Below are 55967 nucleotides of genomic sequence, written 5' to 3' on the forward strand. Positions count from 1 at the left end.
TCGTCCGGTTGCGCGACCATCCGCATGCGGTGCGCGACTTCGAAGCCGCTCAGGTCCGGCAACTCGAGATCGAGCACGACGAGGTCGTAATGCGTGTCGCCGAAACGGGCGACGCCTTCCTGGCCGGTGCCGCACAGATCGGCGTCGAGGCCGAGCGCCGACAGCATCGCGCCGAGCGTTTCGCGCGCGTTGTCGTTGTCGTCGACCACGAGCGCGCGGCGGTTGCGGTGCGTGGCGGCGGCCGGCCACGCCGGCGCGTCGCCGGCCGTTTCGCCGGCATCCGGCACCTCGGCAGGCAGCGTCACGACGAACTCGCTGCCCTCGCCGACGACGCTGCGCACGTCCACGTGGCCGCGCAGCGTCGTCACGATCTCGCGCACGACGGCGAGCCCCATCCCGATGCCGTCCACATGCAGGCCGACCGCGTCATTCGCGCGGTAGAACGGCTCGAAGATCTTCGACAGGTGCTGCTTCGCGATGCCGGCGCCCGTGTCCCGCACGACGAGTTTCAACTGCCGGCCGGCCGGTGCGTCGACGAGCATGACCGATACGTCGATCGATCCGTCGACGGTGTATTTCACCGAATTCTCGATCAGGTTCGACAACACCTGACGCAACAGCTTGCGATCGGAGCGGATCGCGAGGTCGCGAGGCTCGACGCGCTGTGCGACGGCGATCCGCTTGGTCGCGATCTTCTCGCGCAGCGGATCGAGCACCTCGGCGAGCAGCGACGCCATGTCGACCGTTTCGGTTTCCGCGAGGCGCTTGGTCGAGCGCAGCTTGATGTAGTCGGTCAGGTCCTTGACCAGCGCTTCGAGCGACGACGCGGAATTCTGCAGCCGCCGGATCGTCTTCAGGTTCGCGTCGGATTGCGGCCGCGCGAGCAGGATCTCGATCGATCCGCAGATCGCCTGCAGCGGGGTGCGCAGTTCATGGCTGACCATCCCGAGGAACGCGTTCTTCGCCTCGATCATCTCGAACGCGCGATCGGATGCCTTGCGCTCCGCATCGAGCGCCGCGTCCTGTCGTTCGAGCAGGTCTTCGCGCGTGCGCATCGTATAGAACAGCAGCAGGAACAGCGCGCACAGGATCACGCCGAGGATGATGCCGAGCGACAGGATCGCCCGCTGCTTTTCCTTCAGCTGATGGAACGTGAAGTCGCGCTGCGCCATCTCGATCGCGCGGAAGTAGTTCGCGAGGCCGTTGACCTTCGGCCAGTACGCGTTGACGTCGTCGATCACGTGTGGCGCATCGTTCCGCGCATCGCGCAGCAGCGGCACGTCGTGCTTCAGGCGCGCCATGAATGCGCCGAGCACCGCGATTTCGGCACGCGCGCGCGGGATGCGCAGCCAGTATTCGGACACTTCGGACGGCCGCTGCAGGAACCCGAACGACACCGACAGGCTGTCGAGCTGCATTTGAACGTGGTCGAAGTCGTCGTCCACGTGCGTCGAGTAGAGGATCAGTTGCCGGTCGAAGCGCGCATACGCGTTCCGGTATTGCGCGGCGGTCCAGAACACGCCTTCGCGCGGCCCCTCGAGCACACCCTCGTTGACCGACGTCGCGAGCAGGTCCCACAGCAGGAATGCCCACGCGGCGAATCCCAGGATCCACAGCGATCCCAGGACCAGGATGATTTTTCTGTTCTTCCACCGCCCGCGCATCATGCCGCGCGCTTACTTCACGGTCAGGCCGATGATCTGCCACGCGAACTTGGCTTCGCCGAGCGGCGTCTTCAGCTCGTCGGGGTACTGGTCGCGCGGATACATGATCCACAGCGGGCCGTAGTTGTCGTTGCCGAGCACCTTGCCGTTCATCGTGCGCGCGAGGATCACGCCGTACTTGTCGGCATCGGACACGGGGATCGTGAACGTGTATTCGTCGATGCAGCGGAACTCGATCTGCGTGCCGTGCGCGTCGACGGTCTTCAGCACGTCGGACAGGCGCGGGCCGGTGAAGGTCGCCTTCGGCGTCCAGCTCGTCGACGTGACGATCGTGTGCTGCGGCAGCGCCATCAGCGCCTGCTCGGTAAAGACGAACACCGTCTTGCCGGGCTGGTTGCTGCGGCCGATCTTGCCGTCGACGGTGAACGTGAACGACGCGGCCCAGCTCGCGGCGGCGATGCCGAGCAGGCCGGCGGTGAGCAGGCTCTTGATCCAGATGGTCGAAATTCGCATGTCGGTCCCTTCGTTCGTGTGCGCGTGGTGATGGGTTTTCGGGGGGCTCTCAATTCGCGGCGGCGACCGCGGCCGGCGCCGGCTGCGTGAGCTTCAGTTCGCGGGCGACTTCGGCGAACAGGATCGGCAGGCGCACCGGCTTCTCCTCGCAGCGCGCGTTGTAGTGCGACACGATGTGCGCGATTTCGTCCTCGCTCGCCTCGCCGGTGGAGATCTTGCCGGTCAGCAGGAAGATCGGCGCGCCGCCGTTTTCGCTCGACCGGATGCCGCGCACGAGCTCGGCCGCGGTCTCGTCGCCGAGCATCCAGTCGAGGATGTAGGCGTCGAAATCCTCGAGCTCCAGCGCCTTGCGGAACGACGCGCCGTCGTAGTACGGAATCGCGTTCACGCCTTTTTCGAGGAAGTATTCGCATACGGTTTCGGCGACGTCCTGCGAATCGTCGACCACCGCGATCCGCGCCGCGTAGACGGTCGGCTGGCTCGAGCGCAGTTCGATCACGTCGACCGGATAGAGGCGGCCTTCGCGCGCGTGCTGGCGTTCGGTGACGATCCATTCTCCCTGCCACTGCAGCGCGACGAAATCCGTGTCGATCTGGCTGCTGGCCTTCGCCGAGATCGCCGCACGGCAGCGAAAGCGGCGCGACTCGATCACGAGCGTCGCATCGATCATCTCGGCGGCGGCCGGTTGCGTGCCCTTGTCGTCGAGCAGGATCGCGGGCGGCACGCCGAAGTGCGTCGCGATGTCCTGCAACTGCGACAGGTTCCACGGGATCAGGCCTTTCATCTTGCGCGTGACGACCGAGAAACTGAGGCCGAGCACGTTCGCGATCGTGGTGTTGTGACTGCGCGGCGGAATGCCGTTGCGCGTCAACAGATCGTGCACCTTGGTGGCGGTGATGAGATCGACGTTGGCCTGCTCGCTATTGGGCATCTCGATGGGGTCTCCTGGGTTTGAGCGACGAAGAGCATATTCAAAAGTGACGCAATACGCAAACTTTGAAAATGCGAATCACCTTGACATGCCATTTTTCTCCATTATTATTGCTCACCGCGTCACTATTGTTTGCCGCGTCAGGTTTGGGGGCCGGTGTCGACACATTCGGCCCGGCGAAACGCGGCAGCCAGCGCGTGACTGAACTATTCGAAGAGAGCCACAGAGAGCCTGAGAGAGCCTTGGACTGCGCGTCGGCGTGGGTGAATTGTATTCGCCTCGCCGCGCGCAAGCCGGGTACGCGCCCGCGCGGGCGGGATAGCGCGAAGCAGTGCGGCGCAAATAAAACATGAGGAAAGTGGAAACGGTTCGCCGTTTGCCGGCGCCGCGGCTGCTGCTGTCGGCCGCGTGCGCGCAGGGGCCGTCCGTCATTGGCAGCACGATGTCGTGGATCCACGTGAAGGACCAGACGCAGTCGTCGACCTTCACGTACCGGTCGGTCGCGATTCAGCTCGGATCGAGGCGGCTTTCCAGTGGGAATCGACAGGAGGCGGCCCACCCGCGAGGCAGTGCCGACCTCACGCAAGCCTCGCCGGTCTGCTGCGTCGCCAGATCAGCCTTCCCGAAAAATCCCGCTATACGCGCTCAACGCCGGTACCCCGCCAAGGTGCGCATACAGCACCTTCGACCCTGGCTCGAATTCCCCGCGCCGCACCTTGTCGATCATTCCGTGCATCGATTTCCCTTCATAGACGGGATCGGTCAGCACGCCTTCCAGTCGCGCACACAGACGAATCGCGTCCAGCGTGCCATCGTTCGGCAGTCCGTATTCCGGCCCGGCATAGCGCGTGTCTAGCACGACGTCCTTCTCTTCGATATCGCGCCCCAGGCCGACCAGTTCGGCCGTATGCCGCGCGATGCGCGTGATCTGTTCGCGCGTCTGCTCCGGCTTCGCCGACGCGTCGATGCCGATCACGCGATCCGCGCGCCCGTCGGCCGCGAAGCCGACGACCATCCCCGCCTGCGTGCTGCCCGTGACCGAGCAGACCACGATGTAATCGAACTTGAAGCCAAGCTGTGCTTCCTGCTCGCGCACTTCTTCCGCGAAGCCGACGAACCCGAGTCCGCCGAGCGGATGCTCGGAACACCCGGCCGGAATCGGATACGGCTTGCCGCCCGCCTGCCGCACGCTCTCCATCGCTTCTTCCCAGCTGCGGCGAATGCCGATGTCGAAACCGTCGGCGACGAGCCGCACATCGGCGCCCATCATTCGCGACAGCTGGATGTTTCCGACGCGGTCGTACACCGGATCCTCGTAGTTGACCCAGTGCTCCTGCACGAGCACGCACTTCATCCCGAGATGCGCGGCGACGGCCGCGACCTGGCGTGTCTGGTTCGACTGCACACCGCCGATCGACACGAGCGTGTCGGCGCCTTGCGCAAGCGCGTCGGGGATCAGGTATTCGAGCTTGCGCGTCTTGTTGCCGCCGAACGCGAGGCCGCTGTTGCAGTCCTCGCGCTTCGCGTACAGCTCGACCTTGCCGCCGAGATGCGCGCTCAGGCGCTTGAGCGGCTGGATCGGCGTCGGGCCGAACGTGAGCGGATAACGGGGGAAACGTTGCAGGTTCATCGACAGTCTCCGAAAGACGGTGGGCAGGAAATCGGATCGGTCGCGTGCGGCCGGTGCGCCGTGTCCCGATGCAAAGATGATAGGCAGGACGCCGGGAAATGAGCTTGCGAAATAAATGATGAACGCCTACGTTATCGATGTAGAAAAGCAGAGGCAGATAATTTTGGTTCGCAGAATCAATCGGAGACGCAATGAAATTAGATCGCAGCAGCGCCGCCCCCGCCGATGCCGCGCCGGCGCTCGATCGCATCGACCGCGCGATCCTGCGGCAGCTGCAGCAGGACGCGTCGATCTCGAACGTGAGCCTCGCCGCGAAGGTGAAGCTGAGCGCGCCGGCATGCCTGCGGCGCGTCGAGCGGCTGAAGGAGATGGGGTTGATCCGCGGCATCGTCGCGTTGCTCGATCCGAAGCCGCTCGGTGCCGGGATGCTGGTCGTGATCGGCTTCGTGCTCGATCGTTCGACGCCGGAGGCGTTCGCCGAATTCGAGAAGGCTGCCCAGAAGGTGTCAGGGTGCGTCGAGTGCCACGTGGTGACCGGCGAATTCGACTACTTCATGCTGGTCCGCACGCGCGACAACGAGAGCTTCAATCGCTTGCACGCCGAACAGCTGCTGTACCTGCCCGGCGTGCGGCAGGTGCGCTCGTTCATGGTGCTCAAGGAGATTTTGTCGACGCATGCGCTGCCGGTTTAGTGCAGCGGGATGTGGATGGCCGCGCATGCTGCGTTAGCGGCAAGCGGGAGAAGCGAAGTGAGTACGACCGGCACGCGGACCTCGCCGGTGACGCCGCATAACCAAGGGCCAATCTTCACGTGATCAAACAGAGGGGCAGGCATAGCTTTCCTTGCCGGCGTAACGAATCGACTCCTATCGCTTGCGCTGTCTGGGGTCGATGCCGTTTTGCTCGAGTAGCTTTCGCAGTCGTGCGTTATCGCCCCACAACGTTGCGAACGCGATCACTATCATCAGGGTGGGAAACCATTCGCCGGTCGCGGCGATGATGGTCCATCCTACGGCGGTGCAAATCAGCGCCGTGACGATGAGGAGCAAATGATCCACAATCCACTTCATCGTGTACTCCGGATTGCAGTGTTTGCCTTCAACCCGAGATAACTATGCGGGCCGGGCGCGAGAACTTCAGGATGCCGCAGGATTTGCGCCATGATCAATGGATGAACCGCAAGGCGATGGCGCGCGCCCCATTGCGCAACCGCCAAGGACAGGTCGGTTCCCCGTTTGCCGATGCCGCATGCCGACGCAGCATCTGTCGCGACCATCAGGCTACCAATGACCGCGCCCAGATAGACGCTGCCGAGGATCACCCCAACGACGGTTGCTACTTCGAGTTTCGTGGTCGCGCCAAACAATTCCGCGACCGTCGCATCCGGACCTAGTGTCTTGAGCGCGCCCATCATCGTGCTGACACTCGCCACCGCGGTTTGCAGGGTCGCAAACAGCGTTGTGGGAACGGGCATATGCAGCGCGGTCATGTTTGCTTGAAACGCTTCGGAAAAGCTCGAACATCTCGGTGTTGGCACGGGCAATTCTCCTGACGAATGGACTTATTCTACCTATTCGTCTTCGCCCGCCATCTCGAAAATGGGCGCTACATGGCGCGCTCAGCGTTGCCACGGCGCCGCGCCCGGCTGCTGCCGCACCGTCTTGCCGAGCCGTTCGCGCGCAGTATCCAGCGCCGCCGCATCGAGTTCCCCGTCATTAGCCAGCGCCTTCAGCGCGGCGAGCACGATGCTCGCGCGATCGACTTCGAAGAACGCGCGCAGCGCGTCGCGCGTGTCGCTGCGGCCGAACCCGTCGGTGCCGAGCGTCACGTAGCGGCGCTGCACGTACGCGCGGATCAGCTCGGGCACCGCACGCACGTAATCGGTCGCGGCGATTACCGGGCCCTGCGTTCCATCAAGCATCCGCGTGACATACGACGATGCCGATCCGTCGCCGAGCCGAGACAGCCGTTCGGCTTCCATCCCGTCGCGCTGCAACTCGCTGAAACTCGTGACGCTCCACACGGCTGCATCGATATTCCAGTCGTCCTTCAGCATCCGCTGCGCGGTGAGCACTTCGCCGAGAATCGCGCCCGCGCCGAACAACTGCACGCGCGCGGTCGCGTTCACTGCGGACGGCAGCCGATGCATGCCCTTCAGGATGCCTTCGCGTCGTGCGGCCGGATCGTCGTCGGGCATCGACGGCTGCGCATAGTTCTCGTTCATGACGGTCACGTAATAGAACACGTCACGCTGCTGTTCGACCATCTCGCGCATGCCGGCATCGATGATCGTTGCGACTTCGTACGCGAACGCCGGGTCGTAAGCGCGGCAGTTCGGAATCGTCGACGCCGTGAGATGGCTGCTGCCGTCCTGGTGCTGCAGGCCCTCGCCGCCGAGCGTCGTACGGCCCGACGTCGCGCCGACGAGGAAGCCGCGCGAGCGCTGGTCGGCAGCGGCCCAGATCAGGTCGCCGATGCGCTGGAAACCGAACATCGAGTAGTAGATGTAGAACGGCAGCATTGGCAGGTCGTGCACGCTGTACGCGGTCGCGGCGGCGATCCACGACGACACCGCGCCGGCTTCCGAAATCCCTTCCTCGAGAATCTGGCCGCGCGTGTCCTCGCGGTAATAGAGCATCGAGCCGAGATCCTCCGGTTCGTAGCGCTGTCCGAGCGGCGAGTAGATGCCGACCTGCCGGAACAGGCTCGCCATGCCGAACGTGCGCGCCTCGTCGGCCACGATCGGCACCACGCGCGGACCGATGTCGCGATCCTTGATCAACGCGGCGAGCATGCGCACGAGCGCCATCGTCGTCGACATCTCGCGGCCGGCCGCCTCCAGCGCGAACGCACCCCAGGCCGGCATCGAAGGGACGGTCAGCCCCTTCGATGCCGCCATCCGCCTTCTGGGCAGATAGCCTCCCAGGGCAGCCCGGCGTGCATGCAGGTAACGCATTTCCGGGCTGTCTTCCGCTGGTTTGTAAAACTTCAACTGCTCGACGTCGCCGTCCGACAGCGGCAACCGGAAACGGTCGCGGAACGCCTTCAGGTCGTCGACGTCGAGCTTCTTCTGCTGGTGAGTGGTCATCCGCCCCTGGCCGGCCGTGCCCATTCCATAACCCTTCATCGTCTTCGCGAGGATCACGGTCGGCTGGCCGCGATGGGCGAGCGCGCGCGCATACGCGGCGTGCAGCTTGCGCGCATCGTGGCCGCCGCGGCGCAGGCGGTCGATTTCCGCATCGGTGAGCTGGGCGGCCAGCGCTTCGAGCGCCGGGTCGCCGCTGAAGAAGCGCGCGCGGTTGTACGCGCCGTCGTTCGCGGAGAAGGTCTGGAACTGGCCGTCGACGGTGTCGGCGAACGCGCGCGCGAGGGCGCCCGCGTGATCGCGCGCGAACAGCGGATCCCAGTCGGAGCCCCACAGCACCTTGATCGTGTTCCAGCCGGCGCCGGCGAACAGCGCTTCGAGCTCGTCGATCACGCGGCCGTTGCCGCGCACCGGGCCGTCGAGCCGCTGCAGGTTGCAGTTGATCACGAACACGAGGTTGTCGAGCCCTTCGCGCGCGGCGAGCGACAGCGCGCCGAGCGATTCGGGCTCGTCCATCTCGCCGTCGCCGAAGAAGCCCCACACGGTGCGGCCGGCGGTGTTCGCGAGCCCGCGATGCTGCAGGTAGCGCATGAAGCGCGCCTGGTAGATCGCGTTGATCGGACCGATGCCCATCGAGCCGGTCGGGAACTGCCAGAAATCCGGCATCAGCCACGGGTGCGGATACGAACACAGCCCGGGCCCGGCGATTTCACGACGGTAGTGCTTCAGGTGATCTTCAGTGAGGAAGCCTTCGAGATACGCGCGCGCATACACGCCCGGCGACGAATGCGGCTGGAAGTACACGAGGTCGCCGCCCGGGCCGCTTTCATGGCCTGCGTCGACCGGCGCCGCACGGAAGAAATGGTTGAAGCCGACTTCGAACAGGTCCGACGCCGACGCGTAGCTCGCGATGTGGCCGCCGAGTTCGCCGTATGCGCGGTTCGCGCGCACGACCATCGCGAGCGCGTTCCAGCGCAGCGCGGCGGACAGCCGTTCCTCGAGCTCGGCGTCGCCCGGATACGGCGGCTGTTCGTGCGCGGCGATCGTGTTCAGGTACGGCGTGACGGGGCCGCGCGGCGCCGCGAGCCCGCGGGTGTGCGCATGCGCGGCGAGCCGGCCGAGCAGGTACTGCGCGCGTTCCTTGCCGACGTGCGCGACGACGGCGTCGAGCGCTTCCAGCCATTCGGCGGTTTCTTCCGGGTCGGCGTCGGCGTGAGCCGCGCCCGCGCGCCGTGTGGCGTCGATTCCGTTCGACAGGTCCGTCATCGCAGGTCTCCCCGCGCGCCGGTTCGGAGCGGCGCGCAATCAGTGGCAATCGGTCGGATCATGCTACCCGCCGATCCGCAAAATATGCGTCTGATTTCATTGGGATTTCGCTCACGGATAGTGTAAATATTCCGGTTGTGGCCACTCTTCCGGAATATTTCGACCATGAGCGCAAACCCGCGTCGGCTCGACCGCATCGACATCGGCATCCTGAACCAGCTGCAGCAGAACGCGCGCATCACGAACGCGGAGCTCGCGCGCGCGGTGAACCTGTCCGCCACGCCGTGCTTCAATCGCGTGCGCGCGCTGGAGAAGCTCGGGTTGTTCCGCCAGCAGGTCACGCTGCTCGATCCCGAGCCGCTCGGGCTGCGGATCAACGTGTTCATCCAGGTCAGCCTCGAGAAGCAGGTCGAGGATGCGCTGCAGCGTTTCGAGGAGGCGATCTCGCAGCGGCCCGAGGTGATGGAGTGTTACCTGATGTCGGGCGACGCCGACTATCTGCTGCGCGTCGTGATGCCCGACATGCGCACGCTGGAGCGCTTCATCATCGAGCGGCTGACAACGATTCCCGGCGTGTCGAACATCCGGTCGAGCTTCGCGCTGAAGCAGGTGCGCTACAAGACCGCGCTGCCGCTGCCGGCGGCCGGGCTGACGCTCGTCGATCCCGACGAGTCGGCGTCCGACTGGGGCTGAGCGCGGGGCGCCGGCGCCCCGTCCGGTTTCAGGTTTCAGACGAAACGGCGACAACGCGCCGACGATTGCCCGACGCCGTCGAAAGGGGCGGACTGCCGCAGATCCGGTCGCTGCGCGTCGCTGCGCCTTGCCGCGCGGGGCGCCCGCGTCTTCACGACGCCGCGCGGCACGATCGCGTATGCTCGTTCGGTCAGCGGCGAAGGCGGCTGCCGGAGCCGATTCAATCGTGTGACGACCGATCAACGAGCGAGGGCATGATGGCTAGACAGACGATGGCGGAATACCTGGCGAAGACGCTGGCGGCAGCGGGCGTCGAGCGCATCTGGGGCGTGACGGGAGACAGCCTGAACGGCCTGTCGTTCAGCCTGGGCCAGATCGGCTCGATCCGCTGGATGCATACGCGGCACGAGGAAAGCGCGGCGTTCGCCGCGGGCGCGGATGCAGCGTCGACCGGACGGCTCGCGGTGTGCGCGGGCAGCTGCGGCCCCGGCAACCTGCACCTGATCAACGGGCTGTACGACTGCCACCGCAATCACCAGCCGGTGCTCGCGATCGCCGCGCACATTCCGTCGACCGAGATCGGCCTCGGCTACTTCCAGGAAACCCATCCGCAGGACCTGTTCCGCGAATGCAGCCATTTCGCGGAACTCGTGACGAACGCGTCGCAGTTCCCGCGCGTGCTCGCGCGCGCGATGCGCACCGCGATCGAGGAACGCGGCGTCGCGGTGATCGTGCTGCCGGGCGACATCGCGCTCGGCGACGGCCCGGAGGAAGCGCCCGCGTGGAGCGACTCGGCGCCACCGTCGATCCTGCCGGCGGACGCCGATCTCGATCGGCTCGCGGCGCTGCTCAATGGATCGGACGCGGTCACGCTGCTGTGCGGCAGCGGCACGCAGGGCGCGCACGACGAAGTGGTCGCGCTGGCCGACACGCTCGGCGCGCCGGTCGTGCATGCGCTGCGCGGCAAGCCGTTCGTCGAATGGGACAACCCGTTCGACGTCGGGATGACGGGGCTGATCGGCTTCAGCTCCGGCTATCACGCGATGGAATCGTGCGACACGCTGCTGATGCTCGGCACGGACTTCCCGTACCGGCCGTTCTATCCGACGAATGCGAAGGTCGCGCAGATCGACTGGAAGGGCTCGCAGCTCGGCCATCGCGCGCCGCTCGCGCTCGGCCTCGTCGGCACCGTGAAGGAAACGGTCGCCGCGCTGCTGCCGCGCCTCACGCGCAAGACGCAGCGGCACTTCCTCGAGAACGCGCTGAAGCACTACGCGGCCGCGCGCAAGGGCCTCGACGATCTCGCGGTGGCCGAGCCGCCGGGCCGCGCGATCCATCCGCAATACCTGACGAAGATCGTCGACGAAGTCGCGGCCGACGACGCGATCTTCACGGCCGACGTCGGCACGCCGACGCTGTGGGCCGCGCGCTACCTGACGATGAACGGCAAGCGCCAGCTGCACGGTTCGTTCAATCACGGCTCGATGGCGAACGCGATGCCGCAGGCGCTCGGCGCGCAGGGCGCGCACCCTGGGCGGCAGGTCGTGTCGCTGTCGGGCGACGGCGGACTGTCGATGCTGCTCGGCGATCTTCTGACCGCGCGCCAGCTCGACCTGCCGATCAAGATCGTCGTCTACAACAACAGCTTGCTCGGCTTCGTGTCGATGGAGCTGAAGGCGGCCGGCTATCTCGACACGAACGTCGACCTGAGCCCGACCGACTTCGCGGCGATCGCGAAGGGCGCGGGGATCTTCAGCGTGCGCGTCGAGCATTCGGAGAACGTCGAGCACGCGCTGCGCACCGCATTCGCGCACGACGGGCCGGCGGTCGTCGACGTCGTGACGTCGAAGTACGAACTGGCGATGCCGCCGAAGATGGAGTTCGCGCATGCGAAGGGCTTCAGCCTGTTCATGCTGCGCGCGATCCTCAGCGGGCGCGGCGACGAGATCGTCGAGCTGGCGCGGACCAATCTGCGGTGAGGCGGCGGGGCGGCGCGAACCGTCGAGCGGCGAACCGTCGGCGATCGAGACGGCCCTGCGGCAGGTCACGATCGTCGGCGCGCGGTATCCCGCGCAGCTTCGGCGGCGCGTCGACCGCCGAGCGGGAAGCCGTCGATTGCACGGCCGGCAGTGGCGGCGCAATCAGGGACAATCTTCACGTCGCCTTAAGTTTGCATTTCCTAGAATCGATGGAGCGCCGCGCGTGCGTGGCGGACGGATTTGTTCAGGAGGATGCACGTGAAAGAGCCCCGTGGCGTCGTAGCCCTGTTACAGGCAGTCATTGGCACGCCGAAGCTGATGGCGCAACCGCGCAAGGTTGGCCGATGATCTGGCCGAACGCGTTGCGTGTCTCGGCACTGTTCGTGCGAGAGTGGGTCGGCCGCCCGGCCGCGGTGGGCGCGTTGTGCCCGAGTTCGCGGCATCTGGCGCGCGAGATGGCCGATGCGGTGCCGGACGGCGACGGGCTCGTCGTCGAGCTCGGCGGCGGCACCGGTGCGATCACCGCCGCGTTGCTCGAACGCGGCGTCGCGCCGGGGCGCCTCGTCGTGGTCGAGCGGGCGCCGGCGTTCGTGCAGCACCTGCGGCGGCGCTTTCCCGGGATTTCGATCGTATCGGGCGACGCGCGGCAGCTCGAGCGGCTGCTGCCGCCCGATGCGCGTGTCGACGCGATCGTGTCCTGCCTGCCGCTGCGCACGTTGCCGCGCGAGGACGTGACGGCGATCGTCGGGCAGTGCGAGCGTGTGCTGTCGGTCGACGGCGTGATGATCCAGTTCACCTACGACCTGCGCGTGCCCGAGCGTCACCCGCTGCGCGATCCGGCATTCGTTGCCGATGCCAGCCGGATCGTGTGGGCAAATATTCCGCCCGCGCGCATCGTCACGATGCGCAGGGCCGCCATCGGACAGGTGGCGTGATGCCCGCATCCTGACACGCTACCTTTCATCGACCCTGCGGAGGCCGTCGGTCGCGGCTCATGTTGCGGCGTCCGGCACGCGCGCCGCAGGCCGCGATGCGACCCGCCTGATGAAGCGGTCGAGCGGCGTCGCGTAGCCGCTTCATCACGCACGATCTCGACGACGCATCGCGGATCGGCGACCGGATCGCGATCCTGCGCGACGGCACGCCGGACGACATCCTGTCGCGTCCGGCGGACGATGATGTGCGGCGGTTCGTCGAGAAGCAGAGGAATGCGAACCGATCTGCCGGGAGCGGGCCAGCGAAGCACGGGGGCGTTTCTCCTGCGTTTTGAGCGGCAGCCTGCCGGTACCCGCACGCGGTTGCACCGCAGGCAGCCCGTGGGTCACGTGCGGCGCATCTCGGGGGGATGTGCGTCGCCATTCCACGGCGCTTGCCGTCAGGAATCCTCGTTCCGGCCGATAACCGGACTCGCGCGCGCCCGTGCTCGTCGCGGACAGGATCCGAGGAAAAAGCGCCGAATCATAGTCGAAACATTTCTAAATGGCACTCCATGCGGGATTTTGATGCCTCATCGGAATGAATTCGGCGGGCGTCCTTGCCGGGCCTGCGTTTGCGATTGGGATTGAATATCCGGTGCTACGGGCATACCCATATGGGCCGGCCGCGGCCGTTCAAAAGTGAAACATTCCGCGCTTGCAGGGACCTTCTTCGGAAGATCGGACAAGCGTTTGAATACAGAGAGAAATCCATCCGCGGGTCGAGGGTGTCCCGGCCCCGTGCCGATCGACACGTTTCAGACCTGAAACATAAATCGCATGCCGGAATCGGGCGAGGCGGGTTATGTCGCGCAAAGCATCCAACCGGCTCCCTGTCGTCAGGCAGCTGGCTGGGATTGGCATCGCCGATGCGTGTTGTCCTCCGGATTGGTGCAGTTGGCCAAGCCGTTCCTCGTTACTTCAGGAGGATTTCATGCGCAAAACTCTATTGGCGTCTGCTGCGCTTCTCGCCTTGGGATGCAGCGGCTACGCAATGGCGAATCCATGCAGCAGCGATACCAGTTCGACATGCAGTCAGAAAGCCGATGACGGATCGAACACTCTCAGCAACGCAGTCAGCTCAACCCAGACCAGCTCCACCGGGTCCAATGCGAATGAAGTTTCGCCTGGCGCGAGTGTCTACCAGGATTCGTACAACAGCACCAAGATCGTCGCGATCAGCAAACTCGACGGGTACGTGAGCAATGTCCAGGTCTGGGGCATCGGCAACAACGCGACCAACTCGGGCAGCGCGGCCGGCGGAAGCGGCGGCAAGGGCGGCAACGGGTATGGCTACGGCGGCATCGGCGGTAATGGCGGAAGCGGCGGTGCAGGCGGCGCCGGCGGCAAAGGCGGCAGCGCGCATAACGGCAGCGCCACGGCGGGTAACGCCAGCAATGGCAGCGCGACGGCCGGCACCGGCAACGGCGGCGGCGGCGGAGCCGGCGGCTCACCTGACGCCAGCGGCGGGGGCGGCGGCAATGCCACTGCGAGCGGCGGCTCCGGCTCCGGCACGGGCGGCGGCGCGATCGCGGCCTCGGTCGGCGTAGGCGGTTCCGGCAAGGGCAGCGGCACAGGCTGGGGCGGCGGCACCGGCACAGCCAATCCCGGCTCCGCATGGGCCAGGAATCATGGCAGCGGAAGCGCGTCGGCATCGGCCGGCAGCGGCACCGGCACCGGCACGGGTACCGGCACCGGCTCGGGCAGTGGCTCAGGCGGCGCAGGGTCGGCGGGTACGTCGACCGCTTCGGGCGGATCGGGCGCGGGCATCGGCGGCGCGGGTGCGGCCGCGGGCGGCACCGGCGGCGCGGCGGCGGCCACGGCGGGCAACGGCGGTGCCGGCGGCGCGGGCACGGGCGGCGGCGCGACGAACGGCGGCGCGACGACGACGGCCAGCAACGGCGGCGCAACCGCGGGTAGCGGCGCGGTGGGCGCGATGGGCGGCGCGGGCGGCGCAGGCGGCACGGGCAACGGCGGTGTCGGTAACGGCGCGGTCGGCGGCGCGGGTGGCGCAGGCGGAGCCAATGCGGTCAACGCGGGGACGTTCAACATGTCCAACGCGATGGCGAGCGTCGGCCAGACCGCCGCGGGCATCATGGTCGCCAACCAGAACAGCGGCATGGCGTCGTTGGTTCAGCAGGCTGTGACCGTGCAGGCGAACCTGTCCGTAGGACGTTAGCCGGCCGGCCGGTCCTGGCGAGCCGGATGCATTGACGCGGGCGCAGGCGAGCCCGCGACTTGCGTTCCATCGCCGATGGACAGGACCGCCGGCGAGGGCGGGATGGCCGAACGGCCGTCTCGCTCTCGTTGGCGCAGGCCGGGCTGATTTCCGTCGATCGACGGTCACGCGGATTCCGCTCCCTGTGCGCCGGTTTCGGGCCGGCTCGCGCAGGGACCAAGGAGACAGCCATGCGAATCCGAACGGCACTTTTGCTGGTGATATTGCCTGCGGCGCTGCTGCCGGGCCTGATGGCCCATGCCACGGCTGACGGGTCGCGAACCGTTGCGGCGGAGGCCACCGCCGATGTTGCGCCGGCAGCCGCAGCTTCCCCACCCGCCGAGCGCGCGGATCACGCCGATCCGGCCGCGGCCGTCGCGCCCCCTGCGGCAGCCATACCCGCTGCGACCGACACCGCGACCGCTCAAGCGGGCAGCTTCGGTGTCGCGATGACGCCTGACCAGCTCGATGAGCATCGGGGCGGCGATGCGCTGATCGGCCAAAACTATCTGACCGGCGCGGTGACCGACAACGTGGCGAACCGCGTGTCGACCGGCTCGAATTCGATCGCCGACGGCTCGTTCGCCAATGCGAGCGGCCTGCCTACGGTCATCCAGAATACCGGCGCCAACGTGCTGATTCAGAACGCGACGGTGCTCAACGTGCGCTTCGGGAACTGAGCGATGAGACCGGTTGCCGCAGCATGCATCGCGGCGCTCGCTTACGCGCTGTCCGTCCCGGTTGCATGGGCGGACGAGATGACGGTCGTCGATCCGGCGGGCGCCGGCTATGCGATGCACGTCACGAGTCTCAAGGAGGCCCGCTTCAAGCGCACCGTCAAGCAGCAATTCGATTTCAGTTGCGGGTCGGCTGCCGTCGCGACGCTGCTGACTTATCAGTACGACTATCCGATGACCGAGCAGACCGCCTTCGCCCAGATGTGGGAGAACGGCAATCAGGAGAAGATTCGCCAGCAGGGCTTCTCGCTGCTCGACATCCGGCGGTTTCTCGACGCGCACGGCTTCGTCGCGGACGGCTTCGAGCTGCCGTTGCAGACGCTCGCCAGGACGCACACGCCGGCGATCGTGTTGATCACCGAGCACGGCTATCACCATTTCGTGGTCGTGAAGGGGCTGCGTGACGGGCGTGTGCTCGTCGGCGATCCGGCCACCGGCACGCGCCCGATGTCGCTGGCGAGCTTCGAGCAGAAGTGGGAAGACCATGTGATTTTCGTGATTCACAACCGGCCCGAGCTGGCGGTGTTCAACGACCCGCGTGACTGGCGCGTCGCGCCCAGCGCGCCGCTCTACACCGGTATCGCGCGCGACGGCCTGTACAACGTCGTGATGCCGAAGCACGGCCCGAACGACTTCTGAGGACCGTCATGAGATCCCAGACCAGGAACATCGCCGGCATCGCCGTGATGGTGTGCGGCGGGGTGACGTCCGTGAGTGCGGCGGCGATGCAGGACGACGCGCTGGCCGCGGCCGACGTGCCGGTCGCGCAGACGAGCGGCGTCGTCGAGGCATCCGCCGCGAACGCGGGCGCCGATATGGCGCCTGTGGAGTCGCGGGCCGGCGAGGTGCCGATCCTGCGTGCCGTGCCGCTCGCGATGGGTGAGTGCGCGGCAGGGACGCCGGCCGCGGAGCCGGGCGGCGCGCAGGAACGGAACTGGCCGGCAGCCGGCGCGATCGCGCTCAGCGACGCGCGCCTCGATGCGATGCGCGGCGGCTTCGATATGCCGAGCGGTCTGAAGGTTTCGTTCGGCGTGTCGCGTGTCGCGTTCGTGAACGGCAATCTGGTCACGACGACCAGCTTCAATATCCCGGACATCAGTCATATCACCGCGCAACAGGCGCAGGCGCTGGCGGCCGCGAACGCGGGCGCGCTGATCCAGGTCGGCGCCGGCAACGCCGCGCAGCCCGCCGCGCTGCCGGCGCTGACCGGCGCGGTAATCCAGAACACGTTGAACAACCAGCAGATCCAGGCGGTGACGACGATCAACACGACCGTCAACACACTGTCGACGTTCAAGAACCTGAACGTGATGTCGACGCTGAACAATGCGTTGATCGGCGTGTTGCCGGGGCGATGAAGGCTCGGTGAGCGACCGAGGAATGGCAGATGAGCGCGCACTGGCGCGCCGGGGCCCGCGTGCGGCGCGCAGCCCGCCGCACGCGCACGCTTGCGATCAGAATGCAATCGGCACGCGCAGCGTCATGACCACGTCCGGCGTGTCGCGTGTGAGGCCGGCGCCGATCGAGAGATTCAGCGTGGTCTTCGGCGACAACCGGTACGAGTAACCGAGGAGCAGTGAGCCGAGGATCACGCGCACCGAACTGGGCACCGTCTGGCCGTTCTGTTTCGTCGGCAGTACGATGCTCTGGTCGTAGCCGAGGCTCACCGACGCCTTCTCGTTCAGCGCGAGGCCCATGCCGATATTGAAACCCCAGATGTCGCCGGGCTGCACCTTGCCGATGAAGTCCTTCTGTCCATCGCGAATCGTGAGGCTGAGATTGTCGCGGCTGAAGCTGTGCAGATAGCTCAGGTTGCCGAAGAACACCACCGGGTCGGACGGAAAGAGCCACGTGAGGCCAGGCTGGATCGCGTAGAAGCCGGAGCCCGTCGGCTGCTCGAGCGGCAGGCCGGTGCCGGTGGCATTGCCGACGCAGCGCGTGACGCAGTCGGTGACGACGTCGAACGGGCTCTTGCCGGTGGCGCTCTTGAAGCGCAGCCAGCCGATGTAATAGAACTTGTCGGGGCCGCCGGTATTGAACTGGTAGCGCAGCGTCATTTCGACGTCGCCGAGGCCTTTGCCGTGGCTGTTGAACGCGTTGTCCTGGGCGGTGCCGGTGAAGATCTCGCGGCTGATCGTGTCGTTCGTCGAGTACACATAGGGGACGCGGACTTCGACTTCCATCCGGTTGGTGATCCCGTAGCGCACCGCGACCGCGCCCGTCAGCGTGGTCGTCTTGACTTCCCGCACGTCGACCAGGCCGATCAGCAGCGCCGGGATGATCGTGTAGCCGACGAGGGCGACGCGGTTCGACGACGAATAGCTGAACTGGAACGACGGCTCGACGACGAACTTGTTCTTCGGCGTCAGCACGCCGGGCTGATCGAAGATCGGCGCGACAGGCGGCGGTGCGGTTTCCGCCACCGGCGCCTGGCCGACCGGCCGGCTCGGCGGCGCGGCGGACCCGGCCGAAGATTGCACGTTGCCGGGGGCGTTGCCGGCCGCGTCGGGCGCGCCGCCCGGGGAGCCGGTATCGGCCTGCGTCGCCGCGTCGCCGGAGCCGCCGGCATCGCCGGTGCCCGCGCCACGCCGGGCCGCGAGTTCGCGGTTGTCCAGCGCCCGGCTCAGGCGGGAGAGATTGGCTTCCTCGTCGGCCAGTTTGCGCTTGAGCGCACTCAGTTCCTGCAGATGGCGATCGACTTCCTGGCGCAGCGCGGAAATGTTCTCCTGCGTCGACTGGGCGTCCAGCGACTGCGCTTGCGCCTGGGCCTGAAAGAGCAGCACGCTTGCATAGCTGATGGCATGGATGCAGCGAAATGGCATGCGCTTCACGGTGCGTCTCCACGATCGGGCCTGCGGTTCCCCGGTGCACACCGACGGCTGGCCGGCGCGCGTGTTGCCCCGGATCGCCTCGCGTCACATCGCGCGCGAGCCAGAGGATGTTTCTCCGGCGGCAACGACATGCGTGATCGAACGCAATGAAACTTCGGCAGCGAGGCCGCGCGCCGACACTCGATTGTCAATGTGCACGACGTCATGTCCCGCCGGCCGAACGACGCGGGGGCAGACCTCACGAGGCTAGTGCAGGCGGGCATCGAAAGCCAACCAGACAAACCCTTGCCCGCGTACGGTGGACGACGGACGTCACGGTTCTCCCTGTTTCACGGGGGCTTGCGTCAAAACCGAATGCACGTTTCGAGCCCGTGCGCGCAGGCTGCGCGGCGGATTCATGGCAGTGTTTTCCCGTGTTCCGGCGGGCGTTGTTCCGATCAGGCGATGCAGGGGGGCGACCGCCGTTGCCGGAGAGGCGATCGCGCGGAAGTCGCGCGTTCCCTTCCATCCGTGCGGCGCGTCGGTTGCGCGGGAAACGATTCGACGCGAGCGCGATCGTGCCGCGGCTCGTCGGCCGGCACGGGTTGAACGCGATCAGGTATCGGGAATACGGCTCGGGCTTGATGCCCGCGCGATACGTCGCGCTCGTCGTGCGGCATGGGCGGTGCCTGACGTCGAGGTGGCACGCAGCGTACCGGCGAATCGTGGGCGGTTGTCCTGTCAGCGTTGACCGGGCACACGCACGACCTGCGCCGAATCACGTTGCCTCGCGTCGTCGCGGCGCGAAACAAAAAACCCGCCGGCAGGCTGGTGCTTGCGGGCGGGCGAAGACACCTCGGGCCGAGCGGCGCGGGTGTCGCGTGAAGAACGGAGAACCGGGGTGCGTCAGAACTTGTGGCGCAGCGCGAGACGCACGGCCACCTGGTTCGACGTCGACGACGGCGCGTCGGTGCCGGGGATGAACGCATTGTCGAGGATCGAGTTCGTCTTGTCGCCGGCGATGTGCTGGTACGCGGCCTGCACGTACACGTCGGTACGCTTCGACAGGTTGTAGTCGGCCATCAGTCCGACCGAGTGGATCTTCGGCTTCGCGTCGCCGGTCGATGCGTCGTACTTCTCGAGCGACAACACGTACTGCGCGCCGACCATGAACGCCGGCGTGATCTGGTACGAACCGTTCACCTCGAAGTTCTGGTACTTGATCGCGCTGACGGTCGCACCCGGTGCGATGATCGCGCCCGGCGTGCCGAGGTAGCCATTGCCGGTCGGATTCTTGTAGTTCGAGTTCGTGTACGCGAAGCCGACCGTCGCGGGTCCGAACGTGTAGTTGATGCCCGCGCCGAACACGCGCATGCGCTCGGCGATGTAGCTCGCGTCGTTCGCGGTGATCGCACCGGCCGAGCCGTCGCCCGGACGGTTCGCCTGCAGGTAGGCGGCGCCGATCAGCAGGCCGTTGTTCTGGTATTGCGCGCCGAAGCTGTACGCGCGGTTGTCCGAGAAGTTCGTGCTGTTGCTGAAGCTGTATGCACCGCCGAACTGGAAGCCGCCGAAGTTCGGGCTCGCGTACTTCACCGTGTTGTCGAGGCGGAACGAGTTGTCGGTGTTGTCGTTGTCAAACGGGTGCGCGAGCAGGTAGCCGCCCCAGTTGCCGTTGGCCGTGGTCGGCGCGAGATAGTCGACCACGGAGTCGTACTGGCGGCCGAACGTCAGCGTGCCGTACTGCGTCTGGCTCAGGCCGACGTATGCCTGGCGGCCGAACATGCGGCCGCCCTGGTTGAGCCGGCCGGTGTTCACGTCGAAGCCGTTCTCGAGCTGGAAGATCGCCTTCATGCCGCCGCCGAGATCCTCGCTGCCCTTCAGGCCCCAGCGGCTGCCTTGCGCGTAGCCGCTCGCCATCTCGTAGACGTGGCCGGTGCCGACGTTGTTCGTGTAGTTCAGGCCTTCGTCGATCACGCCGTACAGCGTGACGCTGCTTTGCGCGAACGCGGGGGCTGCGAAGGTTGCCGTTACGGCGAGCGCCGTCAGGGTCTTTTTCATTGAGAGATCTCCGGGATATCCAGCTTCTTGTATCGGTTGTCGTGAGCGCGTCCGGCGAGGCGCGCCCCGTCATCCGGGGCGACCCGGCGCAGCGCGCGCGGCGCCGGAAGCGCGCGATGCGCGGCGGCGCGGCGACCGGCTGGGTCGGGTCGTGTCTCCTCCGATGACACCGCGCATTCTTCCCAAGCCGAAACGGATTCGAAAGCGAGTAATTTCGATGGATGGGATCGGGTTCGCCAATGGGGCGCGGCGGGTCGTTTCGACGGTCGAAACGGTGTGCGCGGCGCCGCGCTTCAACGCGGGGCGAGCGGTGCCCGAACAAGGCTCGACGCAGCCCGTTCCGGGCCGCGCGCGGGCCCGGTGAATCGGCTGAGAGGCCCGTCCGGCGGGCCATGCGAGGCACCCGACGATCGATTGGCGCTGCCGATTGCAATGATCGGAATTACTCGTTTCCCTAAACATATTGGTGGCTCGACCATGCAGCCTGACCGGACGTGGCTGGCTTCGCGATTTGCCGGTCGCCGCGCATGCCGCGACGCACAAACAACAGATTCGATTTGGAGACGACCCACCATGCAGATTCGACGACTGAAAACGGTCCTTCTCGCCGCCGCGGCGATCCTGTCCGCGCCCGCGGCCCATGCGGCCGGCGGCGCGTGCGCCGACGGCAAGACGGTCCATTTCGCGGGCATCACGTGGGAGAGCGGGTCGTTCGCGACCGAAGTGCTGCGGCAGATCATGGAGAAGGGCTACGGCTGCAAGACGGACGTCGTGCCGGGCAGCACGGCCGCCACCGAAACGGCGCTCGCGCGCAACGACCTGCAGATCTGGGCCGAGCAGTGGACGGGCCGCAGCGAGATCACCGCGAAGGCCGTTTCGTCGGGCGCCGTGAAGCTGATCGGCGACACGCTGCCGGGCGGCACGACCGAAGGCTGGTTCGTGCCCGACTACGTGGTGAAGGGCGATCCGGCGCGCAACATCAAGCCGGTCGCGCCCGGGCTCGTGTCGGTCGACGATCTGCCGAAGTTCAAGCAGGTGTTCGCCGACGAGGAGGAACCGGACAAGGGCCGCTTCCTGAACTGCCCGACGGGCTGGGACTGCGAGCGCGTGAACACGCGCCTGCTGAAGGTGCTCAAGCTCGACCAGTCGTACACGAACTTCCACCCGGGCACCGGTGCGGCGCTCGACGCGGCGATCGCGTCCGCGTACCAGCGCGGCGCGCCGATCGTGTTCTATTACTGGGGCCCGGCCGCGCTGATGGCGAAATACAAGTTCACCGCGCTGAAGATGCCGGCCTATAACGAAGCATGCTGGAAGACGTTGCGCGACGAGAGCAGCACGCACCAGTGCGCGTCGTCGTACATGGTGTCGCGGCTGACGGTCGGCGTGTCGAAGCCGTTCGCCGATGCGAATCCCGATCTCGTCGGTGTATTCGGCAAGGTGCGTTTCCCGATGGACTTCCTGAACCAGACGATCCTCGAGATGACGACGAGGAAGATCGACGGCGCGGCGATGGCCACGCAGTTCCTGAAGACCCGCCAGGACATGTGGAAGCAGTGGGTGCCGGCCGACGTCGCGCAGAAGATCGCCGGCAGCCTGAAGGGCGCGTAACCTGCGCGCGGCGGCGGGCCCGCGCCCGCCGCCGCCGTCACGCGCCTTCGCGGCGCGACGGAGAATCAACATGAACGGCTTCTTTCTGCACCTGTCGATCGCCGACTGGGTGAACAGCGCGCTCGAGACGTTCGTCGCGCAATACGGCGACAGCTTCCATCACTTCAGCGCGCTCGTGTTGCGCTACCTGCTCGTGCCGCTCGAAGGCGCGCTGCGCGTCGCGCCGCCGTGGCTCGTGCTGCTGGTCGTCGGCGCGATCGCGTGGAACGCGACGCGCCGCATCGGCCTCGGCGCGCTCTTCATGCTGCTGCTCTACGCGATCGGCTGCTTCGGCCTGTGGGACAAGCTGATGCAGACGCTCGCGCTGATGCTCGTCGCGACGGTGCTGTCGGTTGCGATCGGCGTGCCGGCCGGCATCCTCGCGTCGCGCAGCGCATGGCTGCGCCGGATGCTGCTGCCCGTGCTCGACGTGATGCAGACGCTGCCGAGCTTCGTGTACCTGATCCCGGTGCTGATGCTGTTCGGCCTCGGCAAGGTGCCCGCGATCCTCGCGACGATCATCTACGCGCTGCCGCCGCTGATCCGCCTGACCGATCTCGGCATCCGCCAGGTTGATCCGGACGTGACGGAAGCCGCGCGTGCGTTCGGCACGACGCGCTGGCAATTGCTCGTCAACGTGCAGTTGCCGCTCGCGCGGCCGAGCATCATGGCCGGCATCAACCAGACGACGATGATGGCGCTGTCGATGGTCGTGATCGCGTCGATGATCGGCTCGCGCGGGCTCGGCGAGGACGTGCTCGCGGGCATTCAGACGCTCGACGTCGGCAAGGGCACGCAGGCCGGCCTCGCGATCGTGATCCTCGCGATCGTGATCGACCGGATCAGCCAGGGCTTCGGCCAGGAGCGGCGCGCGCGCCGCCGGCTCGCACAGCAGCGCCGACAGAAGGGCGCGTCGCGCGTGCCGTACCGGCTGCCGCGCAAGGCGGAGTCGGCGGGCGTCGATTCGAATCAGGCGACGCAATCGTCGCGCGCATAGGAACGGAGGCAGACATGGCGACCATCGACGTCAAACACGTGTACAAGCTGTTCGGGCCGCAGGCCGCGCATGCGCGCGTGCTCGACCTGCTGCGCTCGGGCAAGCGCAAGGCCGACGTGCTGGCCGAAACGGGCTGCAACGTCGGGCTCAACGACGTGAGCCTCGGCATCGAGTCGGGCGAGATCTTCGTGATCATGGGGCTGTCGGGTTCCGGGAAATCGACGCTCGTGCGGCACTTCAACCGGCTGATCGAGCCGACGGCCGGCGAGATCGTGATCGACGGCAGCGACGTGATCAAGCTCGACGCGCACGGGCTGCGCGAGCTGCGCCGCTTCAAGGTCAGCATGGTGTTCCAGAACTTCGGGCTGCTGCCGCACCAGACCGTGCTCGACAACGCCGCGTATGCGCTGCGCACGCGCGGCGAGAAGCGTCACGACGCGGCCGAGGCCGCGCGCAACTGGCTGACGAAGGTCGGGCTCGACGGCTACGGCGATCATTATCCGGACGAGCTGTCGGGCGGGATGCGGCAGCGTGTCGGGCTGGCGCGCGCGCTGGCGGCCGATACCGACGTGCTGCTGATGGACGAGGCGTTCTCCGCGCTCGATCCGCTGATTCGCACCGAGATGCAGGATCAGCTGCTCGAACTGCAGGCGACGCTGTCGAAGACGATCGTGTTCATCACGCACGATCTCGACGAGGCGCTGCGCATCGGCGACCGGATCGCGATCCTGCGCGACGGCACGCTCGTGCAGGTCGGCACGCCGGACGACATCCTGTCGCGTCCGGCGGACGATTACGTGAAGCGGTTCGTCGAGAAGCGCACGAGCGTGAACTGACGCGTCGTGCCCGGTCAGGCCGCGCGGTGCGCGGCCGTCGTCAGCACGATCTTGCCGACGTGCACACCGGAGTCGATCAGCACGTGCGCGCCGCGCGCGTCGTCGAGCGGGAAGGTGCGGAACACCTGCGGTCTGACCGTGCCGGCTTCGACGTGCGGCCACAGGTGCCGTTCGAGTTCGGCGATGAGTGCGCCCTTCTCCTCCGGCGTGCGCGAGCGCAGCGTCGAACCGATGTGCGTGAGGCGCTTGGTCATCATCGGCCACACGTCGAGTTCCTTCGCCGGCCCGTTCAGCGCGCTGACCTGCAGGATCCGCCCGTTCATCGCCGCGGCCCGGTAATTGCGCGCGACGTAGTCGCCCGCGATGATGTCGAGGATCACGTCCACGCCCTTGCCGGCGGTGATCCTGTCGACTTCGGCGACGAAATCTTCTTCCCGGTAATGCACCGCGTGATCCGCGCCGAGCCGCAGGCTCGCGGTTCGATGCGCTTCCGAGCCGACCGTCGTGATGACGGTCGATGCGCCCATCGCCTTCGCGATCATCGTCGCGGTGGTGCCGATGCCCGACGCGCCGCCGTGGATCAGCACCGATTCGCCCGCCTGCAGCCGCCCGCGCTGGATCAGGTTCAGCCAGACCGTCAGGAACGTTTCCGGCAGCGCCGCGGCTTCGATCATGTCGAGGCCGGGCGGCAGCTTCATCGTCGTGAGGTGATGGGCGACCGCGTATTCCGCATAGCCGCCGCCCGTCACCAGCGCGCTGACCCGGTCGCCCGGCGCGAAGCCGCGCACGGCTGCGCCGGGCGCGACGACTTCGCCCGCGATTTCCAGGCCCGGGATGTCGGATGCGCCGGGCGGCGGGTTGTAGTGCCCCTTGCGTTGCAGCACGTCCGGGCCGTTCACGCCGGCGGCGTGAACCCGGATCAGCACTTCGTCGGCCTTCGGCCGCGGCACGGGGCGACGTGCGGTCGCCAGGACTTCGGGGCCGCCGGGGCGCGTGATTTCGACTGCCGCCATGTCGGCGGGAACGGGGGAGAGCGTATCGGACATGTTTGCCTCGAAAAGACTGGTGAGTGGTCGGTGAAAAAAGTATAGGCTTGGGCCTTGATGAATTCGCGCAGCGATTTTCACGACCACAGATGCAAATTTGCATCACACCGGAGAAACCGCTTGAACTGGGACGACGCACGCATTTTTCTCGCGATCCACCGCGAACGCAGCCTGCGCGGCGCCGCGCGGGCGGTCGGGCTCGACCAGGCGACGGTCGGCAGGCGGCTCGCGGCGCTCGAGCGCGCGCTCGGCGCGACGCTGTTCCTGCGCACGTCGGCCGGGTACGTGCCGACCGCGGTGGGCGAGGTCGCGCTGCGCAACGTGGAGAAGATGGAGCAATCGGCGATCGACCTGGTGCGGCAGACCCAGGGCGTCGACCGGCGTCTTGCCGGCGACGTGCGCGTGACGACGACCGATACGATCGGGCTCGAATTCGTGATGCGCGCGATGCGCGACCTGCACGACGAGCATCCGGACGTGCGCGTGCTGCTCAACACGTCGACGCAGGTGGAGAACCTCGCAAAGCGCGAGGCGGACATCGCGATCCGTACGATCAAGCCCGACAATCCCGATCTGCTCACGCGCCGGCTTGCCGCGTGGCCGACGGGGTTGTACGCGTCGGAGGAATACCTGGAGCGGCATGGCGAACCGGTGCCCGGCACCGGCTTCGAAGGACATGACCTCGTGTGCTTCCTGCCGCACCTGAATGCACGCGGCCCGCTCACGGTGGTCGGCGAGCCGGTGCGCGCGGGGCGGATCGTGTCGGGGCTGAATTCGAATCTGATGTTGCGCGCGGCGGCGCGCGCCGGGCTCGGGCTCGCCGAGCTCCCGGTGCCGATCGCGGAGCGCGACGCGCTGGTGCGCGTGTGGCCGGCGCGTACGTCCGCGCGTCCTTACGAAGTCTGGATGGTGACGCACAAGGACTTGCGGCATACCGCACGGATGAGCGCGATGATCGATCACATCGTGCGGGTGTTCGACGAGGTGGGCGTGCGGAGCGGGGCGCGGGATTGGAGGTGAATTGAAGTACGAGATGCGGTTCACTGCAGTGTGTCGACGATCTGCGGGATCGGCCCGGGCGGGTGTGACCTGTTCGATGCCGGCGAACCGGCCTTCGGGGCGTGAAAAACGAACGGCGGTAGTGATTTTCCGATGAACGAGAGGGCTCGATGAACCGATTCAGCGTGGACGGAAAAGCGCTTGGCGATTGGGCGAAGTTTCACGACTACTTCGCGAGCGAATTCGGATTTCCGGGTTACTACGGCCGGAACATGGATGCATGGAACGATTGCATGAGCGACTATTGCTACGAGCACGGCATAGTGTCGCTGCGGATCGACGATGCGGGAGCGTTGAAGGATCGCAATCCGGAGATATTCGCCGCGCTCGTCGAGTGCAGCGCGTTCATCAACTGGCGAGCAACGAAGGAAGGGGGCGACCCGTTGATCGTGTTGTCCTATTGGGCGTAGTCGTGGCGTTGACGTTGCGTTGAGTTGAGTCGCATCGTGAAGCCGATCGCCGGGCCGGCACGCAACCGCATCGCGCGCGCCTGCCCGCATCGTCGAGAACGCAGCCGCCTTAATGCGTGACCGTTTCCCGTTCGCTTGCTCTCACGGCAGCCGCGTCGCCACGCCCCGCATCCGCCAGAACCAGATCCGCGCCTTTCTCCGCGACCATCATCGTCGGCGCGTTGATGTTGCCCGACGTGATGTTCGGGAACACCGATGCATCGACGATCCGCAGCGCCTGCAGCCCGTGCACGCGCAACGACGCATCGACCACCGACGTCGCGGCGTCCGGCCCCATCGCGCACGAGCCGCACAGGTGGTAGATCGAACCCGACTGCTCGCGGAAATACTGCAGCATCGCTTCGTCGGAATCGACCTGCGGCCCCGGCGAGATTTCCTCGACGGTCATCGACTTCAGCGCCGGCGCGCGCATCAGCGCACGAATCACCTTGCTGCCCTGCACGGCCTCGTCGAGATCCTTCTGCGTGGTCAGCGCATTGATGTGGATCTTGGCGGCATCTTCCGCGCGGTTCGAGGCGATCTCGATCGTGCCGCGGCTCGTCGGCCGGCACGGGTTGAACGCGATCAGGAATCCGGAGTAAGGCTCGGGCTTGATGCTCGCGCGGTCGCTCTTCGGGATCCGGTACGACAGCGGGTTGAAGTAAAGCTGGATGTTCGGCTCCTGCGCATCGGCCGTGCCGCGGAAGAAGCCGCCCGCCTGGTTCACGCTCATCGCGAGCGGGCCGCGCTTCGTCAGCAGGTAGCGCAAGCCGATCTTCATCTTGCCGAGCAGGGTGCCCATCTCGTCGTTCAGCGTCGGCCGGTTCGCCTTGAAGTAGAAGCTCACGCACAGGTGGTCCTGCAGGTTGCGGCCGACGGCCGGCAGCGCATGCACGAGCGGCACGCGCCGGCGCGCGAGCAGCGCCGGATCGCCGACGCCCGACAGTTGCAGCAGCTTCGGCGTATCGACCGCGCCGGCCGCGAGGATCACCTCGCGCGCGGCGACGAGCGTTTCGTCGCCGTGCCCGCCCGCGATGACCACGCCGGTCGCGCGCGTGCCGTCGAACGTCACGCGCCGCACGAGCACGCCCGAGCGCAGCGTGAGGTTCGCGCGGTCCAGCGCGGGACGCAGGTACGCGAAGCTGCTTGAACAGCGTTCGCCGTGCTTCGTGTTCAGGTCGTAGATGCCCGCGCCCTCGAACTGCGCGCCGTTGAAATCGTCGGTGCGCGGCAGGTTCAGTTCGCCGCAGCCCTTCAGGAACTCGTGGACGATCGGATGCACGTCGGCCTTCATCGACGTGATGTGGATCGGCCCCGTCGCGCCGTGATGCTGCGGATCGGTCGCGCCGGCCGCGTGGGTTTCGAGCTTGCGGAAGTACGGCAGCACGTCGTCGTACGCCCAGCCCGGATTGCCGGCGGCCGCCCAGTCGTCGTAGTCGCTGCGCTGGCCGCGCACGTAGACCATCGCGTTGATCGAGCCCGAGCCGCCGACCACCTTGCCGCGCGGGCAGTACAGCTTGCGATCGGCGAGCTGCGCCTCGGGCTCGCTGTAGTACATCCAGTTGTAGCGGCGGTTGTAGTAGGTCTTCGTGAAGCCGACGGGCACCTTGAACCAGAACGACGCGTCGCGCTCGCCCGCTTCGAGCAGCAGCACCGAGTGCCGGCCCGATTCGCTCAGGCGGTTCGCGAGGATGCAGCCGGCCGAGCCCGCGCCGACGATGATGTAGTCGTAGCTCATGTCTGTCCTTTGCGCTCAGCCCTTCGCGGGAGCGAGATCCTTCACGTCGACGGGGCGTTCGCCCATCTGCAGGTGCAGCCGTTCGCCGGTGTACGGCGTGTGGCGCCTCACGACGTCCATGTCGAGCTCGATGCCGAGGCCCGGCTCGTTCGACGGGACGATGTAGCCGTCTTCCCAGCGGATCGGCGTCTTCACGACTTCGGCGTGGAAACCGCCCCACGTCATGATGCTTTCCTGGATCAGGAAGTTCGGCGTGCAGGTCGCGAGCTGGATGCTCGCGGCCGCGCCCACCGGCCCGTTGTACAGGTGCGGTGCGATCTGCGCGTAGTGCACTTCGGCGAGCGTCGCGATCTTCTTCGCTTCGAGCAGGCCGCCCACACGCGCGACGTTCAACTGCAGGATCGATGCGCCGCCCGCCTGCAGCAGCTTGTGGAATTCGTACTTGGTGGTCAGGCGCTCGCCGGTCGCGATCGGAATCGACGTGTGCTTCGCGACTTGCGCGATCGCCTCTTCCTGGCCGGGGGGCACCGGCTCCTCGAACCACAGCGGGTCGTATTTCTCGAGCCGCTTCGCGAGCCGGATCGCCGACGACGGCACCATCTGCCCGTGCGTGCCGAACAGCAGGTCGGCCTTGCTGCCGACGGCTTCGCGCACCTTGCGGCAGAACGTCTCGCAGCGGTCGAGCACTTCGAGCGACAGCTGGTGGCCCGAGTAGGCCGTGTACGGACCGGCCGGATCGAACTTGACGGCCGTGAAGCCGAGCTTCACGTTCTCGGCCGCGCATTCGGCCGCGAGGTCGGGATCGTCGTAGTCGTATTCGCCTTTCGCGTTCTTCGGGTACAGGTACGTGTACGAGCGCAGCCGCTCGTGGATCTTCCCGCCGAGCAGTTCGTACACGGGCTTGCCGGCGGCCTTGCCGATGATGTCCCAGCACGCCATTTCAAGGCCGCTGACGACACCCATCATCGTGAGATCCGGTCGCTGCGTGAAGCCGCTCGAATAGGCCTGGCGGAACAGCCGTTCGACGTGATGCGGGTCGCGGTTCAGCAGGTGCCGTTCGAACACGTCGTCGATGATCGGCGCCATCGCCTTCGGGCCGAACGTCGCCGAGTAGATCTCGCCGACGCCTTCGATGCCGTCGTCGGTCTTCAGCTTCACGAAGATCCAGTACATCCCGCCGACATGCGGCGGCGGCACGGCGACGATATGGGTTTCGAGCGAAACGATCTTCATGCGGACTCCTGGATACGGGAAAGGCGGTTGAGGCGGTATTTGAGGAACGCGGCCGCGCCCGCGCCGCAGAGCGCGATCGCAGCGATGTAGCCGAAATAGAGCTGGTAGCCGTGCGCGCCCGGCCAGGTATGCGTCACGTAGCCGTTGATCAGCGGCACGAACACGTCGGGCGAATAGCCGAGCACCGAGATCAGGCCGATCGCGAGGCCCGCGCAATGCGTCGGCACCTTGCAGTCGTCGAGCAGCGACCAGTACAGGCCGCGGATCGCATAGGTGAGGATGCCGATGAACAGCACGAGCACGACGAGCATCGCCTGCGGGCTATGCGCGGGTGCTGCGATCAGCCCGACGAGCGACAGCGCGGCGAGGACCAGCGCCCAGAACAGCACCGACACCTTCGAGACGCGGTCGCCGAGGAAGCCGCCGCCGATGCCGCCGACGGGGCGCATCCACAGCTTGAGCGTCGTGATGAAGCCGGCCGCCGTCGCGCTGAGCCCGAAATTGCCTTCGTGCAGGTAGGCCGAGAAGCTGTAGGTCGCCCAGAACACCTGGTAGCCGCAGAACACGATCGCGGCGACGAGCCACAGCTCGGGGATCGCCGCGAGCGTCTTCAGGTCGGTCAGCACGCTGCCTTTTCGGCGTTCCGTCACGGCCTTGCGATCGCCCGCGCCCGCCGGATCCTTCACCAGCGCGAGCAGCACGCCGAGCGCGATGCAGAAGAACGCGTACAGATGCACGACGAGCGTGAAGCCGGCCGCATCGGTGCCGCCGCGCGCCTGCGTCACGTAGGCGAACAGCGTGATCGCGATCGTCGCGAGCAGCGCCTCGACGAGCCCGCGGCCGCCGTCGAGCAGCCCGAAGAAACGGCCCTGTTCGTCGGGGCCCGCGATCATGTTCACGCGCTTGATCACGGCGGCCCAGAACGTGAGGCCGGTGGTCAGCCCCCAGCCGCCGAAGATCAGCACGAGCGTGTCGAACGACGGCCCGGTCGCGTAGACGAGCCCGAGCGCGCCCGTCGCGAGCAGCGAGAAGCAGATCAGCCAGCGCGGCGACAGGCGGTCGGCCAGCCAGCCGCTCGGCAGGTAGCTGACGAGGAAGATCGTGCCGAGCGACGAATACAGGTAACCGAGCTGCACGTCGTCGATATGGAAAAACTGCAGCATCGTCGGCTGGTACACCTGCCGCAGATACAGCATCGGGTAGATCGCGCCGGCGGCAATCACGAGCAGCAGCAGTTGCAGGTAGCGTTGCGCGCGGGAATGCTGCGACGCGTGAGCGTCGTCGTGCAGCACGAGCGACGCGGCGGGCGTCGACGGTTGAGTCGGCATGATGTCTTCCTCCATCAGGCGTCCTTGAGGCGGATGCCTGTAGGTTTTTTATGTTCTGGTGGGTCAGGGCGGCGCGCGGCGGGGTGTCGTCGCGCGCGCGCCGGAAACGGTGCTTGGGTGCGGCGGTGTCAGTACTTCATGACGACGAGGCGCGTCTGCGTGAATTCAAGCATCCCGTGCTTGCCGTCGTCGCCGCCGAGGCCCGAGCGCTTCCAGCCGGCGTGGAAGCCCTGGTACGGATCGGCCGGCGTGCGGTTCACGTACAGCTCGCCGGCCTCGATCGCGTTCGCGACGGTCATCGCGGTGCGGTAGCGCTCGGTATAGAGCACCGACGACAGGCCGAACTGGTGGTCGTTCGCCTGCGCGATCGCTTCGTCGATCGTCGTGTAGCGCAGCACGGGCATGATCGGGCCGAAGGTTTCCTCCTGCACGATCTCCATGTCCTGCCGCACGCCGGTGAGCAGCGTGGGCGGGTAGAAGAAGCCGGGGCCGTCGGGAATCGCGCCACCGGTTTCGAGCGTCGCACCCGCCGCGATCGCACGTTCGACCATCCCGTGGATGTGCGCGCGCGCCGATGCGCTGACGAGCGGGCCCATCCGCGTGGCGTCCTGCGCACGGTCGCCGATGCGCACGGCGGCCATCTTCTCCTTCAGCAGCGCGACGAAACGGTCGTGCACGCTGTCGTGCACGTACACGCGCTCGATCGCCGTGCAGAGCTGGCCGCAATGGGTCGTCTTCGACGCGACGAGCGTGGCGGCCGCGCGTTCGAGGTCGGCGTCGGGCTCGATGATCGCGGGCGTCTTGCCGCCGAGTTCGAGCGACGGCTTCGCGATGTTCGCCTTGCAATAATCGAGCACCTTGCGGCCCGCGTTCACGCTGCCGGTCAGCGTGATCATCCCGACTGCCGGGTGCGTGCACAGCGCTTCGGCCGTCGCGTGATCCATCGTCAGGATGTTGACGACGCCCGGCGGGAAGCCCGCTTCGTCGGCCGCCTTCGCGATCTCGAACGCGGACACCGGCGTGTGGTTGCTCGGCCGCACGACCACGGTATTGCCGGCGATCAGCGCGGGCGCGACCTTGCGCAGCAGCGTGTAGACGGGATAGTTGAACGGGATCAGGCATGCGACGACGCCGATCGGCTCGCGCTGCAGGAACAGGTTCTCGTCGGGCGTGTCGCTCGGGATGATCTCGCCCTCGATCCGGCGCGCCCACTCGGCGTGATAGCGCGTGATCTGGCCCGCGTAGACGGCTTCGTTCGACGCGTCCTCGATGCTCTTGCCGGATTCCTGCGCGAGCGCCGCGCCGATCTCCGGAGCACGCGTGGTCAGCGCGTCGGCTAAGCGGTGCAGGTACACGGCGCGCTCGGCGCTCGGCAGCTTGCGCCACGCCTTCTGCGCGGCGGCCGCGGCGTCGACGGCGGCGAGCGCGTCGGCCGGCGTCGCGGCCGGCACGTGCGCGAACGGCGCTTCGGTGGCGGGATTGTGGACCACGATGAACGCGTCGCTTTCCGGGGCGACGAAACGGCCGTTCACGTAGTTGCGTTCGGTGCGCATGAAGTGACTCCTCCGATGAATGCGGGCGGATCGCTTCGGGTGGCGACACGCGCGGTACGGGACAGAGGCCATTCTCTTCATGCGTTTAGCGCACGACAAACGACTTATTTTCGCGTCGAGCATGAGAAAAACGCACGTTACTCGTTCGATCGGCCGGAATCGCGCGTCCGGCAAGGCTGCCGTGGCGGGGGCCGGGAGCGGGACGGGCGGCGGCGGGGCCGCATTTTTCGACTGATCCGGATGCGCGCGCGAGCGGGAGCCGGTAAGGTGTCGGCCGCGGTTGACGCTTCGGCGCGGCGCGGGGCGGTCGGCTACGCTTGGGGCGCGGATCGTGTGCTAGGCCAGCGGCACTTGCGGCAGCGGCGACGACGGTTCGAGATGGCGCTTCGCGAGCCACACTTCCTGCTGCAGCCAGTCGCGGAACTGGACGATGTGCGGCAGGTTCGTCTGCTCGGGCCGCGTGACGAACCAGTACGACTGGTGGCCGTCGACGTGTACGTTGAGCACCTGCATCAGCTGCCCGGTCGCCAGTTCGCGCGCGACCATGTGGCGATCGGCGATCGTGATCCCGAGGCCGTCGATCGCCGCGCGGATCGCGTGGTCGAGCAGGTCGAATTCGTAGCCGCCGCGCGTGTCGACGTCGGCGATGCCGGCGGCCTTCAGCCAGTGCTGCCAGGTCAGGTAGCGCTGGTCGTCGGTGGCGAGCACGTGCAGCAGCGTGAAGCGGTTCAGGTCGATCGGCGCGCCGTCCTGTCGCAGCCGCGCATACAGCGCGGGCGCGCAGACGGCGATATGCTGCTCCTGCATCAGCAGTGCGTTGTCGAAACCGTCCCATTCGCCGTCGCCGAAGCGGATCGCGCAGTCGAGCACGCGCGATTCGCCGAGACTGTCGTGGATGCGGGTCGTGAGGCTCAGCTCGAATTCGGGATGCGCGTCGCGCAGCCGGCCGAGCCGCGGCATCAGCCAGCGCGCGGCGAAGGTGGGCGGCACGTTCGCGCGCAGGCGGTTCAGGTGGGTTTTTTCCTGCAGGCTGCGAACGGTCAGCTCGATCTTGTCGAACGATTGCTGCAGCGCGCGCAGCAGCACGCGGCCGGCCGCCGTCAGTTCGAGCTGGTGATGGCGGCGCTCGAGCAGGGTTTCGCCGAGCTGGCCCTCGAGCTGGCGAACCTGGCGGCTCACCGCGCTCTGCGTCACGTTGAGCAACTCGGCCGCACGTGTGAAGCTGCCGGTGCGGCCGGCCATCTCGAAGGCTTTCAGCGCGTTCAGCGCCGGCATCTTGCGTCTCACGGGGCGGTGTCGTGTCTGGTGCGGGATGCTTATTGTAGGCGGGCGGCGCGGGCGCGGGGACGATGAATGGATGCGACGGAGGGCGCGGGCCTCAGGGGCTTTTACGGCGCGGCGGTTGGCGCGCCTCGTTGCGACCGGGCTGCCCGCAGGATGGTCGGCGGCGCCGGCTCGCAACAGCACGAACGATACGAACGAAAGGGACACACATCATGCGACGCCTGCCATCGTTGATCGCGCTGCGATTTTTCGAGGAGACCGCGCGTCACCTGAGCTTCAACCGTGCGGCGGTTTCGCTGTGCGTGACGCAGGGGGCGGTGAGCCGGCAGATCCGGCTGCTCGAGGAGGCGCTCGGCGCGCGGCTGTTCGAGCGCGATCACAAGGGCGTGCGCCTGACCGATGCCGGCCAGCGGTTGCTGCCGTTCATCGGGCAGGCGTTCGATACGATCGAACGCGGCGTCGACGAAGTCGCCGCCACGCGGCCGGGTGCGAAGCGGCGCCTGACGGTGTCGCTGCCGCCGACGTTCGCGACGCAGTGGTTTTCGCCGCGGCTCGGCACGCTCGCGCAGGCGCTGCCCGACGTCGAGCTGTCGATCCGCACCGAGCCGGCCGACGACTGCCATTGCCACATCCGCTTCGGGCGCGCGGCGCGCGCGGGGATGCAGTCGGAGCTGCTGCTGATGGAGCGGCATGCGCTCGTCGGCGCGCCGCGTTATCGCGGCGATGCGCTCGACGTGCTGCTCGGCCGGCTGCCGTCGCTGCATGTGCTGCACGAAGGCAAGCGCCTGACGCTATGGGCCGACTGGTGCGAGCAGGCCGGCGTGCCGGTGGCGCGGATCGCCGACGGCATCGAGTTTTCCACGCTCGAACAGGCGATCCGCGCGGCGCGCAAGGGCGCGGGGCTCGCGGTGGTCGACCTGAACATGATCGAGGAGGAGATCGCCGAGGGCAGCCTCGTGCGGCTGTCGCCAGTGCAGCCGATCGGACCGTTCGGCTATTGGCTCGATGTCGAGCCGGAGAGTATCGCGGTCGAGCACGTGGTTGCGTTTGCCGCGTGGTTGCGGGGGCAGGCGGGGCGGCGGGGGTAGGGCGTGGTCGGGGCGACATGATCGTGTGCCGATACCCGTTGTCACGAGGTCGTGCGGATCGCCCCGGTCGCTGTCGTCGATTCTGTCAGAGAGTGTCACCAGCCGAGGAATACAAATCGGGGTCCAGGCCGAAGTGCATGAACGTTTCGCGGCCCCCGATGGCTCTGGCCTCGGCTTCCGAAATGATGGGTAACTTGCACTTCGACGGATCGATGCGTCCCACGTTGAAGACGGTTCTCGGCAGCGGCGCGGCGGGCGTGCTGATCGGCGGTGCGGCCAGTTCGGCGGAGGACGCACGCGCGAGATTGCGACGGAGTTCGTATGCGAGGAATTCTTCAAGGAGTCGTCGCATTTCCGCGCGCCGGACGACACGATTCCCGTTCGTCGTGCGCCTGCGTGCCGCTGACGGCCGCGCAATCCGGAATCGGGTTATCGGGCTATGCTTTTCTGGCATCGTAAATCCCCTTCTCGATCAAGTAATCGCGTAGCGCCAGCACGGATGCGCCATGCGATGCAACGTCGAATGTCATCCACCGATGTGATCCGGCGGCTCGCCAGAAGTCTCGTCCGATTCGAGTCGTATAAAGCATGCGTAGTGATCGAAGCGAGCCATCGGCCAGCCCGACCGGGTATCCCCGAAAGAACTGGAACAGCGCGGCTTCGTCTGCGTGCGCGCCAGGAATGGAAGCGTCGAAGCCGAACCTCGGCCACGCGTAGTATCCGTAGAGCCGCTGGCCGCCCGACTCCGGCGGCGCTTTGCGGCCGCCGATCGCGAAGGCGGTGATCCGGGCGATGCCCAACGTATCACATGCTTGAACGATTCTCCAGAGCATAGCCGCGCCGAGCCCGGCGGCTGCGCTGTCGACCAGATCGATTGAGCGAAGTTCGAGTACCTGCGAGTCGCCGGTTTGGAAGACGGATATCCGGTTTTCCGATTGGATCAACGTCGGGTGTGTGACGGAGAACGTCAGTCTGCCCGCACTGTCGAGATAGGCCTGTACGTCCGATCCGGACGGCGCGCCGCATAACGAAGCGAGCAACCCGTCAGGAACTTCGTCATCCATACCAAGCAATGCGGAGATGTCCAGATCGTTACGCTCGATCGCCAAGTGACCGTCGAAAAATGCCTTCTCGTACGGCAACGTATGACTGAGATCGACGGGTTGGGTAGACATGGCGGCCGGAAGAATGGAAAACCCCAGCATATCGCCGCGAATCCGCCGCGCCGAGTCCGCCGAACGGCCAACCGCGAGACGGAACGCCCGCCGTCCCGCCGGCCTTACGACCAGTCGAACGTCAGCAGCGCCGCGCGGCCGACCGGCTCGTATGGCCTGTTGCCCGGTGTAATGCGCGTCCAGTTCCTTGCGAAAGCCTGCGCCGTACGTGTCGGGCGGGTTCTCCGGATAGAAGTAGCGCGGGTCGCCGAGCAACGTATAGCGGTTGTTTTCGTCGAGCCGGAACCCGATCCAGTTCGCGCGCAGATAGTCGTTGTGGTGCGCGGCCGTGTCCTGTCCGACGACCCCGTCATAAGGTTCGACCGGGCTGAGCGGGTAGATTCAGCCTTCCCAATACGGATCGATCGCCGACAGGTCGATCGACACGAGCGGATGCAAATGGCGCGCGAGTGCGGCCTGGTGCGCGGCGAGGACGTCGGTGTCCGACGCATAGACCTTCAGGCCGGGTTGTGGCGTGACGATGTCTTCGATCATGATCGGTGTCCGCATGGTGAGCGTTCGGCAAGGCTTCACGAGTGAAGGCGGAAACCGGATGAATGCCGGCGCCGCAGCAGCCTGTCGGAATCAGGTTCCGTTCATCCGGCCGATCGGATGTGAAAGCATTCGCGCTGCCCCTCTGGAGATCGTCTTCTTGATAATAGTTGATAACCGGGATACGCTTCATGGATCGAATTCAATCCGTTCGGGAGGTCGACATGATCAGTGCGGAACTGGGCCAGCAACTGGAGGCTTATGTCGCGAAGCTGGTCGAATCGGGGCGTTACGGGTCCAAGAGCGAAGTGCTGCGCGAAGGCGTGCGCCTGATCCAGGATCGCGAGGCGCAACTGAACGCGCTGGACGCGGTGATCGCGCGCAGCCTGGCCGATGCGCAAGCAGGGCGCGGCGCCGAGGCGGCGGAAGTCTTCGATCGTCTCGAGGCGAAGTATCGGGCGCAGGCGGATCGGCAGGCCTGATCGTGCGCCTGCCCGATTTTGCGATTGCCGAACTCGAAGCGGTCGCCGATTACATTGCACGCGACAACCCGCAACGCGCCGTGACGTTCGTGCGGGAGATTCGCGACAAGTGCATGAGTCTGGCCGCGATGCCGCTGGCGTTTCCGCTGGTGCCGCGCTTCGAGCGTTACGGCGTGCGGCACCGCGTGTACGGCAACTACCAGATCTTCTATCGAGTCGTCGGCGATCCGCCGACGCGGATCGACATCCTTCACGTCCTGCACGGCGCGAGGGACTACGCGTCGATTCTGTTCTGAGCGAACGCGAGCATCTCATCGCGCCCGGAATGAGCGAGCCCGCCCACGACCGGGTGCGACAGAATCGCGCTCGGTGTCGCCGGCGCGCATCGGCGGCGAGTCGAGGCAAAAGCCTCGCGCGCGATGAAGCCGGCGGCCACGCAGCCCGCCACCCTCGTCAATGCCCCGACGCTTCCTCCAGCGTCAGATGCTTCGTCTCCGGCGCCCACGCGATGGACACGATCATCCCCACCAGCAACACGCCCGCGAGCGCGAACATCGTCGCGTGAAAGCCGAGCGTCGCGATGCCGGCCGGCAGCAGGAACGTGCCGATCGCCGAACCGAGCCGGCTGCACGCGATCGCGAGGCCCACGCCGCTCGCGCGCACTTCGGTCGGGAAGCACTCGGGCGGGAACACGCCGACGAGGTTGCTGAACGCCGACATCGTCAGCGTGAAGATCGCGAACGCGACGATCATCGCGACGGCCGCCGCCGACGGCAGCACCGCGAGCGCGACGAGCGACGCGCACGTCACCGCGAACGAGCCGATCAGGAAGCCGCGTCGCGACAGCCGGATCGTCAGCCAGATGCCGATCAGCGCGCCCAGCACGAGAAACGCGTTCAGCAGCAGGTCCGCACCGAAGCCTTCGGCGAGGCCGATCGTCTTCAGGATCGTCGGCAGGAACGTGTAGATCGCGAAATACGGAATCACGAGGCACACGAAGAACGCGCAGTTGAAAAGCGTGCGGCGGATCAGGTCACGCCGGAACAGTCGCGCGAAGCCGGCATTCGCCTGCGGTTCGGCCGAACCGTCGAGCATCACGTGCGGCCCGAAATGTTTCGCGACGATGGCGCGCGCTTCCTGCACGCGGCCCTTGCCGAGCAGCCAGCGCGGCGATTCGGGCGTGCCGATCCGCAGCACCAGCACGATCAGCGCAGGCAATGCAGCCGACGCGAGCAGCCAGCGCCATGCGTCGGGCGCGGCGTCGCCGTACGCGAGGCCGAGCACGTTCGCGGCGACATAGCCGAGCGTCCAGATCACGCTGAACGAGCCGAGCAGCGCACCGCGATGCTTGCGCGGCGAGAATTCGGCGAGGATCGCGTGGCCGACGGTGAAGTCGCCGCCCATCCCGAAGCCGATCAGCACGCGCAGCACGCACAGTTCGAGCGGCGACGTGACGAAGAACTGCGCGAACGCGGCCGCCGTGATGATCACGAAGCTCGTCAGGAAGATCTTCTGCCGGCCCATCCGGTCGGACAGCCAGCCGAACACGAGGCTGCCGAAGAAGATGCCGATCAGCGCCGAGCTGCCGATCATCCCCATCCAGAACGCGTCGATCGGCATCTGCCTGCCGAGCGCGGCGAGCGCATAACCGATCGTGCCGAGCGTGTAGCCTTCGGTGAAATGCGCGCCGAACGTGAGGCCGGCGATCTTCACGTGGAAACGGTTGAGCGGCACGTCGTCGAGCGCGACGGGGCGGTGCGGCGCCTCGGCGCCACGCGACAGCGGCAACGCGCGCGCGGTGCCGGATTGAACGTTGGCTGGGGTCAAGCTGCCTCCTGGATTGTCATGCGCGATGCAGCGGCCTGCGCGGGCAGGAATGCCCGCGAGCGCCCTGCAAGGCGCCGCGCGCCCGGGCGGCGCGCGGCGCGGGTCGACCGCGGGGAGCGGTCAGCGGCCGAGGCCGGCCATCAGCGTGTACTTGAGTTCCACGTATTCGTCGAGGCCGTACTTCGAGCCTTCGCGGCCGAGCCCCGATTGCTTGACGCCGCCGAACGGCGCGACTTCGGTCGAGATGATCCCGTCGTTGACGCCGACCATCCCGCTCTCGAGCGCACCCGACACGCGCCACGCGCGGCCGAGGTCGCGCGTGTAGAAGTACGCGGACAGCCCGAACGGCGTGTCGTTGGCCGCGGCGACGGCCTCTTCCTCGGTCGTGAAGCGGAAGCAGCCGGCGACGGGACCGAAGGTTTCCTCTTCGGCGATCAGCATGTCGGCCGTCATGCCGGTCAGCACGGTCGGCTCGTAGAACGTGCCGCCGAGCGCGTGGCGCTTGCCGCCGGTGAGCGCGTGCGCGCCCTTCGCGGTTGCATCGGCCACGTGCCGCTCGACCTTGCCGAGCGCCGCCTCGTTGATCAGCGGCCCCTGGTCGACCTCACCGGCGAGCGCGTTGCCGACGCGTAGCGTGCGCACGGCGTCCGCCAGCTTGCGCGTGAACGCGTCGTACACGCCGTCCTGCACGAGAAAGCGGTTCACGCATACGCAGGTCTGGCCCGTGTTGCGGAACTTCGACGCGATCGCGCCCGTGACCGCCGCATCGAGATCGGCATCGTCGAACACGATGAACGGCGCGTTGCCGCCGAGTTCGAGCGACAGCTTCTTCAGCGTGTCGGCCGACTGCTTCGCGAGCAGCTTGCCGACCCGCGTCGAGCCCGTGAACGACAGCTTGCGCACGACGGACGAGCTCGTCAGCGTCTCGCCGATCGCGACCGCGTCGCCCGACACGACGTTGAACACGCCGGCCGGCACGCCCGCGCGCTCGGCCAGCACTGCGAGCGCGAACGCCGACAGCGGCGTTTCCTCGGACGGCTTCAGCACCATCGTGCAGCCGGCCGCGAGCGCGGGGCCGGCCTTGCGCGTGATCATCGCGAGCGGGAAGTTCCACGGCGTGATCGCCGCGACGACGCCGACCGGCTCGCGCGTGACCACGATCTGCGAATCCGGCTTCGGGCTCGGGATCACGTCGCCGTACATGCGCTTCGCTTCTTCCGCGAACCATTCGAGAAAGCTCGCCGCGTACGCGACTTCGCCGCGCGCTTCCGCGAGCGGCTTGCCTTGCTCGCGCGTCAGCAGCTCGGCGAGCGCATCGCGATGCTCGAGCATCAGCTTGCCCCAGCGCTTCACGCGTGCGCCGCGCTCCTTCGCGGTCAGCGCGCGCCACGCAGGAAACGCGTGCGCGGCCGCGTCGATGGCGCGCTGCGTGTCGTCGGCGCCGCCTTTCGCGACTTTCGCGATCGTCTCGCCGGTCGCGGGGTTCAGCACCGGATAGGTCGCATCGCTCGCGCCATGCGATTCGTGCCATTCGCCGCCGATGTAATGGCCGGTCCTCAGAAATTCGTTCATGGTGTGTCGTTCCTTCAGTGCATCGGAGCCGCAGCCCTTCAGTCCGTTGCGAAGCTGCCCTGCGCCGGACGCGACGCGCGCGCGATGCGCTTGCCGGCCGTGTAGTCGTTGATCAGGTCGCACGGCGTGTAGTTGCGTTCCAGTTCGTGCAGTTCTTCCTCGGTGAGCTGCGTTTCGAGCGCGCCGAGCGCGCTGTCGAACTGCGCGACGGAATCCGCGCCGACCAGCATGCTCGCGACGCCGGGGCGGCTCAGCACCCACGCCTGCGCGATCTGAGCGGGCGCTACGCCGCGGCGCTTCGCGACCTTCGCGACCGATTCCGCGATCGCGAGCGACGCAGCGTCGCCATACATCTGCGCGGTGAAGAAGTCGGTCTGGTTGCGCGTGGATTGCGGCTCGCAGGTCAGCAGGCCGCGCGCGAGCGGGCTGAACACCGACACGCCGACGCCCTGGTCGATGCAGTACGGCACCATCTCGCGCTCTTCCTCGCGATACGCGAGGTTCAGCTGCAGCTGCATGTTGATCGGCTTGTCCCAGCCGTTTCGTTCGCAGGCCTGCATGATTTTCGCGAACTGCCACGTGTACATCGTCGACACGCCGATATAGCGCGCCTTGCCCGCGCGCACGATGTCGTGCAGCGCGCTCATGGTTTCCTCGACGGGCGTGTTCACGTCGAAGAAGTGCAGCATGAAGATGTCGACGTAATCCATCCCGAGCCGCTTCAGCGACCCGTCGATGCCGTCGAGCACGTGCTTGCGCGAATGGCCGCCCGCGTTCGGATAACTGCCCATGTCGTAGCCGACCTTGGTCGTCACGACGAGCTCCTCGCGGCGCGCGTTGCGCTTCAGGATGCGACCGACCACTTCCTCGCCGACGCCCGTCGAATAGAAGTCCGCGAGATCGATGAAGTTGACGCCGGCGTCGAGCGCGCGGCGCACGATCGGCTCGCTCTGCGCTTCGTCGAAGATCCAGGGCTTCCATTCGGGGGTGCCCATGTTCATCGTGCCGAGACACAGGCGGGACACCTTCAGGCCGGACTGGCCGAGGCGGACGTATTCCATGTTTCCTCCAGGTGCGGCCTTGTGTCGGCCGCTTGTCGTCGTCAGTTTTTCTTCGGGGTGTAGAACGGGTTCGACACGTCGCGCGCGGCGGCGAACACCGCATCGCGATGCGGCAGCCCTTCCATCGCGGCGACGATCGCGTTGCGGCACGCGCGATAGTTGTTCTCGAACACGGCATCGAGATCGTCGGTCTGCGGGTTCACCCAGTTCGCCGACACGACGACCCAGTCGTTTTCCGCCTCGGGCGGCAGCGTGCCGTTCTCGAGCGCTTCGGCCACGGCCTTCGCGATGCCGGCCTGCGACGCGCCCCACGTGGCGTTGCCGTGGAAATCGTTGGCGATCTGCGCCTTGTTGACGTACAGCGTGAGCGGCTTGGTCGGCACGCCCGGCTGCGCGATCACGACGAACGGCGCATGGCCGGCCGACGGCGTCGCGAGGGCCGTGGCGAACGCCTGGCCCGCCGGGCCGTTGCGCGGGCCGACCAGCACGTTGATGTGCGCGAGGTTGACGCCGGGGCCTTCGAAGCCTTCGCCGATGTAAAGCTGCCTGGGTTGAGATGCGGTCATTGCGGTGTCTCGTCGATTAGGTTGGGAGTGAGGCGATTGTGGTGGGCCGCGGCGCGGCCGGTGAATCGATGTTTTCTGATCGGGCTATGAGTTTTCGTCGTCTCCGGGAATGCCCTGGGCCCGGCGCGCGGAGGCCCGCCGGGCGGGCCTCGGCCGGCGTCGTGACGGCGGGCGGGGCGTGGTCGGCGGGTGGGCATTCGCGAACCGGCTCCGGGTTTGTCATACCCGGGCAGGGGTTGGAGGGCCGGGCGCTTCCGGACAACAATCGGCGTGCTCCGAGCCCTATCTTTCGTCTTCCCTTCTTTTTTCGAAAGCGAGTAATTCCGATGGCTGCCATTCAAAGGCCCGATTGGTCGAAGCTCAGTTCGCTCGATCCCGAGCTGATCCGCGCATTCGTCGCCGTCGTCGAGAGCGGCGGCTTCACCGCTGCGGCCCGGCAACTGCATCGCACGCAATCGACGATCAGCCTGCGCATCCGCACGCTCGAGGAGCGGCTCGACACGCACCTGTTCATGCGCAACAGCCGGCGGCTCGAACTGTCGCGCGACGGCGAGAATTTCCTGATCCATGCGCGCCGCATCATCCAGGTGCAGAACGACGCGATCCTTGCGCTGAAGCAGGCGAGCAGCGACCGCGGCGTCGTGCGCTTCGGGCTGCCCGAGGACTATGCGGAGCTGTGGCTGCCCGACCTGCTGAAGTCGTTCTATGCGATGCGGCCGGGCGCGCGCTTCCACGTGCATTGCCGCACCTCGCTCGAACTGCTCGAACGGCTGCAGGCCGGCGAGCTCGACGTCGCGCTCGTCGTGCGGCACGGGCCGAACGCGGGCGGGCGGCTGCTCGGCCGGCACGAGGTCGTGTGGGCCGCGCACCGCGATTTCGCGCTCGGCCCGCAGGCGTCGGTGCCGCTCGCGCTGTTTCCGGAGACGTGCTGCTACCGGCAGCGCGGGCTGCAGGCACTCGCGACGGCCGAGCGGCCGTATCACGTCGTTTATACGAGCCAGAGCCCGACCGGCATCAAGATCGCGGTGAACCACGGCGCGGCCGTGACGATGATCGACCGCTGCACGCTGCCCGAGAACTGGCGCGTGCTCGACGAGACGGACGGGCTGCCGCCGCTGCCGGCGGCCGATCTCGAACTGCATCGCTCGCCGGGCATCTGCGATCCGCTGACCGACGATCTGGTTTCGCTGATCGAATCGATGGTCGACGAGCGGCGGCGCGCGTCGCTCGAAGCGTTCGCTTAGCGGGGCGGCGCAAACGCGGGTGAGATTGACGCGAACCGCGGCGCGCGGCCGCAACGCGCGCATGACGATCGCGCGGCCCGCCGCAGCTCGGTGTCGTGTTATGTCCCCCGTGCCGTTTTTTGCACGGGCGGCCCGGTTTTTTGCACGACGTTTATCCGGTCTCTTCTAAGCTGGGGACGTGTCGAACAGCCGGGACGGCCTCCGTCCGCTCCATGACCTTCATTCATCCCGTTCCCGCCTGCGATGTCGCCGGCCGCCCGTTGCGCGCCGGCGCACCCAGCAATGTCATTCCGTTCCCGGCGCCGCGCCCGCGCCTGCAGTTGCCCGTCACCTTGACGGCCGATTCCGGCGAACGCGCGCACGCCCGGCTCGCGGCGCTGCTGCATTCCCCGCTCGGCGTGTATGTCGTCAGCGCGCGTGCCGTGCGCGACGTGGTCCACGTGCACTTCGACATCGCGCCGGAAGACCTGGATTTCACCCTGCACATGCTGATCGCGCAGCAGGCCGATGCGGTGATCGGGCCGGTCGCGCGCCGGTTGCATGTCGGGCCGAGCCCACGGTGAAGCCGGGAACGGTTGTTGCTCGTGGGTTGTCGTTCGTTCCTTGATGGCTTGTCCGATCCGCCGCCCGATCGCCGGTCGCCGTGTCGCCCGCCCGCAGGCGGCGAACCGGCGCGCGATGCTGCGTGCGCGGCGCCGATCACGAATACGGAGGAGTCATGGATCTATTGGAAGCCGTACCTGTCGCGCGGCCGACGAGCAGCCGGTTACGGACGGCGTCGCTGCCGTCCGGCCAGCAACTCGCGCGTCAGCTCGTGACGACGGTGCGCGTGGCCGAAATGCTGCTGCATCAGGCGATCGTCGTGCCCGACCGGCACCAGTGGTCGGTGGACACCGAGCGGGTCGACGCGGCCGGCGGGCCGCTCGAGGCCTGGGAGAGCTTCGTGACCTGGCGGATCGGCAAGGTGTTCGCAGCGTCGGTGAGCCCCGCCGCGCGCGTCAACGATCGCGACCAGGTCGCGGTCGAGATCCGGCTCTGCCTGCCCGAGCAGGACTACGTGGCCGGGCGGCGCGTGAGCACTTTCGGCCGCCGCCATGGCAACCGCTTCGGCGCGACGCTGTCGGTCGTGCCGGGCGCGCAGTGGGGCTGGCAACGCGCGGAGCACGTCGCGCCGGAACACGCGCAGGTATGCGGCGATACGCTGGAAGCGCTCGTCGATCGGGTGGCCGCGAACGTCAATGCGGCGCTGGGCGCGGCCGGGTTCGGCGCGACACGCTGATCACGCGTCGCCGGTCTGCCCGGTTTGCCGCTGCAGGTCTTCCATCAGCTGTTCCGCGAGAAAGTCGCACGGCGGGCGCTTCGATTTCGTGCTGCGCGCGAGGATCAGTTCGAGCGGCGGCAAATCGGGCAGCCCGTGCGAGCGGCCGAGCATCGACAGTTGCGCGGGAATCGCGCAGCGCGCGAGCGGCGCGACCGCGAGGCCGGCCTCGACCATGCTGAGCAGACCGAGCAGGCTCGGGCTTTCATACGAAGTGCGGAACGGCAGCTTCGCGCGTTCGAGGCTGCGGATCGCGTTCTCGCGCGCGACGCTGCCCGGCATGAACACCGCGATCGGCAGCGGCCGTTCTTCCCATACGCGCGGCCCGTTCGTCATCGCGGCCCACGCCATCGGCTCGTGGCGGATGAAGTCGCCGGACAGCCCCTTGATGCGCGTGCCGCACACGAGATCGACCGTGCCGTCCTTCAGGAGCGGCGCGAGCGCGCTGCTCGGCAGCCCGATCACCTGGATCTCGACCTTCGGATAGGTCGCCGAAAATTTCTTCAGCACCGACGGCAGCAGCGACGACGCATAGTCGTCCGGCACGCCGATGACCACCTTACCCGTCACTTCCGGCCGCACCACGGCCGCCCACGCCTCGTCGCGCAGCGCCAGCATTCGTCTGGCGAATCCCAGCAGCACCTCGCCTTCGCGCGTCAGCACGATGCTGCGCGGCTTGCGCACGAACAGCGGCCGGCCGATCGCGTCTTCCAGGCTCTTGATCTGCATGCTCACGGCCGATTGCGAGCGGTTCACCGCTTCGGCGGCGCGGGTCATGTTGCCGGTTTCCGCGACGGCGACGACGGTGGCCAGCACGTCGTGATCGAGCATCTTCATCGGTATCAGGAAAACTGAACGTAACGATCAGCATTATGCGTTTTTATTGTCGCTGTGTGTCTGCCATAGTGGCATCGAGCCGGCCGCATCGTTCGATGCGGTGCGGCGATCACGCCGGCGTGCCCGGCACGCAGCGCCGAACAGGGAAGAGTGGTGTACCGATGATGGATCATCCATTGCGTGCCGCACTGGCCGCGGAATTGCATGCGCGGCCGTTCCTGCGGCTCGCCGAAGCCGTGTCGCTCACGCACTACGCGATCTACGCGGACGGCCAGCCCGACATCCACGAAACGCTGCTGCACGCGCTGTGCCGCGACACCGGCATTGCCGCGCCGCAGGACGGCGCGACCCACTACGCGGTGCAATCGCCGGGCGGCTGGTACCTGAAGTGGGAGCGCCACACCGAATTCTCGACCTTCACGTTCGTCGCGCCGCGCCGCGACACCGGTTATTTCGACGATCTCGCGATCGAAGGGATTCCGGCCGCCTGGTTCGCACGGCTCGCGGGCATCCGCTTCGTCGCGGTGCGCATGGAGTTGCTGTCGGGCGATGCCGCGCGGCTCGTGTGCGGCGACCTGCGCCGCTGGATCGACGGGCCCGCGCTCGTCGGCAGCAACGTGCTCGGCGGCGGCAAGGTGTACTGCGACTGGCATGTGCGCGACGACGGCTTCATGCGCTTTCTCGTCGTCGACGAGGATTTCCGCGAGGAGCAGGGCGGCCGCCTGCTGCAACGCCTCCATGAAATCGAGACGTACCGGATGATGGCGCTGCTCGCGTTGCCGGTCGCACGGCGGATGAGCCGCGAGCTCGACGAGATCCACGCTGCGCTGCATGCGCTGATGCAGCGGATGGACGCGGGCGGCGCCGACGGCGACGACGCGGCCTTGCTCGTGAAGCTCACGCATCTCGCGGTGCGGGTCGAAGCGCTGTCGGGGTCCGGCGGCCGCTTCAGCGCGTCGCGTGCTTACGAAAAGCTCGTGCTGGCGCGCATCCACGAGCTGCGCGAGGAGCGCATCGAAGGGATGCCGACGATCGCGGAGTTCATGGAGCGGCGCTTCGCGCCGGCGATGGAAACCTGCCGCAGCGTGTGGGCGCGTCACGAGCAGATCGCCGCGCGGATCGCCCGCGCGGTCGACCTGCTGCGCACGCGTGTGAATCTCGCGCAGGAAAAGGACGTCACGCGCCTGCTGGCGGGCATGGAGCGCACCGCGCGCAACCAGCTGCATCTGCAGCATGCGGTCGAAGGGCTGTCGGTGGCGGCCATTTCGTACTACGTGCTGTCGCTCGCGACCGCGGCGTTCAAGGCGCTGCACGTGATGAACCTGCCGGTCGATCCCGAACTCGCGGAAGGCCTGTTGATCGCGCCGGTCGTGTTCGCGGTGATTCACATCACGCGGCGCACGCGCGCGCAGCTCGCGCGGTCGGAGGCCGCGCATGGCGGCGCAACCGTGCAAGCGGCGGCGTTGAAACAGGCAAATTGAATCAGAACATCGACGACATATCGAAAGGAGTGGAGATGACTTTTACGCAATCGCAAGCGGGTTTTTTCACTGGCTACGACGCATTCGACGAACCCGTTCGGGATGACGCCGGCGCGCCGGAAGAGGTGCGCGTGACGTCGTATCAGGCCGTGCTGCAGGAGCCGATGACGTCGCTCGTCGGCAGCACGATCGATCGGCCGGATGTCGCGGCGGTGGCGATTCTCGGGTACAACTGACGCCTGGTCGTTCCGCGCCGCGTCGATTCACGACGTCCGCCGTGGGCGCTGCAGGCCCGGCGGCCCCTTCACGTACACCTTCACGCCATGAACGCGCATCCCGCCGTTTCGCTTCAACTGACCGACATCGAGCAGCCGGCCGCACGCGACCTCATCAGCCGCAAGCTCGGCGAGTTCAACCACGCGATGACGGGCCGATCCGACACGGCGGCGCTCGACGTCTACGTGACCGATCCCGCGACCGGCGAGGTCGTGGGCGGCCTCACCGGCCGGACGTCGCTGGGCCTCTTCTTCATCGACCTCTTTTACCTGCCGGAATCGCTGCGTGGCGGCGGTTTCGGCAGCCGGCTGCTGCGCGAGGCCGAAGCGGAAGCGAAGCGGCGCGGGTGTGCCCGCGCGGTGCTGTACACGATTACGTTCCAGGCGCCGGACTTCTACCGGAAGCACGGTTACGAGGCGTTCGGCGAGGTGCCGTGCGAGCCGGAAGGGACGGCGCGCGTGTTCATGGTCAAGACGCTTTGAGCGAGGTAGCCTGACGTCACCGCGCCGGCGTCGCTACCGAAGACCGGCGGGATCGCAGCATGTGCTGCATCGACGGCAACGGGTAGCGCGACGCCGTCCACGCCGACCCGGAGGCATATCGTGACAACGCCACTCGATCAATACGCCAGACAGTACGTGCGATTCGAAGACGAACGCACGCGGCCTGTCCGCGACCTGCTGGCCGCCGTGCCGGACACGCCGATCCATACCGCGCTCGACATCGGCTGCGGGCCCGGCAATTCGACCGAAGCGCTGATCGCGCGTGCACCCGACGCGACGGTGCGCGGGATCGACGCGTCGCCGGACATGATCGCGGCCGCGCGCAAGCGCCTGCCCGCGCTGCGTTTCGATCTCGCGGATGTCTCCACGTGGGATGATCCGGGCGGCTACGACCTGATCCTGTCGAACGCGGTGCTGCAATGGGTGCCGGCGCACGACACGCTGTTTCCGTCGCTCGTCGGCCGGCTCGCGCCGGGCGGCCATCTCGCGGTGCAGATGCCCGACAACCTCGACGAACCCGCGCACCGGCTGATGCGCGCGGTCGCCGCGGGCGGGCCCTGGGCGGACAAGCTCAAAGGCGCGGCGCGCACCGAGCGGTTCGACGCGCGGTATTACTACGCGCTGCTGTCGCCGTCGTGTTCGCGGGTGGATGTCTGGCGCACGACCTACTACCATCCGCTGCGCGGCGGCGCCGACGCGGTCGTCGAATGGTTCAAGGGCAGCGCGCTGCGGCCGTTCCTCGCGGCACTCGATGAAGGCGAACGCGACGCGTTCGTCGCGCGCTATCGCGATGCGCTCGCCGGTCCGGATGGCTACCCGTCGCTCGACGACGGCACCGTGCTGCTGCCGTTCCCGCGCCTGTTCATCGTCGCGACGCGGAAGTAAGGCGCAAGCAAAGGCGCAAGCAGGACCGGAGCGGGCGGCGGTGGGCCGTCGGTCAGGACAGCGGCCGCATCGATTCCGGATCGACCGTCCGGCTCTTCGCGCTTTGCCCGTCGCGCAGATCCTTGTACCAGAAGAGGGCGACTTCCCCGTCGTTCGCGCCGTCGGCGTACAGGAAGCGGTCGTGGCCGCCCACGACGAAGCCCGCCCGCGCGTACGTGCAGCAGGCCGCGACGTTGTTCGCCTGCGTTTCGAGCCGCATGAAGCCGAACCCGCGGCTGCGCGCCCACGCTTCCGCGGCCGCGAGCAGGAACTGGCCGATCCCCTGCCGCCGGCAGCTGCGATCGACCGCGAGTTCCGCGATCTCGGCCATCCCGTTCCAGCTTTCGGTGATCGCGACGAATCCCGCGAGGCGCCCGCCCGCGCTCGCGCGGAACAGCGCGGTGCCGCCGGACGCCTCGCGCGCCCAGCCGGCCGGATCGAAGCCGTAGTCCTTGCGCTGCACGGGCAGCGCGCGCAAATCGAGCAGATCCTGGTACGGCGCATTCAGCTCCCACGCGATCTCGAACGAAAAGTCGCATCCGTTCAGTTCGTCGGCGGGCAGATCGACCGCCTGTTCGATGCTGATGTGCTCGGCTCGGTCCATGTGTCGGTGTCCTGTCTTCAGCGGGATTGCCTGGTCTTCCCCCGGGGCGGGCGGCGGCGCCTTGCAGCGAGAGCCGGATCGCACCCGTTCCTGTTTTGAATTGATGCGCTCGCACGATGTCTCTTCCCGCGGCGGCGCTCAACGCCCGATTATGCGGGATATCGGCGCGGACTCATCCGCATCTCGTCTCGTGGCGGAGCGCCGATCCCGGCCATGCCGCGTATTCGTCGGCGCATTGCTTCATTTGGCAGGGCGATGCGACCACGCAACGGATTGCTCATACGGAATCCACACGGCCCGATTGCCGGAGACCCTCATGGGGGCCGCCTCGCGGTTCGACTATGCTGAATTGTCCGCGGCCGGAATTCCGCGCCGCGACGCGGCGAACCTGCGATGACGGGAGGGGGCGATGAGCGAACAAGACAACGTGCAACTCGTGCAGCAGGCATACGCGGCGTTCGGCCGCGCGGATATCGAGGGCATTCTGCAGACGCTGTCCGACAGCGTCGACTGGTTCATCCCGGGGCCGGCCGACGTCGTTCCGTTCGTCGGCAGACGACATGGGCCGCAGGCGGTCGCGGCGTTCTTCGCGGCGCTTGCGTCGACGCAGACCGCGGAACGCTTCGAGCCGCTCGAGTTCATCGCGAGCGGCAACCGGGTCGTCGTGCTCGGCACGCAACGCTGGCGTGTCCATTCGACCGGGCGCACTTACGAGGACGACTGGGTGCACCTGCTCACGATCGAAAGCGGGAAGATCGCGGCGTTCGTCGAGTATCACGATACGGAGGCCGAAGCGGCCGCGCATCGACGGTGACGGTGCCGAAGATGCGCCGGGCCGCTGTGCCCGGCGGCTTCGGCATCCCGCGCGGCCGGCATGGCCCGCGGTGCCGCGCCGGCCCGCCGGGCACGGTGTCGCAGGCGGCCTGAACGGCCGCGCAGGTCAATCGATCGCGCGCATCGCGTGGCGCAGTTCCTGGTAGCTGCGCAGGCCCGTCACGCCGAGTTCGCGGCCGATTCCGCTGAGCCCGAAGCCGCCCCAGCACACATGCGGGTAGATGAGTTGCGGCGCGTTGATCCACACGAGTCCGGCACGCACGCGTGCCTGAAACTGCTTCGCGATTTCCGCGTCGCGCGTCACGACGGTCGCGACGAGCCCGTAGCGCGTGTCGTTCGCGAGCGCGATCGCCTCGTCGTCGGTGCGGAACGACTTCACGCACGCGACCGGGCCGAACACCTCGTCGGTCCACAGCAGATTGTCGGCGGGCGGCTCCGCGACCACGACGGGCGCCATGAAGAAGCCATTGCCGCCGGCCTCGGCGACGCGCCCGCTGAACGCGACGCGCGCGCCCGCCGCGATGCCTTGCGCGAGCATCGCCTCGACGCGCGTGCGTTGCGCGGCCGAGATCATCGGCCCCATCGCGACCTCCGCGGTGGCAGGCGGCGCGACGACGAGCGCGCGCACGGCCGTCTCGAACGCGGCCATGAAGCTGCGATAGAGGCTGTCGTGCACGAGGATGCGCGCGGTGGCCGAGCACATCTGGCCCGCGTTCGTGAAGGCGCCGGCGACCGCGAGCGACACCGCGACGTCGAGATCGGCGTCGTCGCGCACGATCAGCGACGACTTGCCGCCGAGTTCGAGCGTCACGCGCTTCATGTCCTCGGCCGCGGCCTGCATGACCTTGCGGCCGGCGGCCGTGCTGCCGGTAAACGAGATCTTGTCGATCAGCGGATGCGCGGTCAGCGCCGCGCCGACCTCGGCGCCGCCGTTCACGACGTTGACGACGCCGTCCGGCACGCCGGCTTCGGCGATCAGGTCGAGCAGCGCGTGCTCGGCCGGCGACGTCAGTTCGGACGGCTTCAGCACGACCGTGCAGCCGGCCGCGAGCGCGGGCGCGAGCTTCCACGCGGTCGTGACCATCGGGAAGTTCCACGGCACGATCAGCGCGGCGACGCCGAGCGCGTCGTGGAAGCGCTCGGCCGCGACGGTGTCGCTCGGCAACGCGACGGGCTCGGCCTCGAACAGCGCCGGGTTTCCGCACAGCGTCGCGTAATACGCGAACGTCGCGGCGACGTCGCCGACGTCGGCGTCGGCCTCGAACGGCGGCTTGCCGCTCACCTGCATCTGCAGCGCCGCGAGCCGCTCGCGGTCGGCTTCGACGCGCTCGGCGATCGTCGCGAGCAGGCGGCCGCGCTCGGCGGGCGGCGTGTCGCGCCAGCGGGCGAACGCGTCGCGCGCGGCGCGGACCGCGGCGTCGACGTGCGCGGCCGTCGCGAATTCCTGCCAGCCGATCGTCGCGCCGGTCGACGCATCGAAGATCGGCGCGCCGGCTTCATCGGAATGCGTGCGCACGGGCTGGCCGGCGATGCGCGCGGCGGGCAGCACGATGGCCGCGGCGGAAGGGGAAAGCTCGGCGGTGGACATGAACGTGTTCCTGTCGATCGGATTAGCGGTAGGCGACGCCCGGCATCACGCAGAGCATCTCGAATGCGAGGTTCGCGCCGACGAGCGCGGTGGTGCCGGTCGGATCGTACGGCGGCGACACTTCGACGAGATCCGCGCCGACGATGTTCAACCCCTTCATCCCGCGAATGATCTCGAGACCCTGCTGCACCGACAGGCCGCCGATTTCCGGCGTGCCGGTGCCGGGCGCGAACGACGGATCGAGACCGTCGATGTCGAAGCTGAGATACACCGGCGTGTCGCCCACGCGTTCGCGCACCTGCGCCATCAGCGGCGCGAGCGACCGGTTCCAGCATTCCTCCGCCTGCACGACGGTGAAGCCCTGCTGGCGGCACCAGTCGAAATCGTCCGCGTGATAGCCGGTGCCGCGCAGGCCGATCTGCGTGACCTTGTCGCATTGCAGCAGACCGTCTTCCACCGCGCGGCGGAACGGCGTGCCGTGCGCGATCTTCTCGCCGAACATCGTGTCGTTCACGTCCGCGTGCGCGTCGACGTGCACCACGGCGACCTTGCCGTATTTCCTGTGCAGCGCGCGCAGGATCGGCCACGCGATCGTGTGGTCGCCGCCGAGCGTGATCGGCCGGCAGCCGTGCGCGACGATCTCGTCATACGCGTGCTCGATGCGGCGCACCGAATCCTTCAGGTCATACGGGTTGGTCGCGACGTCGCCGATGTCGGCGACCTGCAGCGAATCGAACGGCGCCGCGCGCGTGGCCATGTTGTACGGGCGCAGCAGCACGGATTCGGTGCGGATCTGGCGCGGGCCGAAGCGCGAACCCGAGCGGTTCGACGTGCCGAGGTCGAGCGGCACGCCGACGAAGCACACGTCGAGGCCGTCGGTCGTGTCGGCCTGCGGCAGGCGCATCATCGTGGCGATGCCGCCAAAGCGCGGCATCTCGTTGCCGCCCATCGGCTGGTTCAGTTCGCGGTGCATGGGGCCGTCTCCTCTTTATGGTGAAAAGCGATCGGCCGATGGTAGAGGAGAACGCGGGCGCGAAGATCTTGAAGTCGCAACGTTTACATCGACGGGTCTCGATGCGAACGGCGGCGCCGCATCGACGCGCGACCGGATCAGTCGGCGATCGCGGGCGGCGCGACCGGATCAGTCGGCGTCGTCGCCGTCGTTGCCTACGTGGTCACGCGTTGCGGCCGCAGGAAACGCCGGCACGGCCGAGCCCCACGCAGCCAGTTCGCGCTTCGTGCGCACCCCGAGCTTCGCGAACGCACGCTTCACGTACGACTCGGCCGACGCGACGCGCACGCCGAGGATGTCGGCGGTTTCCGGCACGGTCTTGCCGGAGATCAGGTGCTTGCAGGTTTCGTATTCGCGCTTCGACAGCTTCACGCCGTCGGCCGCGATCCGCGCGTCGAACTGCGCGAGCGGATGCACGTCGGGCGTCGGGTGCGCGATGCGCCGCGCGGCGGTGGTCGATGCGTGCAGCTCGAGCAGCGGGAACAGCACGTCGCTGATGCTGCGAAAGCGGTTCATTTCGGCGAGCGTGAACGGCGGGCGGTCGCGGCCGCGTTCCAGCGCGATCGAATGCTGCGCATAGCGGGTGCCGCGCGCGAGCACGCATTCATGGGCGATATGCACGTCGTCGAACAGCCGCTGGCGGAATTCGCCGGGCGGGATCGCCGCGATGTCGCGCACGACCAGCATCGTGCCCGTCTTGCCGCGCAGCCCCGCGAACAGCGGGTCGCTGTCGAGAAAGCGCTCGTAGTAGAGCGTCATCACGTCGGAGATGTCGGCGGTCGCGGTGCCGATGCCGCTGCTGCCGATCCATTCGCAGCGGTAGCCGGTGGGCATCGTGCCGTCGACGCGCGAGCGCTCGACGTGCGCGACGTCGAGCGGCACGACGTCGTTCAGCAGTTGCGTGAGACGCGGCACGAAGTGCGGCGTGCCGACCGTCTCGATCAGCTCGCCCAGCGCCTTGAACGACACGTTGAAGCGGTCGGTGTCGCGGTGGAAGGGGTTCACGTTGAGCAGCATGCGGTTCCCCGGTGAAAAGCGGCGGCGATTCTAGCGTCCGAAGTCAAAAACGTCATTAGGGGGAAATACGGTACGGAGTCCTGCGACCCTGCGCGCCGCGGAAAACGCGGTTTGTCCCCCCCGCAGGGGGGCATACCGGGGCAGTGTAAATGAGTAACTTTGTCTCTGCTTTTTTCAATCGAGAGACGAAAGATTCAAATGACCAAACTGATCAAGGACATCCTGCCGCTGGGCGCAGGCGTGGGCGAATTCACGAAGCTCGACTTCGGGATGGACGAAAGCGATTGGCGCGCGGCCGAAGGCAAGAGCGGCAGCTACCTCATCGGCTGGTGGGAAGGCAAGGTCGGCTCCGTGGAGTTCCCGGAAACCGCGGCGGACGAAGCGGTGTGGCTCGTAGAGGGCCGGATCGCGCTGACCGATGTCGAAGGCAACCGCAAGGAATTCACGCCGGGCCAGGGCTACCTGCTGCCGGCCGGTTTCGCGGGCCGCTGGGAAACGATCGAGGACGCGAAGAAGTTCTACGTGCTGCTCGAGAAGTCGTGATGTGAGCGGCCGCCGTGGCGTCGTCGTCAGGTGGACGCGAGGCCCGGCGGCGGCGTTTTCGACCGACTGCAGGCGACGTCCGTCGCGCGGGTGTCGAAGGCGCGCGTCGCGGCTTACGGTGCATCGCGCCGATCGTCACCGTCGGCGCAACCGAGGCAACCGCGGCGATAGAAGTAATCGGCGCAATCGCTGAATTCGGCGAATTCGGCACGCCGTGCACGCATCGCACGCGCGGGCCGCGATCAGGTGGGATGGCTGGGATCATGGAAATGGAAGTCAACGAAGCAACACTAGCCGCACCGGCTCACGCGCACGCCGCGCGTCACGCGCCGGTCGCACTGGGCGCCGCCGAGGCGCTCGCGAATACGAAACTGTTCCCGTACTGGCTCGACAACCCGGCCGCGCCGGCCGCCGAGCCGGAACTCGTCGGCGACGTGACGGCCGACCTGCTGGTCGTCGGCGGCGGCTTCACCGGGCTGTGGACGGCCGTGCAGGCGAAGGAACAGATGCCGCACCTGAACGTGGTGCTGATCGAGGCCGGCAAGGTCGCGCACGGCGCGTCGGGCCGCGCTGGCGGGATCATCTCGACGTCGGTGATGCACGGGCTGCCGAACGCGGTGCGCGTGTTCCCGAACGACATCGCGCAGCTCGAGGCATTCGGCCACCACAACCTCGACGGCTTCGAGGACACGCTGAAGCGCTACGCCATCGACGCCGACATCGAGTGGAACGGCGAGATGACGGTCGCGGTGGACCCCGGGCACCTCGCGCACCTGAAGGGCGACTACGACCTGCATCGCGAATACGGGCACGACGTCGTGCTGCTGAACCGCGAGGAAACGCTCGAGCAACTGAACTCGCCGCTGTTCGCGGGCGCGCTGTGGTCGCGCAACCGCAGCGGCATCGTGCATCCGGCGAAGCTCGCGTGGGGGCTCAAGCGCGCGGCGCTGTCGCTCGGCGTGAAGCTCTACGAGCACACGCCGCTCACGACCGTCACCGACGAAGGCGGCACCGTGTACGTGACGACGCCGAAGGGCAGCGTGCGCGCGCCGCGTGTCGTGTTCGGCAGCGGCACCGCAAAGGTTGGCATTCCGGATATCAACCGCCGCGTGATGCAGGTGCGCGATCACGTGCTCGCGACCGAGCCACTCACCGACGAACAGCTCGCGCGGATCGGCTGGAAGAATCGCCAGGGCGTGTACGACACGCGCACGCAGCTCAACTATTTCCGGCTGACGAAGAACAACAGCATCATCTTCGGCGGGCTGGTCAGCTATCACTTCGACGGCGACCCGGAACCGCACCAGGACGGCCGGCGCGAAACCTACTACCGGCTCGCGGAGGCGTTCTACCGGACCTTCCCGCAACTCGCGGACGTGCGCTTCTCGCACGCGTGGGGCGGCCCGATCGACTACTGCTCGCGCGGCTCGGTGTTCGCGAAGCGCTATCTCGGCGGCAAGGCCGTGTTCGTCGCCGGCTACACGGGCTTCGGCGTCGCGGCGAGCCGGTTCGGCGCGTTCATGGGGCTGAACATCCTGTTCGACCGCGACAGCCCGGAGCGCAAGCTCGACATCGCGAACCAGAGCCCGAGCTACATCCCGCCCGAGCCGATGCGCTGGGTCGCCGCGAAGATCACGTTCCACGCGTTCGACGGCGCGGACGCCGAAGGCGGCTGGAAGCGCGCGTGGATCAACGGGCTCAAGGCGATGGGCTTCCCGATGTAAGCGCCGGTCGTTCACGAACGACGGGTATG

At 67.3% G+C, this 55967-nt stretch carries 53 protein-coding genes and 1 pseudogene (1 of these 54 cut by a window edge); 27 read left to right on the forward strand and 27 right to left on the reverse strand.

What is annotated here, in order from left to right; genetic code table 11:
* The 4 genes from atsR to DIE17_RS20180 form a co-directional block, all read right to left on the reverse strand.
* A protein-coding gene (atsR, locus tag DIE17_RS20165; RefSeq protein ID WP_124487061.1) for a hybrid sensor histidine kinase/response regulator AtsR crosses the window boundary here: on the reverse strand, positions 1 to 1667 show its 5' portion. Its footprint begins 145 nt before the window's first position; 1667 of the gene's 1812 nt are visible here — the first part of the coding sequence; its start codon is at positions 1665 to 1667; the stop codon falls past the left edge of the window.
* 9 nt (positions 1668 to 1676) lie between these two features.
* A complete protein-coding gene (locus DIE17_RS20170) occupies positions 1677 to 2177 on the reverse strand; it encodes a molybdopterin-dependent oxidoreductase (RefSeq protein ID WP_124487060.1) in 501 nt (166 codons plus the stop codon).
* A gap of 49 nt (positions 2178 to 2226) precedes the next feature.
* The gene (locus tag DIE17_RS20175) at positions 2227 to 3108 is read right to left on the reverse strand and encodes a helix-turn-helix domain-containing protein (RefSeq protein WP_124487059.1); all 882 of its coding nucleotides are present in this window, start codon (positions 3106 to 3108) and stop codon (positions 2227 to 2229) included.
* A gap of 613 nt (positions 3109 to 3721) precedes the next feature.
* Positions 3722 to 4738: a 1-aminocyclopropane-1-carboxylate deaminase gene (locus DIE17_RS20180; RefSeq protein ID WP_124487058.1), complete on the reverse strand. Its 1017-nt coding sequence runs from the start codon at positions 4736 to 4738 to the stop codon at positions 3722 to 3724.
* A 191-nt stretch (positions 4739 to 4929) separates the two neighbouring features.
* Between DIE17_RS20180 and DIE17_RS20185 the strand changes: the two genes are divergently transcribed.
* Positions 4930 to 5430, forward strand: a complete 501-nt coding sequence (locus DIE17_RS20185; RefSeq protein WP_124487057.1) for an Lrp/AsnC family transcriptional regulator — start codon at positions 4930 to 4932, stop codon at positions 5428 to 5430.
* Positions 5431 to 5604: 174 nt separating this feature from the next.
* On the opposite strand, the gene DIE17_RS20190 is transcribed toward DIE17_RS20185, so the two are convergent.
* From DIE17_RS20190 to mdeB, 3 genes are all read right to left on the reverse strand, one after another.
* On the reverse strand, positions 5605 to 5808 hold the full coding sequence (locus DIE17_RS20190; RefSeq protein ID WP_124487056.1) for a hypothetical protein: 204 nt from the start codon (positions 5806 to 5808) through the stop codon (positions 5605 to 5607).
* Positions 5805 to 6227: a hypothetical protein gene (locus tag DIE17_RS20195; protein WP_124487055.1), complete on the reverse strand. Its 423-nt coding sequence runs from the start codon at positions 6225 to 6227 to the stop codon at positions 5805 to 5807. Before DIE17_RS20195 ends, DIE17_RS20190 begins: the two co-directional genes overlap by 4 nt.
* A gap of 129 nt (positions 6228 to 6356) precedes the next feature.
* Positions 6357 to 9089: an alpha-ketoglutarate dehydrogenase gene (mdeB, locus tag DIE17_RS20200; RefSeq protein ID WP_124487054.1), complete on the reverse strand. Its 2733-nt coding sequence runs from the start codon at positions 9087 to 9089 to the stop codon at positions 6357 to 6359.
* A 165-nt stretch (positions 9090 to 9254) separates the two neighbouring features.
* On the opposite strand from mdeB, the gene DIE17_RS20205 reads away from it, so the two are divergent.
* From DIE17_RS20205 to DIE17_RS20240, 8 genes and pseudogenes are all read left to right on the forward strand, one after another.
* Positions 9255 to 9782 carry an Lrp/AsnC family transcriptional regulator gene (locus tag DIE17_RS20205; RefSeq protein WP_124487053.1) on the forward strand — a complete coding sequence of 176 codons (528 nt, stop codon included), beginning with the start codon at positions 9255 to 9257 and terminating at the stop codon, positions 9780 to 9782.
* A 257-nt stretch (positions 9783 to 10039) separates the two neighbouring features.
* Positions 10040 to 11761: a ubiquinone-dependent pyruvate dehydrogenase gene (gene poxB, locus DIE17_RS20210; protein ID WP_124487146.1), complete on the forward strand. Its 1722-nt coding sequence runs from the start codon at positions 10040 to 10042 to the stop codon at positions 11759 to 11761.
* Between the two features lie 344 nt (positions 11762 to 12105).
* Positions 12106 to 12696: a class I SAM-dependent methyltransferase gene (locus DIE17_RS20215; RefSeq protein ID WP_044845405.1), complete on the forward strand. Its 591-nt coding sequence runs from the start codon at positions 12106 to 12108 to the stop codon at positions 12694 to 12696.
* Positions 12697 to 12836: 140 nt separating this feature from the next.
* Positions 12837 to 12956 (forward strand): annotated as a pseudogene (locus tag DIE17_RS38025) (glycine betaine/L-proline ABC transporter ATP-binding protein); the annotation flags it as partial.
* A 713-nt stretch (positions 12957 to 13669) separates the two neighbouring features.
* Positions 13670 to 14914 carry a hypothetical protein gene (locus DIE17_RS20225; RefSeq protein WP_124487052.1) on the forward strand — a complete coding sequence of 415 codons (1245 nt, stop codon included), beginning with the start codon at positions 13670 to 13672 and terminating at the stop codon, positions 14912 to 14914.
* Positions 14915 to 15144: 230 nt separating this feature from the next.
* The gene (locus tag DIE17_RS38030; protein ID WP_124487051.1) at positions 15145 to 15633 is read left to right on the forward strand and encodes a hypothetical protein; all 489 of its coding nucleotides are present in this window, start codon (positions 15145 to 15147) and stop codon (positions 15631 to 15633) included.
* 3 nt (positions 15634 to 15636) lie between these two features.
* Entirely contained in the window at positions 15637 to 16329 is a 693-nt protein-coding gene (locus DIE17_RS20235) for a C39 family peptidase (protein WP_124487050.1), read from the forward strand.
* Positions 16330 to 16337: 8 nt separating this feature from the next.
* A complete protein-coding gene (locus tag DIE17_RS20240) occupies positions 16338 to 17048 on the forward strand; it encodes a hypothetical protein (protein ID WP_124487049.1) in 711 nt (236 codons plus the stop codon).
* Between the two features lie 96 nt (positions 17049 to 17144).
* Here DIE17_RS20240 and DIE17_RS20245 read toward each other — a convergent pair whose 3' ends face one another.
* Both DIE17_RS20245 and DIE17_RS20250 read right to left on the reverse strand, forming a co-directional pair.
* Positions 17145 to 18521 carry an acetate kinase gene (locus DIE17_RS20245; RefSeq protein ID WP_124487048.1) on the reverse strand — a complete coding sequence of 459 codons (1377 nt, stop codon included), beginning with the start codon at positions 18519 to 18521 and terminating at the stop codon, positions 17145 to 17147.
* A gap of 885 nt (positions 18522 to 19406) precedes the next feature.
* Positions 19407 to 20558, reverse strand: coding sequence for a porin (locus DIE17_RS20250; RefSeq protein ID WP_124487047.1), 1152 nt, complete (start codon positions 20556 to 20558; stop codon positions 19407 to 19409).
* 573 nt (positions 20559 to 21131) lie between these two features.
* Here DIE17_RS20250 and DIE17_RS20255 point away from each other — a divergent pair.
* The 3 genes from DIE17_RS20255 (at position 21132) to DIE17_RS20265 (ending at position 24041) form a co-directional block, all read left to right on the forward strand.
* Positions 21132 to 22169 carry an ABC transporter substrate-binding protein gene (locus DIE17_RS20255; protein ID WP_124487046.1) on the forward strand — a complete coding sequence of 346 codons (1038 nt, stop codon included), beginning with the start codon at positions 21132 to 21134 and terminating at the stop codon, positions 22167 to 22169.
* Between the two features lie 70 nt (positions 22170 to 22239).
* Complete coding sequence (locus DIE17_RS20260; protein WP_044848041.1) at positions 22240 to 23205, forward strand: ABC transporter permease; 966 nt, start codon at positions 22240 to 22242, stop codon at positions 23203 to 23205.
* 14 nt (positions 23206 to 23219) lie between these two features.
* Positions 23220 to 24041: a glycine betaine/L-proline ABC transporter ATP-binding protein gene (locus DIE17_RS20265; protein ID WP_124487045.1), complete on the forward strand. Its 822-nt coding sequence runs from the start codon at positions 23220 to 23222 to the stop codon at positions 24039 to 24041.
* Between the two features lie 14 nt (positions 24042 to 24055).
* Here DIE17_RS20265 and DIE17_RS20270 read toward each other — a convergent pair whose 3' ends face one another.
* A complete protein-coding gene (locus DIE17_RS20270; RefSeq protein WP_124921230.1) occupies positions 24056 to 25087 on the reverse strand; it encodes an NAD(P)H-quinone oxidoreductase in 1032 nt (343 codons plus the stop codon).
* Between the two features lie 120 nt (positions 25088 to 25207).
* On the opposite strand from DIE17_RS20270, the gene DIE17_RS20275 reads away from it, so the two are divergent.
* Positions 25208 to 26107, forward strand: coding sequence for a LysR family transcriptional regulator (locus DIE17_RS20275; RefSeq protein ID WP_124487043.1), 900 nt, complete (start codon positions 25208 to 25210; stop codon positions 26105 to 26107).
* 149 nt (positions 26108 to 26256) lie between these two features.
* The gene (locus DIE17_RS20280) at positions 26257 to 26556 is read left to right on the forward strand and encodes a barstar family protein (protein ID WP_124487042.1); all 300 of its coding nucleotides are present in this window, start codon (positions 26257 to 26259) and stop codon (positions 26554 to 26556) included.
* A gap of 109 nt (positions 26557 to 26665) precedes the next feature.
* Here DIE17_RS20280 and DIE17_RS20285 read toward each other — a convergent pair whose 3' ends face one another.
* From DIE17_RS20285 to DIE17_RS20305, 5 genes are all read right to left on the reverse strand, one after another.
* The gene (locus tag DIE17_RS20285; RefSeq protein WP_124487041.1) at positions 26666 to 28333 is read right to left on the reverse strand and encodes a GMC family oxidoreductase; all 1668 of its coding nucleotides are present in this window, start codon (positions 28331 to 28333) and stop codon (positions 26666 to 26668) included.
* A gap of 15 nt (positions 28334 to 28348) precedes the next feature.
* Positions 28349 to 29566, reverse strand: coding sequence for a mandelate racemase/muconate lactonizing enzyme family protein (locus tag DIE17_RS20290; protein ID WP_124487040.1), 1218 nt, complete (start codon positions 29564 to 29566; stop codon positions 28349 to 28351).
* Positions 29563 to 30894, reverse strand: coding sequence for a nitrate/nitrite transporter (locus DIE17_RS20295; protein WP_185715743.1), 1332 nt, complete (start codon positions 30892 to 30894; stop codon positions 29563 to 29565). Before DIE17_RS20295 ends, DIE17_RS20290 begins: the two co-directional genes overlap by 4 nt.
* Before the next feature lie 128 nt (positions 30895 to 31022).
* The gene (gene aldA / locus DIE17_RS20300) at positions 31023 to 32447 is read right to left on the reverse strand and encodes an aldehyde dehydrogenase (RefSeq protein ID WP_124487038.1); all 1425 of its coding nucleotides are present in this window, start codon (positions 32445 to 32447) and stop codon (positions 31023 to 31025) included.
* Positions 32448 to 32783: 336 nt separating this feature from the next.
* Positions 32784 to 33722: a LysR substrate-binding domain-containing protein gene (locus DIE17_RS20305; RefSeq protein WP_011356424.1), complete on the reverse strand. Its 939-nt coding sequence runs from the start codon at positions 33720 to 33722 to the stop codon at positions 32784 to 32786.
* 221 nt (positions 33723 to 33943) lie between these two features.
* Between DIE17_RS20305 and DIE17_RS20310 the strand changes: the two genes are divergently transcribed.
* On the forward strand, positions 33944 to 34819 hold the full coding sequence (locus tag DIE17_RS20310) for a LysR family transcriptional regulator (protein ID WP_124487037.1): 876 nt from the start codon (positions 33944 to 33946) through the stop codon (positions 34817 to 34819).
* Between the two features lie 85 nt (positions 34820 to 34904).
* Here the strand turns inward: DIE17_RS20310 and DIE17_RS20315 are convergent, their stop codons facing one another.
* The 3 genes from DIE17_RS20315 to DIE17_RS37500 form a co-directional block, all read right to left on the reverse strand.
* A complete protein-coding gene (locus DIE17_RS20315) occupies positions 34905 to 35171 on the reverse strand; it encodes a hypothetical protein (RefSeq protein WP_124487036.1) in 267 nt (88 codons plus the stop codon).
* An 85-nt stretch (positions 35172 to 35256) separates the two neighbouring features.
* The gene (locus DIE17_RS20320) at positions 35257 to 36249 is read right to left on the reverse strand and encodes a hypothetical protein (RefSeq protein ID WP_260427292.1); all 993 of its coding nucleotides are present in this window, start codon (positions 36247 to 36249) and stop codon (positions 35257 to 35259) included.
* 126 nt (positions 36250 to 36375) lie between these two features.
* Positions 36376 to 36528, reverse strand: coding sequence for a hypothetical protein (locus DIE17_RS37500; RefSeq protein WP_185500415.1), 153 nt, complete (start codon positions 36526 to 36528; stop codon positions 36376 to 36378).
* Between the two features lie 221 nt (positions 36529 to 36749).
* On the opposite strand from DIE17_RS37500, the gene DIE17_RS20325 reads away from it, so the two are divergent.
* Together DIE17_RS20325 and DIE17_RS20330 are read left to right on the forward strand one after the other, a co-directional pair.
* Complete coding sequence (locus DIE17_RS20325) at positions 36750 to 37007, forward strand: type II toxin-antitoxin system ParD family antitoxin (RefSeq protein WP_124521000.1); 258 nt, start codon at positions 36750 to 36752, stop codon at positions 37005 to 37007.
* Positions 37004 to 37303, forward strand: a complete 300-nt coding sequence (locus DIE17_RS20330; RefSeq protein WP_185641022.1) for a type II toxin-antitoxin system RelE/ParE family toxin — start codon at positions 37004 to 37006, stop codon at positions 37301 to 37303. Before DIE17_RS20325 ends, DIE17_RS20330 begins: the two co-directional genes overlap by 4 nt.
* 157 nt (positions 37304 to 37460) lie before the next feature.
* Here DIE17_RS20330 and DIE17_RS20335 read toward each other — a convergent pair whose 3' ends face one another.
* From DIE17_RS20335 to fae, 4 genes are all read right to left on the reverse strand, one after another.
* Positions 37461 to 38795: an MFS transporter gene (locus DIE17_RS20335; RefSeq protein ID WP_260427293.1), complete on the reverse strand. Its 1335-nt coding sequence runs from the start codon at positions 38793 to 38795 to the stop codon at positions 37461 to 37463.
* A gap of 159 nt (positions 38796 to 38954) precedes the next feature.
* Positions 38955 to 40406 (reverse strand): NAD-dependent succinate-semialdehyde dehydrogenase, encoded by a 1452-nt coding sequence (locus DIE17_RS20340; RefSeq protein ID WP_124523431.1) that lies wholly within the window; start codon positions 40404 to 40406, stop codon positions 38955 to 38957.
* Between the two features lie 38 nt (positions 40407 to 40444).
* Positions 40445 to 41467, reverse strand: coding sequence for an aldo/keto reductase (locus DIE17_RS20345; RefSeq protein WP_124523429.1), 1023 nt, complete (start codon positions 41465 to 41467; stop codon positions 40445 to 40447).
* Positions 41468 to 41508: 41 nt separating this feature from the next.
* Positions 41509 to 42033: a formaldehyde-activating enzyme gene (gene fae / locus DIE17_RS20350; protein WP_124520836.1), complete on the reverse strand. Its 525-nt coding sequence runs from the start codon at positions 42031 to 42033 to the stop codon at positions 41509 to 41511.
* Positions 42034 to 42359: 326 nt separating this feature from the next.
* On the opposite strand from fae, the gene DIE17_RS20355 reads away from it, so the two are divergent.
* From DIE17_RS20355 to DIE17_RS20365, 3 genes are all read left to right on the forward strand, one after another.
* Positions 42360 to 43277, forward strand: a complete 918-nt coding sequence (locus tag DIE17_RS20355) for a LysR family transcriptional regulator (RefSeq protein ID WP_044848054.1) — start codon at positions 42360 to 42362, stop codon at positions 43275 to 43277.
* Between the two features lie 212 nt (positions 43278 to 43489).
* Entirely contained in the window at positions 43490 to 43840 is a 351-nt protein-coding gene (locus DIE17_RS20360) for a hypothetical protein (RefSeq protein WP_124487143.1), read from the forward strand.
* Positions 43841 to 43995: 155 nt separating this feature from the next.
* A complete protein-coding gene (locus tag DIE17_RS20365) occupies positions 43996 to 44556 on the forward strand; it encodes a hypothetical protein (protein WP_124487032.1) in 561 nt (186 codons plus the stop codon).
* On the opposite strand, the gene DIE17_RS20370 is transcribed toward DIE17_RS20365, so the two are convergent.
* A complete protein-coding gene (locus DIE17_RS20370; RefSeq protein ID WP_044848057.1) occupies positions 44557 to 45432 on the reverse strand; it encodes a LysR family transcriptional regulator in 876 nt (291 codons plus the stop codon).
* Between the two features lie 161 nt (positions 45433 to 45593).
* On the opposite strand from DIE17_RS20370, the gene DIE17_RS20375 reads away from it, so the two are divergent.
* The 4 genes from DIE17_RS20375 (at position 45594) to tam (ending at position 48577) form a co-directional block, all read left to right on the forward strand.
* Complete coding sequence (locus DIE17_RS20375) at positions 45594 to 46913, forward strand: DUF3422 family protein (protein WP_124523427.1); 1320 nt, start codon at positions 45594 to 45596, stop codon at positions 46911 to 46913.
* Positions 46914 to 46948: 35 nt separating this feature from the next.
* Positions 46949 to 47149, forward strand: a complete 201-nt coding sequence (locus DIE17_RS20380; protein WP_124487030.1) for a hypothetical protein — start codon at positions 46949 to 46951, stop codon at positions 47147 to 47149.
* Between the two features lie 87 nt (positions 47150 to 47236).
* A complete protein-coding gene (locus DIE17_RS20385) occupies positions 47237 to 47671 on the forward strand; it encodes a GNAT family N-acetyltransferase (RefSeq protein WP_044848060.1) in 435 nt (144 codons plus the stop codon).
* A gap of 120 nt (positions 47672 to 47791) precedes the next feature.
* A complete protein-coding gene (gene tam / locus DIE17_RS20390; RefSeq protein WP_124487029.1) occupies positions 47792 to 48577 on the forward strand; it encodes a trans-aconitate 2-methyltransferase in 786 nt (261 codons plus the stop codon).
* A gap of 52 nt (positions 48578 to 48629) precedes the next feature.
* On the opposite strand, the gene DIE17_RS20395 is transcribed toward tam, so the two are convergent.
* Positions 48630 to 49220 carry a GNAT family N-acetyltransferase gene (locus DIE17_RS20395; protein ID WP_044848062.1) on the reverse strand — a complete coding sequence of 197 codons (591 nt, stop codon included), beginning with the start codon at positions 49218 to 49220 and terminating at the stop codon, positions 48630 to 48632.
* Positions 49221 to 49629: 409 nt separating this feature from the next.
* Between DIE17_RS20395 and DIE17_RS20400 the strand changes: the two genes are divergently transcribed.
* Complete coding sequence (locus DIE17_RS20400; RefSeq protein ID WP_044848063.1) at positions 49630 to 50034, forward strand: nuclear transport factor 2 family protein; 405 nt, start codon at positions 49630 to 49632, stop codon at positions 50032 to 50034.
* Positions 50035 to 50160: 126 nt separating this feature from the next.
* Here DIE17_RS20400 and DIE17_RS20405 read toward each other — a convergent pair whose 3' ends face one another.
* From DIE17_RS20405 to DIE17_RS20415, 3 genes are all read right to left on the reverse strand, one after another.
* The gene (locus DIE17_RS20405) at positions 50161 to 51642 is read right to left on the reverse strand and encodes an aldehyde dehydrogenase family protein (RefSeq protein WP_124523425.1); all 1482 of its coding nucleotides are present in this window, start codon (positions 51640 to 51642) and stop codon (positions 50161 to 50163) included.
* Positions 51643 to 51664: 22 nt separating this feature from the next.
* Positions 51665 to 52615, reverse strand: a complete 951-nt coding sequence (gene speB / locus DIE17_RS20410) for an agmatinase (RefSeq protein ID WP_044848300.1) — start codon at positions 52613 to 52615, stop codon at positions 51665 to 51667.
* A gap of 168 nt (positions 52616 to 52783) precedes the next feature.
* Positions 52784 to 53671 carry a helix-turn-helix transcriptional regulator gene (locus tag DIE17_RS20415; protein WP_124523423.1) on the reverse strand — a complete coding sequence of 296 codons (888 nt, stop codon included), beginning with the start codon at positions 53669 to 53671 and terminating at the stop codon, positions 52784 to 52786.
* 198 nt (positions 53672 to 53869) lie between these two features.
* Here DIE17_RS20415 and DIE17_RS20420 point away from each other — a divergent pair, with 198 nt between their 5' ends.
* Both DIE17_RS20420 and DIE17_RS20425 read left to right on the forward strand, forming a co-directional pair.
* Positions 53870 to 54214 carry a cupin domain-containing protein gene (locus DIE17_RS20420; protein ID WP_124487026.1) on the forward strand — a complete coding sequence of 115 codons (345 nt, stop codon included), beginning with the start codon at positions 53870 to 53872 and terminating at the stop codon, positions 54212 to 54214.
* Between the two features lie 263 nt (positions 54215 to 54477).
* Positions 54478 to 55938 (forward strand): FAD-binding oxidoreductase, encoded by a 1461-nt coding sequence (locus tag DIE17_RS20425; protein ID WP_124523421.1) that lies wholly within the window; start codon positions 54478 to 54480, stop codon positions 55936 to 55938.
* Positions 55939 to 55967 lie beyond the last annotated feature (29 nt).

The organism is Burkholderia sp. Bp9099 (genome assembly GCF_003857805.1).
In the GTDB taxonomy this organism is placed as follows: domain Bacteria; phylum Pseudomonadota; class Gammaproteobacteria; order Burkholderiales; family Burkholderiaceae; genus Burkholderia.

Bases quoted from the DNA above. Each gene is read 5' to 3' on its own strand.
- DIE17_RS20170 (WP_124487060.1), bottom strand. From the start codon at position 2,177: ATGCGAATTTCGACCATCTGGATCAAGAGCCTGCTCACCGCCGGCCTG.
- DIE17_RS20175 (WP_124487059.1), bottom strand. From the start codon at position 3,108: ATGCCCAATAGCGAGCAGGCCAACGTCGATCTCATCACCGCCACCAAG.
- DIE17_RS20180 (WP_124487058.1), bottom strand. From the start codon at position 4,738: ATGAACCTGCAACGTTTCCCCCGTTATCCGCTCACGTTCGGCCCGACG.
- DIE17_RS20185 (WP_124487057.1), top strand. From the start codon at position 4,930: ATGAAATTAGATCGCAGCAGCGCCGCCCCCGCCGATGCCGCGCCGGCG.
- DIE17_RS20190 (WP_124487056.1), bottom strand. From the start codon at position 5,808: ATGAAGTGGATTGTGGATCATTTGCTCCTCATCGTCACGGCGCTGATT.
- DIE17_RS20195 (WP_124487055.1), bottom strand. From the start codon at position 6,227: ATGACCGCGCTGCATATGCCCGTTCCCACAACGCTGTTTGCGACCCTG.
- mdeB (WP_124487054.1), bottom strand. From the start codon at position 9,089: ATGACGGACCTGTCGAACGGAATCGACGCCACACGGCGCGCGGGCGCG.
- DIE17_RS20205 (WP_124487053.1), top strand. From the start codon at position 9,255: ATGAGCGCAAACCCGCGTCGGCTCGACCGCATCGACATCGGCATCCTG.
- poxB (WP_124487146.1), top strand. From the start codon at position 10,040: ATGGCTAGACAGACGATGGCGGAATACCTGGCGAAGACGCTGGCGGCA.
- DIE17_RS20215 (WP_044845405.1), top strand. From the start codon at position 12,106: ATGATCTGGCCGAACGCGTTGCGTGTCTCGGCACTGTTCGTGCGAGAG.
- DIE17_RS20225 (WP_124487052.1), top strand. From the start codon at position 13,670: ATGCGCAAAACTCTATTGGCGTCTGCTGCGCTTCTCGCCTTGGGATGC.
- DIE17_RS38030 (WP_124487051.1), top strand. From the start codon at position 15,145: ATGCGAATCCGAACGGCACTTTTGCTGGTGATATTGCCTGCGGCGCTG.
- DIE17_RS20235 (WP_124487050.1), top strand. From the start codon at position 15,637: ATGAGACCGGTTGCCGCAGCATGCATCGCGGCGCTCGCTTACGCGCTG.
- DIE17_RS20240 (WP_124487049.1), top strand. From the start codon at position 16,338: ATGAGATCCCAGACCAGGAACATCGCCGGCATCGCCGTGATGGTGTGC.
- DIE17_RS20250 (WP_124487047.1), bottom strand. From the start codon at position 20,558: ATGAAAAAGACCCTGACGGCGCTCGCCGTAACGGCAACCTTCGCAGCC.
- DIE17_RS20255 (WP_124487046.1), top strand. From the start codon at position 21,132: ATGCAGATTCGACGACTGAAAACGGTCCTTCTCGCCGCCGCGGCGATC.
- DIE17_RS20260 (WP_044848041.1), top strand. From the start codon at position 22,240: ATGAACGGCTTCTTTCTGCACCTGTCGATCGCCGACTGGGTGAACAGC.
- DIE17_RS20265 (WP_124487045.1), top strand. From the start codon at position 23,220: ATGGCGACCATCGACGTCAAACACGTGTACAAGCTGTTCGGGCCGCAG.
- DIE17_RS20270 (WP_124921230.1), bottom strand. From the start codon at position 25,087: ATGTCCGATACGCTCTCCCCCGTTCCCGCCGACATGGCGGCAGTCGAA.
- DIE17_RS20280 (WP_124487042.1), top strand. From the start codon at position 26,257: ATGAACCGATTCAGCGTGGACGGAAAAGCGCTTGGCGATTGGGCGAAG.
- DIE17_RS20285 (WP_124487041.1), bottom strand. From the start codon at position 28,333: ATGAGCTACGACTACATCATCGTCGGCGCGGGCTCGGCCGGCTGCATC.
- DIE17_RS20290 (WP_124487040.1), bottom strand. From the start codon at position 29,566: ATGAAGATCGTTTCGCTCGAAACCCATATCGTCGCCGTGCCGCCGCCG.
- DIE17_RS20295 (WP_185715743.1), bottom strand. From the start codon at position 30,894: ATGCCGACTCAACCGTCGACGCCCGCCGCGTCGCTCGTGCTGCACGAC.
- aldA (WP_124487038.1), bottom strand. From the start codon at position 32,447: ATGCGCACCGAACGCAACTACGTGAACGGCCGTTTCGTCGCCCCGGAA.
- DIE17_RS20305 (WP_011356424.1), bottom strand. From the start codon at position 33,722: ATGCCGGCGCTGAACGCGCTGAAAGCCTTCGAGATGGCCGGCCGCACC.
- DIE17_RS20310 (WP_124487037.1), top strand. From the start codon at position 33,944: ATGCGACGCCTGCCATCGTTGATCGCGCTGCGATTTTTCGAGGAGACC.
- DIE17_RS20315 (WP_124487036.1), bottom strand. From the start codon at position 35,171: ATGCGACGACTCCTTGAAGAATTCCTCGCATACGAACTCCGTCGCAAT.
- DIE17_RS37500 (WP_185500415.1), bottom strand. From the start codon at position 36,528: ATGATCGAAGACATCGTCACGCCACAACCCGGCCTGAAGGTCTATGCG.
- DIE17_RS20325 (WP_124521000.1), top strand. From the start codon at position 36,750: ATGATCAGTGCGGAACTGGGCCAGCAACTGGAGGCTTATGTCGCGAAG.
- DIE17_RS20340 (WP_124523431.1), bottom strand. From the start codon at position 40,406: ATGAACGAATTTCTGAGGACCGGCCATTACATCGGCGGCGAATGGCAC.
- DIE17_RS20345 (WP_124523429.1), bottom strand. From the start codon at position 41,467: ATGGAATACGTCCGCCTCGGCCAGTCCGGCCTGAAGGTGTCCCGCCTG.
- fae (WP_124520836.1), bottom strand. From the start codon at position 42,033: ATGACCGCATCTCAACCCAGGCAGCTTTACATCGGCGAAGGCTTCGAA.
- DIE17_RS20355 (WP_044848054.1), top strand. From the start codon at position 42,360: ATGGCTGCCATTCAAAGGCCCGATTGGTCGAAGCTCAGTTCGCTCGAT.
- DIE17_RS20360 (WP_124487143.1), top strand. From the start codon at position 43,490: ATGACCTTCATTCATCCCGTTCCCGCCTGCGATGTCGCCGGCCGCCCG.
- DIE17_RS20365 (WP_124487032.1), top strand. From the start codon at position 43,996: ATGGATCTATTGGAAGCCGTACCTGTCGCGCGGCCGACGAGCAGCCGG.
- DIE17_RS20370 (WP_044848057.1), bottom strand. From the start codon at position 45,432: ATGAAGATGCTCGATCACGACGTGCTGGCCACCGTCGTCGCCGTCGCG.
- DIE17_RS20375 (WP_124523427.1), top strand. From the start codon at position 45,594: ATGATGGATCATCCATTGCGTGCCGCACTGGCCGCGGAATTGCATGCG.
- DIE17_RS20380 (WP_124487030.1), top strand. From the start codon at position 46,949: ATGACTTTTACGCAATCGCAAGCGGGTTTTTTCACTGGCTACGACGCA.
- DIE17_RS20385 (WP_044848060.1), top strand. From the start codon at position 47,237: ATGAACGCGCATCCCGCCGTTTCGCTTCAACTGACCGACATCGAGCAG.
- DIE17_RS20395 (WP_044848062.1), bottom strand. From the start codon at position 49,220: ATGGACCGAGCCGAGCACATCAGCATCGAACAGGCGGTCGATCTGCCC.
- DIE17_RS20400 (WP_044848063.1), top strand. From the start codon at position 49,630: ATGAGCGAACAAGACAACGTGCAACTCGTGCAGCAGGCATACGCGGCG.
- DIE17_RS20405 (WP_124523425.1), bottom strand. From the start codon at position 51,642: ATGTCCACCGCCGAGCTTTCCCCTTCCGCCGCGGCCATCGTGCTGCCC.
- speB (WP_044848300.1), bottom strand. From the start codon at position 52,615: ATGCACCGCGAACTGAACCAGCCGATGGGCGGCAACGAGATGCCGCGC.
- DIE17_RS20415 (WP_124523423.1), bottom strand. From the start codon at position 53,671: ATGCTGCTCAACGTGAACCCCTTCCACCGCGACACCGACCGCTTCAAC.
- DIE17_RS20420 (WP_124487026.1), top strand. From the start codon at position 53,870: ATGACCAAACTGATCAAGGACATCCTGCCGCTGGGCGCAGGCGTGGGC.
- DIE17_RS20425 (WP_124523421.1), top strand. From the start codon at position 54,478: ATGGAAATGGAAGTCAACGAAGCAACACTAGCCGCACCGGCTCACGCG.